The organism is Aliidiomarina soli (genome assembly GCF_003986975.1).
Taxonomy (GTDB): Bacteria; Pseudomonadota; Gammaproteobacteria; order Enterobacterales; family Alteromonadaceae; genus Aliidiomarina; species Aliidiomarina soli.
In genome coordinates, this window is record NZ_PIPO01000007.1 from 112,528 (window position 1) to 165,889 (window position 53,362).

At 53.0% G+C, this 53,362-nt stretch carries 55 protein-coding genes and 1 pseudogene (1 of these 56 cut by a window edge); 40 read left to right on the top strand and 16 right to left on the bottom strand.

The window, feature by feature from the left end; genetic code table 11:
- The 5 genes from CWE14_RS14370 to CWE14_RS14390 all read right to left on the bottom strand — a co-directional run.
- Positions 1–876: the 5' portion of a succinylglutamate desuccinylase/aspartoacylase family protein gene (locus tag CWE14_RS14370; RefSeq protein WP_126789083.1), read on the bottom strand. It extends 153 nt beyond the left edge of the window; 876 of the gene's 1,029 nt are visible here — the first part of the coding sequence; its start codon is at positions 874–876; the stop codon falls past the left edge of the window.
- Positions 877–904: 28 nt separating this feature from the next.
- The gene (rimK, locus tag CWE14_RS14375) at positions 905–1,813 is read right to left on the bottom strand and encodes a 30S ribosomal protein S6--L-glutamate ligase (protein WP_126800015.1); all 909 of its coding nucleotides are present in this window, start codon (positions 1,811–1,813) and stop codon (positions 905–907) included.
- On the bottom strand, positions 1,810–2,241 hold the full coding sequence (locus CWE14_RS14380; protein WP_241972426.1) for an ATP-dependent zinc protease family protein: 432 nt from the start codon (positions 2,239–2,241) through the stop codon (positions 1,810–1,812). Before CWE14_RS14380 ends, rimK begins: the two co-directional genes overlap by 4 nt.
- A 78-nt stretch (positions 2,242–2,319) precedes the next feature.
- The gene (locus CWE14_RS14385) at positions 2,320–3,144 is read right to left on the bottom strand and encodes a mechanosensitive ion channel family protein (protein ID WP_126800016.1); all 825 of its coding nucleotides are present in this window, start codon (positions 3,142–3,144) and stop codon (positions 2,320–2,322) included.
- A gap of 8 nt (positions 3,145–3,152) precedes the next feature.
- Complete coding sequence (locus CWE14_RS14390) at positions 3,153–3,941, bottom strand: hypothetical protein (RefSeq protein WP_126800017.1); 789 nt, start codon at positions 3,939–3,941, stop codon at positions 3,153–3,155.
- 102 nt (positions 3,942–4,043) lie between these two features.
- Here CWE14_RS14390 and CWE14_RS14395 point away from each other — a divergent pair, with 102 nt between their 5' ends.
- Positions 4,044–4,778 carry an EAL domain-containing protein gene (locus CWE14_RS14395; protein WP_126800018.1) on the top strand — a complete coding sequence of 245 codons (735 nt, stop codon included), beginning with the start codon at positions 4,044–4,046 and terminating at the stop codon, positions 4,776–4,778.
- A 25-nt stretch (positions 4,779–4,803) separates the two neighbouring features.
- On the opposite strand, the gene CWE14_RS14400 is transcribed toward CWE14_RS14395, so the two are convergent.
- The 3 genes from CWE14_RS14400 to mutH are packed head-to-tail and all read right to left on the bottom strand — an operon-like array spanning position 4,804 to position 6,352.
- Positions 4,804–5,484 carry a DUF2982 domain-containing protein gene (locus CWE14_RS14400; RefSeq protein ID WP_126800019.1) on the bottom strand — a complete coding sequence of 227 codons (681 nt, stop codon included), beginning with the start codon at positions 5,482–5,484 and terminating at the stop codon, positions 4,804–4,806.
- A complete protein-coding gene (locus CWE14_RS14735; protein ID WP_157981836.1) occupies positions 5,481–5,630 on the bottom strand; it encodes a hypothetical protein in 150 nt (49 codons plus the stop codon). The genes CWE14_RS14400 and CWE14_RS14735 overlap by 4 nt, the downstream gene beginning before the upstream one ends.
- Positions 5,631–5,647: 17 nt before the next feature.
- A complete protein-coding gene (gene mutH, locus CWE14_RS14405; protein WP_126800020.1) occupies positions 5,648–6,352 on the bottom strand; it encodes a DNA mismatch repair endonuclease MutH in 705 nt (234 codons plus the stop codon).
- A gap of 123 nt (positions 6,353–6,475) precedes the next feature.
- Between mutH and rppH the strand changes: the two genes are divergently transcribed.
- The 6 genes from rppH to tcdA are packed head-to-tail and all read left to right on the top strand — an operon-like array spanning position 6,476 to position 12,636.
- Entirely contained in the window at positions 6,476–6,985 is a 510-nt protein-coding gene (gene rppH / locus CWE14_RS14410; protein WP_126789091.1) for an RNA pyrophosphohydrolase, read from the top strand.
- A 9-nt stretch (positions 6,986–6,994) separates the two neighbouring features.
- On the top strand, positions 6,995–9,268 hold the full coding sequence (gene ptsP / locus CWE14_RS14415; protein ID WP_126800059.1) for a phosphoenolpyruvate--protein phosphotransferase: 2,274 nt from the start codon (positions 6,995–6,997) through the stop codon (positions 9,266–9,268).
- Complete coding sequence (locus CWE14_RS14420; RefSeq protein WP_126800021.1) at positions 9,269–10,066, top strand: sulfite exporter TauE/SafE family protein; 798 nt, start codon at positions 9,269–9,271, stop codon at positions 10,064–10,066.
- 27 nt (positions 10,067–10,093) lie between these two features.
- Positions 10,094–10,978: a prolipoprotein diacylglyceryl transferase gene (gene lgt, locus CWE14_RS14425; protein WP_126800022.1), complete on the top strand. Its 885-nt coding sequence runs from the start codon at positions 10,094–10,096 to the stop codon at positions 10,976–10,978.
- Positions 10,975–11,808, top strand: coding sequence for a thymidylate synthase (locus CWE14_RS14430; protein WP_126800023.1), 834 nt, complete (start codon positions 10,975–10,977; stop codon positions 11,806–11,808). Before lgt ends, CWE14_RS14430 begins: the two co-directional genes overlap by 4 nt.
- Positions 11,809–11,847: 39 nt before the next feature.
- On the top strand, positions 11,848–12,636 hold the full coding sequence (gene tcdA, locus CWE14_RS14435) for a tRNA cyclic N6-threonylcarbamoyladenosine(37) synthase TcdA (protein WP_126800024.1): 789 nt from the start codon (positions 11,848–11,850) through the stop codon (positions 12,634–12,636).
- 5 nt (positions 12,637–12,641) lie between these two features.
- Here tcdA and CWE14_RS14440 read toward each other — a convergent pair whose 3' ends face one another.
- Entirely contained in the window at positions 12,642–13,064 is a 423-nt protein-coding gene (locus tag CWE14_RS14440; protein WP_126800025.1) for a SufE family protein, read from the bottom strand.
- A 187-nt stretch (positions 13,065–13,251) separates the two neighbouring features.
- Here CWE14_RS14440 and CWE14_RS14445 point away from each other — a divergent pair, with 187 nt between their 5' ends.
- The 5 genes from CWE14_RS14445 to ung all read left to right on the top strand — a co-directional run bounded on the left by CWE14_RS14445 (position 13,252) and on the right by ung (position 19,935).
- Positions 13,252–14,001 (top strand): electron transfer flavoprotein subunit beta/FixA family protein, encoded by a 750-nt coding sequence (locus tag CWE14_RS14445; protein ID WP_126800026.1) that lies wholly within the window; start codon positions 13,252–13,254, stop codon positions 13,999–14,001.
- Entirely contained in the window at positions 13,998–14,930 is a 933-nt protein-coding gene (locus tag CWE14_RS14450) for an electron transfer flavoprotein subunit alpha/FixB family protein (protein WP_126800027.1), read from the top strand. Before CWE14_RS14445 ends, CWE14_RS14450 begins: the two co-directional genes overlap by 4 nt.
- A gap of 178 nt (positions 14,931–15,108) precedes the next feature.
- On the top strand, positions 15,109–16,983 hold the full coding sequence (locus CWE14_RS14455; RefSeq protein ID WP_126800028.1) for a DUF1302 domain-containing protein: 1,875 nt from the start codon (positions 15,109–15,111) through the stop codon (positions 16,981–16,983).
- 136 nt (positions 16,984–17,119) lie between these two features.
- Complete coding sequence (locus CWE14_RS14460; protein ID WP_126800029.1) at positions 17,120–19,180, top strand: S9 family peptidase; 2,061 nt, start codon at positions 17,120–17,122, stop codon at positions 19,178–19,180.
- Positions 19,180–19,935, top strand: a complete 756-nt coding sequence (ung, locus tag CWE14_RS14465; RefSeq protein ID WP_241972427.1) for a uracil-DNA glycosylase — start codon at positions 19,180–19,182, stop codon at positions 19,933–19,935. The genes CWE14_RS14460 and ung overlap by 1 nt, the downstream gene beginning before the upstream one ends.
- 28 nt (positions 19,936–19,963) lie before the next feature.
- Here the strand turns inward: ung and CWE14_RS14470 are convergent, their stop codons facing one another.
- Together CWE14_RS14470 and suhB are read right to left on the bottom strand one after the other, a co-directional pair.
- Positions 19,964–20,134, bottom strand: coding sequence for a DUF3545 family protein (locus tag CWE14_RS14470; RefSeq protein WP_126789101.1), 171 nt, complete (start codon positions 20,132–20,134; stop codon positions 19,964–19,966).
- 218 nt (positions 20,135–20,352) lie between these two features.
- The gene (suhB, locus tag CWE14_RS14475) at positions 20,353–21,156 is read right to left on the bottom strand and encodes an inositol-1-monophosphatase (RefSeq protein WP_126800030.1); all 804 of its coding nucleotides are present in this window, start codon (positions 21,154–21,156) and stop codon (positions 20,353–20,355) included.
- Positions 21,157–21,351: 195 nt separating this feature from the next.
- On the opposite strand from suhB, the gene trmJ reads away from it, so the two are divergent.
- Together trmJ and CWE14_RS14485 are read left to right on the top strand one after the other, a co-directional pair.
- Positions 21,352–22,107 (top strand): tRNA (cytosine(32)/uridine(32)-2'-O)-methyltransferase TrmJ, encoded by a 756-nt coding sequence (trmJ, locus tag CWE14_RS14480; RefSeq protein ID WP_420837108.1) that lies wholly within the window; start codon positions 21,352–21,354, stop codon positions 22,105–22,107.
- Positions 22,108–22,110: 3 nt separating this feature from the next.
- A complete protein-coding gene (locus CWE14_RS14485) occupies positions 22,111–23,286 on the top strand; it encodes an IscS subfamily cysteine desulfurase (protein ID WP_126800031.1) in 1,176 nt (391 codons plus the stop codon).
- Between the two features lie 33 nt (positions 23,287–23,319).
- Here the strand turns inward: CWE14_RS14485 and msrA are convergent, their stop codons facing one another.
- The gene (msrA, locus tag CWE14_RS14490; protein ID WP_126800032.1) at positions 23,320–23,910 is read right to left on the bottom strand and encodes a peptide-methionine (S)-S-oxide reductase MsrA; all 591 of its coding nucleotides are present in this window, start codon (positions 23,908–23,910) and stop codon (positions 23,320–23,322) included.
- 251 nt (positions 23,911–24,161) lie between these two features.
- Between msrA and ndk the strand changes: the two genes are divergently transcribed.
- The 8 genes from ndk (at position 24,162) to der (ending at position 32,780) form a co-directional block, all read left to right on the top strand.
- Complete coding sequence (gene ndk / locus CWE14_RS14495; protein ID WP_126789106.1) at positions 24,162–24,593, top strand: nucleoside-diphosphate kinase; 432 nt, start codon at positions 24,162–24,164, stop codon at positions 24,591–24,593.
- A 175-nt stretch (positions 24,594–24,768) separates the two neighbouring features.
- Positions 24,769–25,893: a dual-specificity RNA methyltransferase RlmN gene (gene rlmN / locus CWE14_RS14500; RefSeq protein WP_126789107.1), complete on the top strand. Its 1,125-nt coding sequence runs from the start codon at positions 24,769–24,771 to the stop codon at positions 25,891–25,893.
- A 22-nt stretch (positions 25,894–25,915) separates the two neighbouring features.
- On the top strand, positions 25,916–27,010 hold the full coding sequence (locus tag CWE14_RS14505) for a RodZ domain-containing protein (protein WP_126800033.1): 1,095 nt from the start codon (positions 25,916–25,918) through the stop codon (positions 27,008–27,010).
- Between the two features lie 11 nt (positions 27,011–27,021).
- Entirely contained in the window at positions 27,022–28,173 is a 1,152-nt protein-coding gene (ispG, locus tag CWE14_RS14510; RefSeq protein ID WP_126800034.1) for a flavodoxin-dependent (E)-4-hydroxy-3-methylbut-2-enyl-diphosphate synthase, read from the top strand.
- Positions 28,174–28,206: 33 nt separating this feature from the next.
- Complete coding sequence (hisS, locus tag CWE14_RS14515; protein ID WP_126800035.1) at positions 28,207–29,478, top strand: histidine--tRNA ligase; 1,272 nt, start codon at positions 28,207–28,209, stop codon at positions 29,476–29,478.
- A gap of 20 nt (positions 29,479–29,498) precedes the next feature.
- Positions 29,499–30,116, top strand: a complete 618-nt coding sequence (locus tag CWE14_RS14520) for a YfgM family protein (RefSeq protein ID WP_126789111.1) — start codon at positions 29,499–29,501, stop codon at positions 30,114–30,116.
- Positions 30,116–31,303, top strand: coding sequence for an outer membrane protein assembly factor BamB (gene bamB / locus CWE14_RS14525; protein WP_157981837.1), 1,188 nt, complete (start codon positions 30,116–30,118; stop codon positions 31,301–31,303). The genes CWE14_RS14520 and bamB overlap by 1 nt, the downstream gene beginning before the upstream one ends.
- A gap of 31 nt (positions 31,304–31,334) precedes the next feature.
- Positions 31,335–32,780: a ribosome biogenesis GTPase Der gene (der, locus tag CWE14_RS14530; protein WP_126800037.1), complete on the top strand. Its 1,446-nt coding sequence runs from the start codon at positions 31,335–31,337 to the stop codon at positions 32,778–32,780.
- Positions 32,781–32,800: 20 nt separating this feature from the next.
- Here der and hslO read toward each other — a convergent pair whose 3' ends face one another.
- Positions 32,801–33,664, bottom strand: coding sequence for an Hsp33 family molecular chaperone HslO (hslO, locus tag CWE14_RS14535; protein WP_126800038.1), 864 nt, complete (start codon positions 33,662–33,664; stop codon positions 32,801–32,803).
- A gap of 11 nt (positions 33,665–33,675) precedes the next feature.
- A complete protein-coding gene (gene hslR, locus CWE14_RS14540) occupies positions 33,676–34,089 on the bottom strand; it encodes a ribosome-associated heat shock protein Hsp15 (protein WP_126800039.1) in 414 nt (137 codons plus the stop codon).
- A gap of 160 nt (positions 34,090–34,249) precedes the next feature.
- Between hslR and gspC the strand changes: the two genes are divergently transcribed.
- The 13 genes from gspC to CWE14_RS14605 all read left to right on the top strand — a co-directional run bounded on the left by gspC (position 34,250) and on the right by CWE14_RS14605 (position 46,578).
- Positions 34,250–35,158 carry a type II secretion system protein GspC gene (gene gspC, locus CWE14_RS14545; protein ID WP_157981838.1) on the top strand — a complete coding sequence of 303 codons (909 nt, stop codon included), beginning with the start codon at positions 34,250–34,252 and terminating at the stop codon, positions 35,156–35,158.
- Positions 35,159–35,174: 16 nt separating this feature from the next.
- Positions 35,175–37,313, top strand: coding sequence for a type II secretion system secretin GspD (gspD, locus tag CWE14_RS14550; RefSeq protein ID WP_126800041.1), 2,139 nt, complete (start codon positions 35,175–35,177; stop codon positions 37,311–37,313).
- A 3-nt stretch (positions 37,314–37,316) separates the two neighbouring features.
- Positions 37,317–38,804 (top strand): type II secretion system ATPase GspE, encoded by a 1,488-nt coding sequence (gspE, locus tag CWE14_RS14555; protein WP_126789118.1) that lies wholly within the window; start codon positions 37,317–37,319, stop codon positions 38,802–38,804.
- 3 nt (positions 38,805–38,807) lie between these two features.
- A complete protein-coding gene (gene gspF / locus CWE14_RS14560) occupies positions 38,808–40,028 on the top strand; it encodes a type II secretion system inner membrane protein GspF (RefSeq protein ID WP_126800042.1) in 1,221 nt (406 codons plus the stop codon).
- A 3-nt stretch (positions 40,029–40,031) separates the two neighbouring features.
- A complete protein-coding gene (gspG, locus tag CWE14_RS14565) occupies positions 40,032–40,463 on the top strand; it encodes a type II secretion system major pseudopilin GspG (protein WP_126800043.1) in 432 nt (143 codons plus the stop codon).
- Between the two features lie 5 nt (positions 40,464–40,468).
- Positions 40,469–41,071, top strand: coding sequence for a pilus assembly FimT family protein (locus CWE14_RS14570; protein WP_126800044.1), 603 nt, complete (start codon positions 40,469–40,471; stop codon positions 41,069–41,071).
- Positions 41,068–41,436, top strand: coding sequence for a type II secretion system minor pseudopilin GspI (gene gspI, locus CWE14_RS14575; RefSeq protein ID WP_126800045.1), 369 nt, complete (start codon positions 41,068–41,070; stop codon positions 41,434–41,436). The genes CWE14_RS14570 and gspI overlap by 4 nt, the downstream gene beginning before the upstream one ends.
- Positions 41,436–42,089: a type II secretion system minor pseudopilin GspJ gene (gene gspJ / locus CWE14_RS14580; protein ID WP_126800046.1), complete on the top strand. Its 654-nt coding sequence runs from the start codon at positions 41,436–41,438 to the stop codon at positions 42,087–42,089. Before gspI ends, gspJ begins: the two co-directional genes overlap by 1 nt.
- A complete protein-coding gene (gene gspK / locus CWE14_RS14585) occupies positions 42,086–43,090 on the top strand; it encodes a type II secretion system minor pseudopilin GspK (RefSeq protein ID WP_157981839.1) in 1,005 nt (334 codons plus the stop codon). The genes gspJ and gspK overlap by 4 nt, the downstream gene beginning before the upstream one ends.
- Entirely contained in the window at positions 43,083–44,327 is a 1,245-nt protein-coding gene (gene gspL, locus CWE14_RS14590) for a type II secretion system protein GspL (protein WP_157981840.1), read from the top strand. Before gspK ends, gspL begins: the two co-directional genes overlap by 8 nt.
- Positions 44,328–44,855 (top strand): type II secretion system protein GspM, encoded by a 528-nt coding sequence (gspM, locus tag CWE14_RS14595; RefSeq protein WP_126800048.1) that lies wholly within the window; start codon positions 44,328–44,330, stop codon positions 44,853–44,855.
- Positions 44,852–45,595, top strand: coding sequence for a type II secretion system protein N (locus CWE14_RS14600; protein WP_126800049.1), 744 nt, complete (start codon positions 44,852–44,854; stop codon positions 45,593–45,595). The genes gspM and CWE14_RS14600 overlap by 4 nt, the downstream gene beginning before the upstream one ends.
- An 80-nt stretch (positions 45,596–45,675) precedes the next feature.
- A complete protein-coding gene (locus CWE14_RS14605) occupies positions 45,676–46,578 on the top strand; it encodes a mechanosensitive ion channel family protein (RefSeq protein WP_126800050.1) in 903 nt (300 codons plus the stop codon).
- Here CWE14_RS14605 and xseA read toward each other — a convergent pair.
- A complete protein-coding gene (gene xseA, locus CWE14_RS14610; protein ID WP_420837109.1) occupies positions 46,575–47,930 on the bottom strand; it encodes an exodeoxyribonuclease VII large subunit in 1,356 nt (451 codons plus the stop codon). The two genes, CWE14_RS14605 and xseA, sit on opposite strands and share 4 nt — an antisense overlap.
- 110 nt (positions 47,931–48,040) lie before the next feature.
- On the opposite strand from xseA, the gene guaB reads away from it, so the two are divergent.
- The 3 genes and pseudogenes from guaB (at position 48,041) to CWE14_RS14625 (ending at position 51,830) form a co-directional block, all read left to right on the top strand.
- Positions 48,041–49,507: an IMP dehydrogenase gene (gene guaB, locus CWE14_RS14615; RefSeq protein ID WP_126800052.1), complete on the top strand. Its 1,467-nt coding sequence runs from the start codon at positions 48,041–48,043 to the stop codon at positions 49,505–49,507.
- A 120-nt stretch (positions 49,508–49,627) separates the two neighbouring features.
- The gene (gene guaA, locus CWE14_RS14620) at positions 49,628–51,205 is read left to right on the top strand and encodes a glutamine-hydrolyzing GMP synthase (protein ID WP_126800053.1); all 1,578 of its coding nucleotides are present in this window, start codon (positions 49,628–49,630) and stop codon (positions 51,203–51,205) included.
- Positions 51,206–51,353: 148 nt separating this feature from the next.
- A pseudogene (locus CWE14_RS14625) lies at positions 51,354–51,830 on the top strand (tyrosine-type recombinase/integrase).
- Here CWE14_RS14625 and CWE14_RS14915 read toward each other — a convergent pair.
- Positions 51,772–52,059: a helix-turn-helix domain-containing protein gene (locus CWE14_RS14915; RefSeq protein ID WP_420837110.1), complete on the bottom strand. Its 288-nt coding sequence runs from the start codon at positions 52,057–52,059 to the stop codon at positions 51,772–51,774. The pseudogene CWE14_RS14625 and the gene CWE14_RS14915 sit on opposite strands and share 59 nt — an antisense overlap.
- Positions 52,060–52,161: 102 nt before the next feature.
- Here CWE14_RS14915 and CWE14_RS14635 point away from each other — a divergent pair, with 102 nt between their 5' ends.
- Both CWE14_RS14635 and CWE14_RS14920 read left to right on the top strand, forming a co-directional pair.
- Complete coding sequence (locus tag CWE14_RS14635; RefSeq protein WP_198676607.1) at positions 52,162–53,184, top strand: AAA family ATPase; 1,023 nt, start codon at positions 52,162–52,164, stop codon at positions 53,182–53,184.
- A gap of 24 nt (positions 53,185–53,208) precedes the next feature.
- On the top strand, positions 53,209–53,362 hold a 154-nt coding region (locus tag CWE14_RS14920), incomplete at its 3' end, for a transposase (RefSeq protein ID WP_126799087.1).

The following is a 53,362-nucleotide window of genomic DNA, read 5'->3' on the forward strand; positions in this document are numbered from 1 at the left end:
AATCCCGCTGACGGCAGCTTTCACTTCGCTGGTGTTGCCACCGTGGGGCGGCGCTATCTGGGCAATGATCTGTCCACGACTGACGGTCTGTCCGAGGTCTGCCAGCTTAATGACCAGCCCATCGCTGTCACTGCGCATCCACAACGAACGCAGTGCCCATACCGGCTTGACCTTTTTGCGGGTGCGCCGACCTTTGAGCATTTTTAGCATCTTCAGAACATTCGTCACGCCATTCACGCCCGCGTCGATGGCGGTATAGTCGAAACGTAAAGCTTCACCGGCTTCATACAGGATCAGCGGGATGTTGAGTTCAGCGGCCAGCGCGCGGAGCGACCCGTCGCGGTCTTTGGCGTTTAAAATCACGGGGCAGTTAAAGGCTTCAGCCATCAAACAGGCCTCAGCGTTGTCCATGTTAACGCGGATTTGCGGCAGGTTGCTGCGGTGAATCGCGCCAGTGTGCAGGTCAATAATATGGCTCGCACGCTGGACGAGCTGGGTATTGAACAAATAGGCCAGCCGGCTCCCCAGGGCACCACGTTCGGACCCGGGGAAACAGCGGTTAAGATCGCGACGGTCCGGCAGGTAGCGGGACTGCTGAATAAAACCGAACATGTTGACGACCGGCACCACCATCAGGGTGCCGTGCAACTTGGTCGGATCGACTTGAGCGGCGACCCGACGGCAGATTTCGATACCGTTCATCTCGTCGCCATGAATAGCGGCACAGACTAATACCACCGGGCCTTTCTTAACCCCATGCATGACTTCAACATGCAGATCTAAGGGGGCGTCGTTATAAAGCCGGGCGGCTGGCAGGTGAATACTGGCGCGGCTGCCTGGCGCAATAAAATGGTCATGCAGTTGAAACGCTTTCATCTAACCGCCTTCTGCTTGCGTGGGTTAATTAGCCTTTTCCCTTGGTGCGGGTGCGATTGGCTTTGTCAGCATTTTTTTCGATAAAGCTAATAATTTGTGACGCCACATCTTTATCGGTCGCTGTTTCGATGCCTTCGAGGCCAGGTGAACTATTTACTTCCATGACTAATGGACCATGGTTGGAACGCAGTAAATCGACACCAGCAACGCTTAGGCCCATGGTTTTCGCTGCTTTCACTGCAGTGGCACGTTCAGATGCAGTGAGCTTAACCAGCGTCGCGCTACCACCGCGGTGCAGGTTGGAACGGAACTCTCCGGGTTTAGCCTGACGTTTCATGGCGGCTATGACACGATCGCCGATCACAAAACAACGTAAATCAGCACCGCCGGCTTCTTTGATATATTCCTGCACCATAAAGTGGGCGTTCAGACCCATAAAGGCTTCAATCACGCTTTCCGCCGCTTTCCGGGTTTCCGCCAGCACCACGCCAATCCCCTGAGTTCCCTCCAGTAGTTTTATCACCAACGGGGTACCACCGACCATGTCGATCAAATCAGGGATGTCGCTTGGCTTACTGGCAAACCCGGTCACTGGCAGGCCGATGCCTTTGCGTGACAACAATTGCAGTGAGCGCAATTTGTCGCGGCTGCGGCTAATCGCGACTGATTCATTGAGCGGGTAAACTCCCATCATTTCAAACTGACGCAACACTGCAGCACCGTAGAAGGTGATTGAGGCGCCAATACGCGGAATGATAGCGTCGAACTCAGGGAGTTCTTTACCACGCATGTGAATGCTGGGTTCTTTAGCATTAATGTTCATATAACAGCGCAGCGGATCCAGGACCACCATTTCGTGGTTGCGGGCTTCGCCGGCTTCAATCAGGCGGCGCGTCGAATAGAGATTCTTATTGCGCGATAAAATTCCAATTCTCATTTCAGTTCCCCGGTTAAATAGGAGGCTTGCGGGTCGACCAGATAACGGCCATTCATAGCCTGGCGACCGAGTAACATTCTAAACTTCATGGTGTCACGATTGGTCAGAGTTAGCTCGACTTTAAAGGCATTCCCACCAATCACCAGTGTAGTCTCGATCACGTAACGTGTCTCACGGTGTCCTCCGGAGTCAGTGACAGCTCGCTGGTCTTTAATCCTCGCTTCGCACATGTGCTCTTCGTTGCTGCCCTGGCGAGGGTGGACCCATATTCGTAACCATTGTTCACCGTTCTTTTCAAATGGTTCGAGCTGGAAAGCATGCAAGCAGGAGGTTTTCGCCCCTGTGTCCACTTTCATTTTGATATTGGTGATACCCAGATCAGGCAAAGCGCCCCATTCGCGCCAGCCTAGCGTTGTAGTTGCTGCCACTGTTTTCTCCTGTGTGATTAGCACTGCTAACGCCATTCCGTGTTAGACCAGTGTTTGGCGTTGAGCCAGCGGTTGTCATTAAGGGTAGGGCATCCGGTAGGAACTGTCTTGCCCCTGAACCACGCTTGGGGTTTGCGTGATGACAACGCCGGCATTTTGCATAGCAGGCAGCATTAAATCAATCAGTTTTGAGCGGGCATCAAAAAAACCCTCAGTTTGGGTCCAGACCGACCACTGTACTTGTAAACCAAGTACGCCTATTCCTAAACGAAACAAATCAGGTTCTGGATCACGAAGGAAGTCTGTGTGGGGCTGGATTAGCCGGGTTAGAACCTCTTCAAGCTGGACACAGTCGGTGCCCAGATCGACCCAGAAATTGAGATCTATACGGCGGATCTGGAACTTGGCGAAATTGATCACGTGACCTTTTATCAGGTCATCATTGGGAACCCGAACGTAGAGGTTGTCGAAGGTACGAATTTTAATCGCCAGCCAGTCAATGCTGACGACTTCACCGCGGGTTGCATTGACGGCTATGACGTCACCAACTTTGAAACTTTTTTCGCCAAGTAAAAACAGGCCACTAATAAAGTTTGAGGTCGATGCTTGCGAAGCGAAACCTATGGCCACCGACAGCACACCGGCTACGGCTAACAGTACACCGCTATGAAAACCGAGTTCACTGAGCGCAATCAGGACGAAAATAAAGACAATGCTGTAAGACATCGCCCGACGAAACAAAATCGCCTTGTGCGGGCTGGTATGGGTATCGACGTACTTGCGCATACCGTGGATCAGAATATTACGCAGCACAATACCGAGCAACAGGTAGCCAAGCGCACGTAACCAGGCACCACCATCAGCACCTTGCAGGGGTTGCAGAACTTGTTGAAGAATATCCACGCTGGTCCTTATCCTATAATTGCTTCCAGTGCCCGTAAAATGGTGCGCGCTTCACTGCGCATGCGAGGTTCGCTGATGAGTTGCAGCTGTTCGTGCCGACAGGGCACGGACTTACCATAATGCAGGCTGAGTTCATCGGTCAGTTTTTCATTGGTAATGGTTAATGGGCAAGTCCAGTAATGCTGGCCATCGACCCGGTAGACAGGGAGAAACTGCGCCGGCAGATTGAGCTTATCGATGCTAAGATGCTCGGGATCGCGGTTATGCACGCGGACCTCAAGAATCGCTCTGTGCGGCGCCGGAGGAAGCTCGTCAATACTTTGCACCAGTCCGGATTCAATTTCATAACATAACTCACCCCGGCGGGTATTACTGCCAAACCAGGTCAGCGGCAATTTCTCGACAAAAAACTCAATCAACGGGCGTTTACTGTTGCCAATATAAAGTTGGTACATCAACGGCAGGCTGACATAAAAGTATGGTTTGCGGCCATTCGGGATCAGGATTGGCTGAGTCGGGCGGGCAACCAGGTTTTTATCAGCCATACAGGGGACAATGCGCAGGGTACTTTCCTGTTCTGCATTGCTCCAGCGTTGCCAGGTGTTGGCCTGGTCTGGCATGGTGACGTTACGTTCAATGCAAAGCGCACGTTGCAACGAGCAGGCGGGCGCGTCACGGTTGACCCGGGCAAGAACCCACTGCTGCGGCTGACGCTGGATAAACAATGTCTCCTCATGGGTCTCAATTGACACTGCTTCGCCTGGTGGTAACTGAAAGGCCTCGACGGCTTGCAACATGATACGCTAACTTAATAGAAATAAATGCGGGTTCCATCATCGCTTTTTTCGTTTTATCCGTAAAGTCGAGAAGTTGTAAACGTTCAGAGGAGGGCGATTTGAATGCCTAAATGTACAGACTGTCATTGCCATACGCCGTTGGATTTCGCCATTCGCATGGCATTTCAGCCGATTGTCGATGTTGAACAGCGCAGCGTATTTGCGCATGAAGCGCTGGTGCGTGGCGAACATGGTGAAGGGGCCGGAGAAGTGATTGGCAGAGTCAATGCCGACAATCTGTACAGTTTCGACCAGGCCTGCCGGGTCAAGTCGATTGAGACAGCCGCCGCCGTTAAACTACCTGCCAGGTTATCGATCAATTTTATGCCGAATGCCATTTATGATCCGGAAACCTGCCTGGCTAAAACGTTGCAAACTGCAAAGCGCGTTAACTTCCCGCATCAAAATATTATTTTCGAGGTGACCGAGCACGAGAAAGTGGAAAATCATGATTTACTGGTCGATGTCTTCCGAACCTATCAGCGGCATGGTTTCATGACCGCCATCGATGATTTTGGTGAAGGCTACGCGGGACTCAATCTGCTTGCTGACTTCCAGCCGGATCTGCTGAAGCTGGATATGAAAATGATCCGGGGTATTGACCAGAACAGGGTTAAACAGGCAATTTTCTCGGGTATTGCAAAAGTAGCTGAAGAACTCGGCATAACGCTTATTGCTGAAGGCGTGGAAACGGCAGAAGAACACGCGTTTTTTAAACACGCGGGGGTGAAACTGCAGCAGGGGTATTACTTCGCCCGGCCAGCCCTTGAACACGCCATTATGCCTGAATGGCGCTAACTGCTTGCGCCTCTTGTCCTCGAATTTAAAGGTACTGGCTACGAGTTTGCTGCAATGCCTTAAGGTGAGCGACAAAGTCAAGTAACGGCCGGTCGAACGCATTTTGCGGAATATAGAGATCGTAGCCAAGCAGTTCGCGCATCAGCTGCATGCGCACGGCAAAGGTGGCCAGGACACCGGAGTACCGTTTACCGGTTTCACTGACAAAGTAATCGGGCACTTCAAAATAATCAGTGTACTGGCGGTGCGGCGGCATTTCACTGCGTATGGCCTGGGTCATCAGCGCTCGCTGCTGATGGAGCAGGTGCACCGCAAGGCGCGGTGACAGCTGCTGCAGAAAGGCATCATAATGGCGTAAACGAATCCCAAGAAAGGCCAGTGACTGCCGTTTGGCACCATACTGCACCGTAGGCACGTTGTAGCGGACAATGTCGTCCCAGGCTAATGTCCAGCGCCCACGAATATGAATGTAGTGTATTTTATCCGGGGTGATCTCAAGGCTGGTATCCGGCTCAACCAGCTTACCGATGCCCAGCGCCATTGTGATTAAGCAAAATGATGCCAGACACAGCCGCACTGGCCAGGGAATGAGTTCGGTTTGGCCGTGCACCAGTGCAATCAGTAGTAGACCTCCGGCCCCTAATAGCAGGTAAAATGAGCCGTTGCGCTTTGTATGCGGACGTATTCTGCGGACCAGTTCAGTCATGGAGTCGGCTCGCCAAGGCTAATAACCCACCAGGCAATCCAGGGCAACAGTACAATGCACCAGATCAGCAACAGGCGGGTTCGTTTACAGTATTCACAGTCGGTTTGCCACCATTGGCGCAACCGGCTTTTGATTTTCTTAGTCATAGTTTCAGCATGCTGAGTTACCAGCTGTTTTGCAAGGCACGCTGCAGAATCCGTGCGGTGAAATCAGTTTTCAGATAGTAGCCGCGGGGCAGTGTTTGAATAGTATCGCCCTCTGGCCCGATGGCTGCGGTTAAGGCTTTACTGTTTGCAGCTTTTGGGCGTAGTTGCAATGCTTGCCCATGACGCGCGGTAATTTGCTGGATCTGGCCCAGAATAATGCGCTCAGTGATTTCTTCCCAATCGGCGCGTAAAAGTGCATCTTCGTCGGCGGCTGGCTGCCAGAGGAAGGGCATACCGATGCAACGGTCGGCGGGTTTTACCTCACGTCGACCATCCAGCGGGACCCAGAGTACTTTTTGCAGCTTATTACGGACATTGGACTGCTGCCAACTGACCCCATTCAGTCCGAGTAGCGGGGCAATGCATACATAAGTGGTTTCCAGTGGCGTACCACTGCTATTAACCGGAATGGTTTTCAGCTCAATACCCAGTTCAGGGAAGTCTTGCTCCGGTCGTGAGCCCGCTGAGGCGCCAAGGTAAAGTTCAATCAACTGACCGCTCCAGCCTTTTGCTCTACTTAGAGTATCCGGTGTGACCCAGCCTGCCTGTTCAGCCAGCCAGCCCAGCGGCATACCTGCCAGAGCGCGGGCACGGGTTAGCAGCTGCTGTTCGTCGGCAGGCGGGTGAGAGGGAACTTGTGGCAACTGCAAATAGTCGGACATCGGGGTCGTTATCGGTTGTGAAATAAGGTCTGTTGGTATGTTACCAGTTACAGGTAATGTTTGCCCATTGTTGGCCTTTATGGAAGAATCAAAGTCAGAGATGAATAGTATGGAGATGCTCGCGTGATTGATGCCGAAGGTTATCGTTCGAATGTCGGCATAGTGATATGTAACGAGCACGGGCAAGTCTTCTGGGCCAGACGTTATGGGCAAAATAGCTGGCAGTTTCCACAGGGCGGTATTGACGAAGGCGAGACGCCGGAACAGGCGATGTTTCGTGAGTTATACGAAGAAGTGGGCTTACGTCCCGAGCAAGTGGAACTTATTTATACCAGCCGTAACTGGTTTCGCTACAAGTTACCGAAACGTTTGGTGCGCAAAGGCGCCAAACCCGTGTGTATTGGACAGAAACAGAAATGGTTTTTGTTACGTTTGACCTGCCCGGAATCAGATGTCGATGTGTTGCAGTCCGGCCATCCGGAGTTTGATGGCTGGCGCTGGGTGTCATACTGGTATCCGGTGCGTCAGGTGGTGTCCTTTAAAAGGGACGTATACCGCCGTGTAATGAAAGAATTTGCGGCTATCGCCATGCCATTTCAACATAAACGTTCTAAACGTAAGCGCAGGCGATAACCTATGGTGATGCTGGCAAAATTACATCGAATTGTTGAGGCGGTAAATCAGGCGCCGGAGTTTGATACTGCCCTGCGTACCATGGTGACCCGGGTTAAAGCTGCTCTGCAAACGGATGTATGCAGCATCTATATTGCTGATTACCAATCTGAGGAATTTGTCCTCGCTGCCTCAGATGGCCTGCGCATGAATCAGGGTGAGCGGATCACACTGAAATTCGGTGAAGGCCTTATCAGCCTCGCGGCACAACGTGAAGAGCCGCTTAACTTCGCCAATGCGGCACAGCACCCAAGCTTTAAATTGGTTGATGAAGTCGAAGAAGAAGGCTTCAGGGCCATGCTGGTCGCGCCTATTATTCACCAGCGTCGGGTGATGGGTGTGCTGGCGGTGCAGCAAGCGGCGGCCCGGGCATTTTCTGCAGATGAAGAATCCTTCGTGGTGACTTTGGCCGCGCAATTAGCCTCGGTCATAGCTCACGCTGAGGCCAAGGGCTTGCTCGCCAGTCATACTGCGCCGTGGTTACGTAGTTTGCATGCAGTACCGGGTTCACCGGGGGTTGCTATTGGGCGTGCATTCATTGGCAAGCCCGCTGCCCGCCTCAGCGCAGTGGTGCCAAGAAAAACCGAGAAAACCTGGCGCCATATTCGTTTATTTCGCAAAGCGGTGATGCAAACCCGCCGTGAGTTGCAGGATCTGGCCAAGCAGGTCGCAAGCTATGTCGCGGAAGACACCCTGGCTATTTTTGATGTCTATCAGGGCATGCTTGATGCGGCCTCATTAGGCAACGCGGTTGAAAGCAAAATCCGCGAAGGCTGGATGGCACAAACCGCGGTCAAGCTGACCGTGGAAGACTATGTAGCTCAGTTTGAAGATCTCGAGGACCCCTATCTGCAAGAGCGGGCGGTCGATGTGCGTGACCTCGGCCAGCGTATTCTGTCGCATCTGCAGCAACGCAGCAGTCGTGATCAGGTGGTCCCGGACCACTGCATCCTGGTGGCTGAAGAAGTCACTGCCAGTATGCTGGCTGAAATCCCGCGAGAGAAGTTGCAGGGCATTGTGTCATTACGAGGCAGTGCCAACTCGCATGCAGCGATCATGGCCCGCAGTATGGGCGTGCCGGCGGTGCTGGGTATTGAAGATGTGCCGTTGCAATACCTTGAAGACCAGTTTCTGATAGTTGATGGGTATTCGGGGGAGCTTTTTGTAAACCCCTTTGAGCAGGTCCTGGACGAGTATAAACAGCTGCAGCTGGAAGAAGAGGAACTGGCTGAAATTGTTGCGCGGGATCGTGATTTGCCTGCGCAAACTCAGGATGGGGTGGCGGTAACCCTGCAAATTAACGCTGGTCTGAATATCGAGCATGGGGTTGAACACAACGGCCATTATGACGGTATTGGCCTCTATCGCACCGAAATTCCATTCATGATGAAAGACCGCTTTCCTACGGAAGCGGAGCAGACCGATCTGTATCATCAGGTGTTACAGAGTTTTGGTGATCTGCCAGTGGTCATGCGCACGCTTGATGTGGGTGGCGATAAACCGCTGCCGTATTTTCCATTGCACGAAGACAATCCCTTTCTGGGCTGGCGTGGTATTCGGCTGACCCTGGATCACCCTGAGATTTTCCTGGTGCAGGCTCGCGCTATGCTGGCGGCCAATGTTGGGCGCAGTAATCTGAAAATTCTACTGCCGATGATTTCGTCGCTGGAAGAAGTCGAAGAAGCGGCACGCTTACTCAATCAGGCGTATTTTGAAGTGCGCAATGAGCTGGTGCAAAAACAGCCGGGGGCGACCCTGGCGCGACCTGAGCTCGGTGTGATGATCGAAGTGCCGGGTATTTTATATCAGCTGGAAATGATCGCGCCGCGAGTTGATTTCTTTTCGGTCGGTACTAATGACCTGACCCAGTATTTACTTGCAGTGGATCGCAACAACCCGCGCGTAGCGAGCCTGTATGAACCCTATCACCCAGCCGTATTGCGGGCACTGATGCATATTATCGAAGAATGCCATCGTCTGGACAGACCGGTCAGTGTGTGTGGCGAATTTGCCGGTGATCCGGGCGGCGCAATGTTACTTATCGCGATGGGGTACCGCAACCTGAGCATGAATAGTCACAACCTGGATAAAGTGAAGTGGATTATCCGTAATGTGCACACCAGCACCTTGCAGGTGTTGCTGACTCAGGCGTTGAAAGCACGGCATCCTTCGCAGGTGCGCAGAATTGTGAATAATAAGCTGGAAAGCCTCGGCCTGGGCGGCTTTATCCGGGCGGGCAAGTAAATGCTGCTGAGCTTTTTCCTGCTGGCGTTGGGTGGAGTACTGGCTGGCCTGTTGTCGGGCATGCTCGGCATTGGCGGCGGTATTGTGGTCGTCCCGCTGTTAATCTATCTGTTGCCACTGATGGGAATTGAAGCGGCGCTGGTGGTACCGATGGCGGTTGGGACCAGCCTTGCCACTATTGTCGTGACCACCTTGTCAGGCGCCTATGCGCATCACCGCCATCGTATGATCCTGTGGCCTTGGGTGGGGCTGATTGCCCCTTGCATGGTCGCCGGCGGCATAGTGGGGGCCATGCTCGGAGTTAAGATTGAGCCTCAATTATTGCAGCGGATTTTTGCCACCGTTCTGTTACTGCTGGCAGCGCGGATGATCTGGAAGATGCAGCCGCGCGCCGAAGACAAACGAATCCGGCGCACCCCGGTGCGGCTCTGGTCCGTCGGTATTGGTGTTATTTCGTCGCTGGTGGGGATCGGTGGTGGAGCCCTGGTGGTGCCGCTGTTGCATTTTTACCAGATTACCATGCGCCATGCAGTGGCAGTGGCTGCTGTGTGTAGCGTTCTGCTGGCCTTTGTTGGTACCATCACCTACGCGTTACTGGGTCAGCAGCTGAGTGCAGGGGTGGTTAAGGGCGCGGTCGGCTTTATTTACGTGCCCGCGTGGTTAGGGATTGCCGTGATGTCGGTGTCGATGGCGCCTGTCGGCGCGCGACTGGCGCGGATATTACCGGTACGCTGGTTACAGCGTGCCTTCGCCTTGCTGCTGATTGTGGTATCAGTGCATCTTTTCGTCACTGTCTGACGACCATTAACAAGGATTGCAGAAGCAATGACTCGAGATTATTACGTTCATCCGGAGTTTGACCCGATTTTCTTTAGCGTAGGTCCATTGGATGTGCGCTGGTATGGCTTGATGTATCTGGTTGGGCTGGCATTTGCCTGGTGGTGGGGCAATCGACAGGCCGATCGCTCTTTGCAGGGGCAGGCCATCGGCGGTGAAGTATGGACCCGTGAGCAATGGAGCGATTTGTTGTTCTGGGGCTTTCTGGCGCTGATTATTGGTGGCCGCATTGGTTATGTGCTGTTTTATCAGTTCAGTGCTTTCCTTGCCAACCCATTGTACCTTTTTGATATTACCTCGGGCGGCATGTCGTTCCACGGTGGCTTGCTTGGCGCGATTGTTGCGATCCTGCTTTATGCCAAAGTTAAAGGTCGCTCGATTATGGCGGTGGGTGACTTTGTTGCCCCTCTGGTGCCGATTGGTTTAGGTGCAGGGCGGGTAGGCAATTATATTAATGGCGAGCTATGGGGACGTTCCACAGACGTGCCATGGGCAGTGATTTTCCCGGCGGCAGGGCCTGACCCGCGGCACGCATCACAGCTCTATCAGGCGCTGTTTGAAGGCCTGCTGTTGTTTGCTTTATTGTTTTGGTTTAGCCGCCGAGCGCGTCCGACCGGCGCCGTTGCGGGGTTATTTTTGATTGGCTACGGCTGCGCACGTTTGTTCACCGAGTATTTCCGTGAACCCGATGCTCACCTCGGTTTGCTGGCGGCGTCACTGTCGATGGGGCAGTGGTTATCGATCCCCATGGTGCTAGTGGGAATTCTGTTCCTGCTGCTGGCTTATCGCGGCGTGTTTAAGCCACGTTACACCCAGCAAGTGGCAAACAAAGAGAGCAAAACGAAGGGTAAAAAGCGTGGAGGCAAGTCATGAAACAATACCTGCAACTGATGCAGCATGTGCTTGATAATGGGGTCGACAAAAGTGATCGCACAGGTACTGGCACACGCAGTGTGTTTGGCCACCAGATGCGTTTTAATCTGGCTGAGGGCTTCCCGCTGGTAACCACAAAAAAGTGCCATTTACGCTCGATACTTCATGAATTACTCTGGTTTCTCAGTGGTGAGACCAATATCAGCTACCTGCAGCAAAATGGGGTCAGTATCTGGGACGAATGGGCCACCGATGAGGGTGATTTGGGGCCCGTGTATGGGGCGCAATGGCGTAGCTGGCCGACCCCGGACGGCGGTCATATTGACCAGATTCAGGCGCTAGTGGACCAAATAAAGACCAACCCGGACTCGCGTCGGCTGCTGGTCAGTGCATGGAACCCTGCGGTGTTACCGCAAGCAGGGTTAAGCCCCAAGGAAAACGCGGCCAAGGGTCTGCAGGCACTTCCACCGTGCCATACCATGTTTCAATTTTACGTTGCTGATGGCAAGTTGTCCTGTCAGCTCTACCAGCGCAGTGCCGATGTTTTCCTTGGGGTTCCATTTAACATTGCCAGCTATGCGCTGTTGACCATGATGCTGGCGCAGGTCTGTGAGTTAGAGCCCGGCGACTTTGTGCATACCTTTGGTGACGCGCATTTGTATAGTAACCATTTCGACCAGGCGCGCGAGCAGTTGAGCAGAACGCCGTATCAGTTGCCGACCATGCGCATGAACCCAGAGGTGAAAGACCTGTTTGCGTTCACCTTTGATGACTTCGAACTGGTCGACTATAAGGCGCACCCGCACATCAAGGCACCGATCGCTATCTGAGGCCAACCCGGCAACCGACAATCAATCAACGAAGGCAGTATGGATGATTTTGCACGTCGCTTTGGCGGCATTGAGCGCTTATACGGGAGCGCAAATAGCGCAGTGATCCGCAGCTTGCACCTGGCAGTGGTCGGGGTTGGCGGTGTTGGGTCGTGGGCTGCTGAGGCACTAGTCCGCAGTGGCATCGGTGAACTCACTCTGGTCGATATGGACGATGTTTGCTTAAGTAATATGAATCGGCAGTCACATGCGCTAACCGATACCATCGGCCGGCCGAAGATCGAAGTGCTGGGCGAACGGTTGTTGCAGATAAATCCCGATTTAACGCTGCATCTGGTCGACGATTTCGTTACGCCGTCTAACCTGGCTGAGGTCTTTGCTAATCGGCCGCATGGGGTACTCGATGCCATCGACAGCATTGCTGCAAAGACAGCGTTATTGGCCTGGTGCAAGCGGCAGAAAATACCGGTTGTGACCACAGGTGGAGCAGGCGGACAAATTGATCCGAGCCAGATTGCCGTTGCCGATGTGGCGCGGGTCAGTCAGGACCCGTTAATGGCCAAGGTTCGCTCGCAACTGCGTCGGGACTACAACTTTACCACCAACCCCAAACGTAAATTTGGCATCCATTGCGTGTATTCCACTGAGCAATTGCGTTACCCGGCCGGCGATGGCGAGGTTTCCTACGCCAAACCTGGTACGCAAAGTGGTCGTATGGACTGTAGTAGTGGTTTTGGCGCCAGTATGATGGTGACTGCAAGCTTTGGCTTGCAGGCCGCAGCGGTACTGCTGAACCGTCTGTTACCGCAAGCTAAGCCTGGGGCCTAGTGGGTTCAGGTCGGAGGCAAGGTCTGTGCCGCGGCTTTAGCGGCTTTAATAACCTGATACAAGCCGTTGCTGCGCGACGGGCTTAACTGCCTTTCCAAACCACAGGATGTCAGCCAGGCGCTGGCGTCGAATTGCATTGCTGTCTCTGCAGTTTGCCCTTGCAGGGGTAACAGTGAGGCGTAGATCAGTGCCTGCACCATCCGTGCATCGCTGTGAAAGCGGTAATTCACATGCTGCTGAGTCCCTTCTACGCTGAGGTAGACCTGAGCTTCGCAGCCATGCACACGGTTGGCAGGGGTGCGCTGAGCCGGGTCCAATGAGGGTTGGGTTTTGGCGGCCAGTAAGAGAACCCGGTAGGTTTCCTGCCAGTTACCCTGGGCAAGAAGTTGCTGACGCAGGCTGTCAGCTGCTGCAGGCAAAATTGTCATAAGGTGTCGCAAGCCAGTTCGATGTGAACAAATAATGAACGCTGCCAGTATAAGTTGACAGCAAGTTAATGGAAATTCGCCGATATTATACCCATAAGCCTTGTTTGATGCAGGCGGGTTTTACATAATGCCGCACGGATTATCTGAATTTACCTGAATCTTTACGACGTAAAGAAGGATTGAAGTTATGAAAATTTTGGTCGCGGTGAAGCGCGTGATTGACTACAACGTCAAAGTCCGTGTGAAAGCCGATCAGTCAGACGTGGATCTGGCGAACGTTAAAATGGCATTAAACCCTTTCTGTGAAATTGCCATCGAAGAAGCCGTGCGATTGAAAGAAAAGGGCACGGCTGAAGAAGTGGTGGTGGTTTCGATTGGCCCGAAAGCCTGCCAGGAACAAATTCGCACCGCGTTGGCGTTAGGTGCCGACCGAGGCATTCATGTCGAAGCCGATGCGATGCCAGACTCGCTGGCAGTGGCTAAACTGTTAAAAGCAGTCGTTGCCGAAGAAAAGCCAGACATGGTTATTTTAGGTAAGCAGTCTATCGACTCAGATAACAACCAGACTGGCCAGATGCTGGGTGCGCTTACTGGCATGCCGCAAGGTACCTTCGCCTCTGAAGTGAAAGTTGAAGACGGCAAAGTGGATGTCACCCGCGAAGTGGACGGCGGTCTGCAAACCCTGCGTTTGACCTTGCCTGCTATTGTGACCACTGACTTGCGTCTCAATGAGCCGCGTTACGCGTCACTGCCGAATATTATGAAAGCCAAGCGCAAGCCGCTGGAGGTCAAATCGCCAGCTGATTTGGGTGTCGAAGTCAGCAGCAACATCAAGCTTCTCAAAGCGGAGCCACCGGCTGAACGTAGCGCTGGAGTTCGCGTAGCAGATGTCGCAGAACTGGTCGATAAACTGAAGAACGAGGCAAAAGTATTATGAGCATTTTAGTGATTGCCGAACACGATAATCAGAGCCTGAACCAGGCTACTCTGAAAGCAGTTGCAGCCGCGCAGCAGATTGGCGGTGATGTGGATATGCTGGTAGCAGGGCTGAATGCCCAGGGTGTCGCAGATAACGCGGCCCAGGTTGAAGGGATCAAACGCGTCCGGCTTGCGGACAACGCTGCTTATGAGCATCAACTGGCGGAAAATGTCAGTGAGCTGGTGGCGAAAGTCGGTGCTGACTACAGCCATATTCTGGCGCCTGCGACTACCACAGGCAAAAATATGATGCCGCGGGTAGCAGCACTCCTTGATGTCGGTCAGATCTCAGACATCGTTGCGGTGGAAAGCGCAGATACCTTTAAGCGTCCTATCTATGCTGGTAACGCGATTGCCACGGTGCAAAGCAGCGACAGTATTAAGGTAATCACTGTCCGTGGTACTGCATTTGACGCCGCCAATGCATCCGGTGGCAGCGCCTCTGTAGAAGCTATCGCCGATGTATTCAACAGCGATAAAGTTGAGTTTGTTGGTGAACAGCTGGCTGAATCAGAGCGCCCGGATCTTGCCTCAGCACCTGTGGTGATTTCTGGTGGTCGCGGTATGCAAAATGGTGAGAACTTTAAGCTATTGGAAAGTCTGGCAGACAAACTGGGTGCTGCGGTCGGTGCGTCGCGCGCTGCAGTCGATGCTGGCTTTGTGCCAAATGACATGCAAGTCGGCCAGACTGGTAAAATTGTCGCTCCACAGTTATATATCGCGGTGGGTATCAGTGGCGCGATTCAACACCTGGCGGGAATGAAAGACTCAAAGGTGATTGTGGCTATCAACAAAGACGAAGAGGCGCCAATTTTTCAGGTTGCTGATTATGGTCTGGTGGCGGATTTATTTGAGGCTTTGCCAGAGTTAGAAAAGGCGTTATCTTAATCTGATAACAACTAGTGACAAGCAGGTTAGTCCTCTGCTAACCTGCTTGCTATAGTTACAAAAAATAAACGTTTACTGGATCAATGTCTGGTCGACGATAAAGTAATAACGCCAGGGACTCTCACGTTTTGTGGGGTACGCAGGATAGGTGGCAACAACAATGAAAAGAAATCCAACTATGATAAAAAAATTACCTCTCGCCTCTGCGATTGCTATGGCACTCGCATTGCCAGCCCAAGCTGTTGAATTTGATCTCGGCCGTTACAATGTGCGTGTCGATTCAACCTTATCCATTGGTGCCACGATGCGCACTGAAGATCCAGACATGCGGGTTATCCACCCGGGTAACATGGCTGGAGGTGAAGGCCAGTCGGGGGTTGCCGACGACGGTAACCTGAATTTCGAGAAAGGTGACCTGACATCTTTGGTTTTCCGTGGCATCCACGACGTCGCAGTCGACGGTGGTAATCATGGCTTCTTTGTTCGTTTTAACTACTGGTATGACGATATTCTGAAAAACGAAAACGTCTATCATGGTCACGCCGCAACGAATTACTACCCAGATGCACGTCTGAACACCAACGCATTTGATGACTACTCAGCTGGCAGCGGTCTTAATTTGCTGGATGCGTTTTTCTACACTGGTTTTGACCTTGGTCAGATGCCGGTTGATTTACGTATTGGTCGTCAGGTTCTGAGCTGGGGTGAAAGCACCTTTATTCAGAACGGTATTAATTCCATCAACCCTGCCGATGTCAACGCGGTCCGTCGCCCTGGCGCCGAAGTTCGTGAAGCCTTGTTGCCGATTGGTATGGTCTCCGCGTCTATCGGCCTGAATGCCGGATGGAGTCTGGATGCCTTTACTGCCTTTGAGTGGGACAACACCAAGCTGGATGGGTGTGGTAGCTTCTTCTCTACGGTCGACATTATCGGTGGGCCAGGCTGCGATAAAGTAACCCTGAACCCGCAAATTGCACCGGGTCGCTTCCTTAGCGATCAGGAGTCTGTAGAAGCAGGCGCTTACATCACCCGTGCCGCTGATCGTGACGCAAGTGACAGCGGCCAGTATGGTTTAGCGGCGCGTTATTACTCGACCGCGCTTGATACTGAATTCGGTTTCTTCTTTATCAATGTACACAATACACAGCCGATTATTTCAGCTTATGACTGGGATACGCTGGCATGGGACACCGCTACTGAAACCGCGCCTAGCGGTTGGCAGACAGGTGATATCAGCACAGCAAACGTAGCTGCTATTGGTCCTCAATATTTTGTTGAGTGGCCGGAAGATAACCAAATTTTCGGTACCAGTTTCAGTACGACGCTGGGTGCATGGTCATGGTCCGGTGAAGTAAGCTATCGCCCAAATCAGGCGGTGCAAATCAATACTACCGAGATCCTCACAGCAGGTTTACAACCGGCAGCACCAAGTAGTTTCAGAAGCCGTATTACAGAAGCTCGTGGCGGTGATGTTGATGCACCAGTCGGTGCTTATGCACGTGGTTATGAAGAGCTTGAGGTGTATCAGGCACAAATGACCTTTGTGAACTTCTTTGACCGCCTGTGGGGCTCTCAACGGATGACCTTTATTGGCGAAGTTGGTGCCAACTATGTCGCTGATTTACCAGGCCTGGATGAACAGCGTTTCGGTCGCAACCCAGTCTACGGTAAATGCCTGACATCACAGGACCAGGCAACTATTGCACAGTTGCAGGGTAATCCGGGAGCAAGTGCCGGGGACTTCAACGACCAGAACTGTGAAGGTTTTGTCACTGACCTGTCGTTCGGTTATCGTGCACGCTTCGTGTTTGAATACGCCAACGTATACAAGGGCTGGAACCTGAATCCAACACTGGTATTTAACCACGACGTTCATGGCTATTCACCGAACCCTAACTTCATTGAAGGGCGCGTGAATGTAGGTCTGTTGATGGATGCGAGCTACCAGAGCAAATATCGCCTGTCGTTAGCGTACAACCATTACACAGGCGCTGATTACGATCCTGCACAGGACCGTAACCACGTCGGTGTAAACTTCGCGTACTCGTTCTAACTGGAACGGGACACGAAAACGACCAAAGGGTTTAAAGCAGGGGCAGATGCCCGGCTAACACCTTGAATATGTTAAAAAGCCAGCTTATGCTGGCTTTTTTGTTGGATTCAATCTGATCGATTGATAGGGGCATGGTATGAAACCAGGTTTAAATTATTTACTGACGGCGTCGGCAGCTCTGGCAGCGTTCGCATGGCCGGCGTCTGCAGCGGAGAGTGAGGTTAACCCACTGCAGTATGACGATGTCTTCGCGCTGGAGCTGGCAGCCGATCCGCAGGTCCATGCCAATGGCAATCACGTGGTCTTTGTTCGGCGCAGCATGGACCGCCAGACAGACCGCATGGTGGGACGTTTGTGGCAGGTGGCTACTGACGGTTCAAACCTGCGTCCGCTGACCTCAGGAGAGGGCAATGAAAGTAGTCCACGCTGGTCACCAGACTTCGAACGGCTGGCTTATGTGTCTGATCAAAGTGGCAGTCAGCAAATCCATATTCGCTGGCAGGACAGCGGACATACCTCGCTGGTCTCCACGCTTCCGTTTAGCCCGGGTAGCCTGAGCTGGTCCCCGGACGGCGAGTGGTTTGCCTTTACCATGTTTACCCCTGAGTCACGCCAGGCCCCGGTGCAACTTCCGGGCAAGCCAGCAGGCGCAGAATGGGCTGAGGCCCCGACCTATATTGACAGTGTCCAGTACCGCCGCGATGGCGCTGGCTATTCACCGCAGGGGAACTCCCATCTGTACGTGATGCCCGTCGAAGGGGGGACACCTCGGCAGTTGACCGAGGGCGACTATGATGTGCGTGGAACGATAAGCTGGAGCCATGACGGTGAGGCTATTTATTACAGTGCTAATAAAAACGAAAACCCAGTCGCAGAACCAGTTAACTCGGATATTTATCGGGTCGAAGTCGATTCGGCAGAAGTGCAGCGTATAACCAATACCAATGGTCCGGCAAGCGAGCCAAAAGTGTCGCCTGGTGGCCGTCAGATAGCCTTTGTCGGTTATCAAGACCGTCAGTTGGCGCATCAGGCAAACCGCCTGTACGTAATGAATACGGATGGTTCTGAGATCCGTAATCTGACCGAAGATCTCGACCGCAGTGTGAGTAGCTTTGAGTGGGCCCGCGATGGCCGTGGTATTTACTTTAGCTATGATGACGAGGGTGAAGGTCATTTGGCTCTGCATACGTTACGCGGTGTTGCTGAAACCCTGACCGATGGTGTAGGCGGCCTGTCTTATAGTCGCCCGTACACTGGTGGTCAGTTCTCGGTCGCCGACAATGGCAAACTTGTATTTACCCAAATGGCAAGTAACCGTCCTGCCGAACTCGCCTTCCTGGAGGGCAGTCAGACCCGCCCGATTACTCAGCTTAACCGCGATTTCCTTAGTGCATTCAGCGTCGGTGAGGTGGAGGAGTTTTGGCTTGAATCGTCGGTAGACGACACCCGGATTCAGGGCTGGATCATGTATCCGCCAGGTTTTGATGAAAGCAAACAGTACCCAATGATTCTTGAGATCCACGGCGGTCCGCATGCGGCTTATGGCCCTGTGTTCGCGATGGAGCTGCAGCTGATGGCGGCGCAAGGCTATGTGGTGGTGTACACCAATCCACGCGGCAGTACTAGCTACGGCGAAGACTTTGCCAATCTGATCCATCATAACTACCCAAGCAATGACTACGATGATTTGATGGATGCGGTTGATTTGGTGGTCTCGCGCGGCTTTGTTGATGAAGAGGAACTCTTTATCATGGGTGGCAGTGGTGGGGGCGTACTGACCTCATGGAGTATCGCTCATACTGATCGCTTTGCTGCGGCTATGGTGGTGAACCCGGTTATAAACTGGATTAGCTTTACCTTAACTGCAGATATGTACCCCTACTTTAGCCAGTACTGGTTCCCCGGTTTGCCATGGGACAATGTTGAACACTATATGGAGTATTCACCGATTAGCCATGTCGGCAAGGTCAATACGCCGGTCCTGTTATTCACAGGAGAGTCGGATCACCGCACTCCAATCAGTGAAACGGAGCAATATTATCAGGCTCTCAAACTACGTGGGGTGGAATCGGCGATGGTTCGTGTTCCGGGTGCATCACATGCCTTGCACCTGCGTCCGAGTAACTTGATGGCGAAACCAGCCTATGCGGTGTACTGGTTTGATCGTTTTCGCGCTAATGGTGGTGAAAGCAACTGATGCAAATGGCGGACCTGACCTGCCCGGTTTGGCAGTCACTGCTGGCTGACGAAGCGGAGCAGGCCTACTTCCAGACCCTGAGTGAAAAAGTGGACCAGGCCAGACGTGGTCCACTACCGGTTTATCCACCGTCAGCTGAGGTCTTTCGGGCGTTTCAGTTGACCCCCTATGCCAAGGTCAAGGTGGTCATTCTGGGGCAGGATCCGTATCACCAGCCTGGCCAGGCTCAGGGATTGTCATTTTCGGTGCCAGCAGACGTCAGGCTGCCACCGTCACTGCGCAATATATACAAGGCGCTGGCTTTGGATATTGAAGGCTTCGAAGCGCCATTGCAGGGCGATTTGAGCAGTTGGGCGGAACAGGGTGTGTTACTGCTGAATACGGTACTGACAGTGACTGAAGGCCAGCCTCATGCTCATGCAAAATGGGGGTGGGAGCAATTTACCGGGCAGGTATTGCGCTGCCTCAACGAGCACCCGCAACCTCTGGTGTTTTTATTGTGGGGTAAACACGCGCAGACTGCGGCCGCGGTGATTACTGACTCACGTCATCTAAAATTAAGCAGCGTACACCCGTCACCGTTATCGGCACATCGCGGGTTTTTTCAGTGTGGCCACTTTAGCCAGAGTAACCAATTTCTGCTGCAACAGGGAAGAGACGCTGTGGACTGGTGCAGCGTTATGCGGCCATCACCGGATCAGCAGCCTGCTGACCCAGGGCAAAAACAATCACGCCAGCAAAAGCTGGCGTGGTAAGTTTTAATGTTTGAGTTTTTAACAACTACTAGAGTTCAAGCTCTTCGAGCTCGCAATCGAAGCAGTAGTCGATGTCCATCAACTCTTTGCGTAAGCTATGACGTTCTTTCAACGCTTCGATTTCACGCCATTTGCGCTTGTTCGCACGAGACTTACTGGTTTTTTCAGTGACGTTTTTTAGTTCTTCTGAATGGTCCACTGGGCACCCCCTTTGTCTAACGAATCATTAACAAAATGCTAACGTATTAACCTTTTACCACATCTGAGCCTATTGTAAAACTCTTTTGTTGCAGAATTATTAACATATCTCGTAGTGCAGGTGCGGGAGGGTACAACTGATAGTCGTCTACAGATATGAAAAAGCCCAGCACTGGGCTGGGCTTGCGTGGTTGGCGCGGTATTTTAAACGCAGATTTACTATTTGCGCAGGCTGGCAGGCAGCAGTGTACGCATTTGGGTAACCATCATTTGCAATACTTTTGGGCTAGCCGCAACAATGTTACCGGAGGTTTCGTGATTCATCCCTCCAGCAAAGTCGCTGACCATGCCACCCGCTTCGCGAACTAATAATTGACCAGCCATCAGATCCCAGGGTTTCAGGCCTGCTTCCCAATAGCCGTCGTATCGTCCGGCGGCTACATAGGCTAAATCGAGCGCTGCAGACCCCATGCGACGGACGTCTGCCGCCTGTTCGAAGAATTTAGTGAACACCGCCTGGTACTCCGGCAGAATATGCCTCATGCGGAAGGGGAAGCCTGTGGCGAGAATAGTGCCGTCCAGATCTTTGTTTTTGCCGGTGCGAATGCGGTAGCCATTGAGCTGAGCACCGGCACCACGGCTTGCACTAAAGAGTTCATCACGCACCGGATCGAAAACCACGGCTTGCTGTACCTGACCTTTGACGACCAGCGCTATAGAGATACAAAAATGAGGGATTCCACGCATGAAGTTAGTCGTGCCATCGATGGGATCGATGACCCAAAGGTAATCACTGTCACTACCCTGTTGGTCGCCAGACTCTTCAGCCTGAATACTGTGGTTGGGGTAGGACTTGCGAATGGTATCAATAATGACGCTCTCCGCCGCTTTGTCGATATGAGTGACGAAATCGTGTTGGCCTTTGCCTTCAATGATCAGCTTTTCGCCCTGAGCCACTGATTTCATGACTACTTTTCCGGCCGCGCGCGCAGCGCGCACCGCGATATTAAGCATCGGATGCATGGTGATTACCTTTTGGTTGCTAAAGAACGTGAGCATTTTTTCATCAAAAAACGCCGGCGCATTATACGTGATGCAGCACCCAACGTAAACCGAATATGACCGAAAGGGCGGCCCTGTGTTAGAATCCAGGTCTCTTTTTTGTAGACTCTCATGGACCAATCCCGTGGGAGCGAACCCCAGGTTTGTGAGATCGTCATGTCAGCCGCAATTTTAGACAATTTACGCATTGTGCTTGTTAACACGTCCCATCAGGGCAACATTGGCTCTGCCGCCCGTGCCATGAAGACCATGGGCCTTTCCGAGTTGGTTCTGGTCGACCCGGTGGAAGCGCCACAAAGTCACGCCTCGGCGTTGGCCGCTGGTGCAACCGATATTCTGGCTCAGGCACGTACCGTTCCGACCTTGCAGGAAGCGATTGCGGACTGCCACTTGGTCTTAGCGACCAGTGCCCGCTCACGCACACTCGACTGGCCGATGCTGGACCCACGAGAAGCGGGGAAGCAGGCGGTGCAGGAAGCCGCTCGCGGCAGAGTCGCGCTGGTCTTTGGGCGTGAAAATAGCGGCCTGACCAATGAGGAACTGCAGCTTAGTCAGTACCATGTACATATTCCGGCGAACCCTGATTACAGTTCATTGAATCTGGCGATGGCTGTGCAGACACTCAGCTATGAAGTGCGCATGGCCTGGCTGGCCAGTGAGAACGAGCAGCAGGACGTGCAACAGGAGCCATCTACGTACCCACGGGGCGACGATCTCGAGCGTTTCTACCAGCATTTAGAGCAAAGTCTGACGCAGTCCGGCTTTATTGTCCGCCAGCATCCCGGGCTGGTCATGAATAAGTTACGTCGGTTATTTAACCGGGCACGGCCCGATGAGAACGAACTGAACATCTTACGTGGCATTTTGTCGACCTATGACAAACGTATGCTAAGTGATAAAACCAAAGGTTAGATAATGAAAACGCCCTTATACTTTGACTATGCAGCGACTACACCGATGGACCCTGAAGTGGCCGCAACCCTATGCCGCTATTTGACTGCCGATGGTGTTTTCGGTAACCCGGCCTCGCGCTCGCACCGCTTTGGCTGGCAGGCGGAAGAGGCGGTAGACGCGGCGCGCGAAGATCTTGCCGATTTAATCAATGCGGATCCGCGCGAAATCGTTTTCACCAGCGGCGCAACTGAGTCGAACAACTTGGCTATTAAAGGGGCGGTTGAACATCTGCAGCGACAGGGTGGTCATGATCCTTTGCATGTGGTGACCCTGAAGACCGAACATAAAGCGGTGCTGGATACCTGCAATGATCTGCAGCAGCGAGGGGTTGAAGTAACCTGTCTGGATGTGCAGCACAACGGTCTGCTTGATTTGGCTGCGTTGGAGCAGGCACTGCAACGGCCAACGGCTTTGGTCAGTGTGATGCACGTCAATAATGAAACCGGCGTGGTGCAGGATATTGCAGCCATTGCAGCGCTGTGTCACCGCAGTGGTGCACTGTTGCATGTCGATGCGGCGCAAAGTGTCGCTAAGCTAAAGGTCGACGTGCGCGCGCTAGATGTCGATCTGTTATCTATATCGGGCCATAAAATGTACGGCCCGAAAGGGATAGGTGCACTTTTTGTACGTCGTAGCCCGAGGGTCATGCTGCATGCCCAAATCCACGGCGGTGGGCACGAGCGGGGGATGCGTTCAGGTACCCTGGCGACCCACCAGATTGCGGCATTCGGCAAGGCAGCGGCTATTGCGCAGGCTGGACTTGCAGATGAATCGGCACGCATTGAAAGGCTGCGGGAGCAATTGTACAACGGACTGTGCGCTATTGGTGAGGTCACTTTGAATGGCCACCCGACTCAGCGCGTTGGCGGTATTATGAATCTACAGTTTGCCAAGGTGGATGGCGAAATGTTGCTGATGGCACTGAAAGACCTGGCGGTGTCGACTGGATCGGCCTGTAATTCTGCCAGCGTCGACCCGTCGTTCGTGTTAACCGCAATGGGGCTGGACCGGGATCAGGCTCACCGTTCGATCCGCTTCAGTGTCGGTCGCTTTACGACGGAAGACGAAGTTGCTCAGTGTATTGAGGTGGTCAGTGAGGCAGTGACCCGGCTGCGTAAGCAACCGAGCCCCTGGTAAGCAAGTTGGCGTTAGAGCCAGCGTTGACCTGATTTAGGCAGACGCCGAGTCTGGTTGTTTCAGGCGTTTAGCGAACGTTTGCTTGAATTTCGCCAGTTTCGGACCGACTACCATCGCGCAGTATGGTTGCTGCGGGTTGTTAGCGTAATAATCCTTGTGGTATTGCTCGGCCGGATAGTAAACCGGCAACGGTGCGACCTCAGTAACCACCGGGTCCGGCCAGGTTTGGTCGGCACCCATTTCAGCAATAATCGCTTCTGCTTCGCTACGCTGTTGCTGATCATGAACAAATATCACTGACCGGTACTGAGTACCAATATCGTTACCCTGACGGTTCAGTTGGGTTGGATCATGTAGGGCAAAAAAGATCTCAAGCAATTCCCGATAACTAATTTGATTCGGGTTGTAGCTCAGGCGAACGACTTCTGCATGGCCTGAGTCGCCATTGCAAACCTGCTGGTAGCTTGGGTTTTCAATGTGGCCGCCGGCGTATCCTGATTCCGCATCAATAATGCCCTGAACTTCTTTAAACGCAGATTCAATGCACCAAAAGCAGCCGCCACCAAGCGTGGCATGAGCCAGTTCCGGGGTGTCACTGGAATTACTGGAAACTAGATCGGTCATACGTGGAACTCCTGTTGGTTTTGGCGCGTATGTCGAAGATGTACGTTGTCGCACATTGTCGACTGGCCACCGCTACATCACGGTGGGCGTATAGACGTCTATATTAGATCGGTAACGACAGGATGAAAAGCCTTTTTTAAGAAAGTTTTATTGGGAATTAGCGACCTATTCGCGTATAATTCGCGCGAATTTATGAATCCAGGTGGTGCCGCGTGACGCGGGCCCTCAGCAAATCGAATTGGAGTTACAGCATGGCTTTGGAACGTACCCTGTCAATCATTAAACCTGATGCAGTTGCTAAAAACGTGATCGGCGCAATCGTCAACCGTTTTGAATCTGCGGATCTGCGCATCGTGGGTCAAAAAATGATGCACCTGAGCAAGGAACAGGCTGAAGGTTTTTATGCAGAACACAGCGAACGTCCTTTCTTTGGCGCGCTGGTTGAATTCATGACCTCTGGTCCTATCGTAGTGATGGTACTTGAAGGTGAAGGCGCGGTACGTAAGAACCGTGAAATCATGGGTGCAACGAATCCAGCTGAAGCGGCTGCCGGTACGCTGCGTGCTGACTACGCTGAAACGATCGACGAGAACGCGGTGCATGGTTCAGACGCACCTGAGTCTGCGGCTCGTGAAATCGCTTATTTCTTCTCTGATGAAGAAGTGTGCTCACGCACTCGCTAAGAGTTGCCTGACCAAGCAACGTCCAGCCTGGCAGGGCGTTGCCACTTTGACAGAGAAAGGACTTCCCGTAAGGGAATTAAAAAGGGCGCAGCAGGGGCCCTTTTTTTATAAATTTTTGTTGTAGAGATATAACTGCGACGGCAGTGACGGTTGAAGTCAAACCGCGGAGGTGCACATGGCGACCACAAACGAAAAAGTGAACTTGTTGGATTTAGACCGGCAAGGGATGCACGATTTCTTCTCCGAACTGGGTGAGAAGAAGTTCCGTGCTGAACAGGTAATGAAGTGGTTGCATCACTATTGCATTGACGATTTCGATGAAATGACCAACCTCAACAAGGTCCTGCGGGCTAAGTTGAAAGAGATCGCCGAAATCCGTGCACCTAAGATTAAACGTCAACAGCAGTCATCTGATGGCACCATTAAGTTTGCCATGGAACTGTTCGACGGGCAGGAAGTTGAGACGGTCTGGATCCCGGAAGATGACCGTGCCACATTGTGCGTCTCGTCGCAGGTTGGTTGCGCGCTTGAGTGTACATTCTGCTCGACCGGCTATCAGGGTTTTAACCGTAACCTGCGTGTGGCCGAAATTATTGGTCAGGTATGGCGGGTTAACCAACTGCTGGGGCCGTTTGGCAAAACCAATGTCAAAGCTGTGACCAACGTGGTCATGATGGGAATGGGCGAGCCATTGCTCAACATGAAGAACGTCGTCCCAGCGATGGAGCTTATGCTTGATGACTTAGCGGTCGGTCTGTCTAAACGGCGGGTGACCCTGAGTACTTCAGGGGTAGTGCCGGCGCTGGATATGCTGCGCGAGAAAATTGACGTGGCCCTGGCGATTTCACTGCATGCGCCAGATGACGCATTACGTAACGAAATAGTGCCTATCAATAAAAAATATCCGATTAAAGAATTTCTCGCGTCGGCAAAGGCGTATGTGGATCAGTCTAAAGCGCAGAAACAGGTCACCGTTGAATATGTCATGCTGGATCATATCAATGATTCAACGGATCAGGCGCATGCACTAGCACAAACGTTAAAAGACACCCCGAGCAAAATTAATTTGATTCCGTTCAATCCCTTTCCGCAGTCGCCATACGGGCGCTCGAGCAATTCACGAATTGATCGCTTCGCAAAGGTATTGATGCAACACGGTTATACCGTTATGGTTAGAAAAACCCGGGGCGACGATATTGATGCCGCCTGTGGGCAGTTAGTCGGCGACGTGGTCGACAGAACCAAACGTTTGCTAAAAAAACAACAACAACAGCAATCCATCGCCATCAAGAGCGTGTGATTCACGTGAGGCCAATATACGCATGACGGATCAACAACCGCACCAGGACGTGTCGGAAGATGCGGTGCAGCGACCTGCGCCGGAATCTCCTGGACGTCTGCTCAGAGAAGGGCGCGAGCGCCTTCAGTTAACAACGCAGCAAGTGGCAGAACGTTTGCGACTGCGGCACCAGATTATTCTTGATCTGGAAGGGGACTTATTCAGTAAGTATGTGGCGGGCACCTTTACCCGTGGCTACCTGAGATCCTATGCCCGGTTAGTCGACGTGGATGAAGAAAAGGTTCTCGCGGCCTATGCGTCGCAGGGTATCGAAGAGCCGGTTGATCAGACCATGCAAAGCTTTTCCCAACGTGCCCGTGAACAAAGTAACGATAATCGGCTGATGCTGGTCACTTATATAATCGGCGCCGTTATTATTGGTTCAGCGGTTATATTCTGGCTGCAAAATAAAGACAGTGAGGTAGAACCTGTAGCCCAGGGTATGGCCGAACGCATGGTGTCTGAACAGGATGCCAGCGTCGAGCTTGAACCTGCCTCCAGCGAAGTCGAAACGACCAGTGCTACCCGTGACCCCATTTTTATTGACGCCAGTGTGGTAGCAGACCGCGCGAATCGTGAGACCGATGTGGCGAGTGGTAACACCCCCCGCAGTACTGATGTGGTTGAAAATGATCAAGCCAATCGCGACGTCGCTGAGGGTAGCAGCCAGAATAATGCAGAGTCAGCAACCTCAGAGCCCGCCAATAGCGCGCAAAGCGAAGCTGTCGATGAATCTGCAACGACTGCCGAACCGGTTGAGCCAACGCCTGCCCGACAAGCGACACCGCAACCAACTCAGGCGGAGCCCGAAGAGGCACCACTGCCGTTGCCGGATGCTGAACTGGTGTTACGTTTCTCCGATGACACCTGGATCCGGATCGAGGATAACAACGGCGATGCGGTCGCATTTGGGGTGAAAGGCAGTGGTCATATTACCGAATTGAATGATCAGGGGCCGTACCAGGTTACTCTGGGCGCTCCGGAAAATGTTGAAATGTACTATCAGGGAACTTTGGTTGACTTGTCAGGCTATCGGCCTGGTCGAGTTGTTCGAATGACCCTGCCTGCAGACGAGTAGTAATAGTTATCATGCACCCAGAATCACCGATAAAACGTCGCCCCAGCCGTCGCATCTACGTCGGCAATGTACCAATAGGCGACGGTGCACCTATCGCGGTGCAGTCTATGACCAACACCCTGACCACTGACGTAGCGGCCACCGTTGCGCAGGTTAACCGATTGGCTGATGCCGGTGCTGATATTGTGCGGGTGTCCGTGCCCACTATGGATGCGGCAGAAGCGTTTAAATTAATAAAACAACAGGCGAAAGTACCGCTGGTGGCCGATATTCACTTTGATTATCGGATAGCGTTGAAAGTCGCTGAATATGGTGTCGACTGCCTGCGTATTAACCCTGGCAACATCGGCAATGAAGCGCGGATTCGTTCGGTAATTGACTGCGCTCGTGACCACAATATTCCGATTCGTATCGGCGTCAATGGCGGCTCATTAGAAAAGGATTTGCAGGAAAAATACGGCGAACCTACGGGGCAGGCATTGCTTGAATCAGCCATGCGCCACGTCGATATTCTGCAAAAATATGATTTCCAGGACTTTAAAGTCAGTGTCAAAGCCTCTGACGTTTTTCTGGCCGTGGATGCTTACCGTCTGTTAGCCAAACAAATCGACCAGCCACTGCATTTAGGTATCACCGAAGCCGGTGGCGCTCGCGCTGGTGCGGTGAAGTCGGCGGTCGGGCTTGGAATGTTGCTTGCAGAAGGCATTGGCGACACCCTGCGGGTGTCATTGGCTGCTGACCCGGTCGAAGAAATCAAAGTGGGATTCGACATTCTGAAGTCGCTGCGCATTCGCTCACGGGGCATCAACTTTATTGCCTGCCCGAGCTGCTCACGCCAGGAGTTCGATGTTATCGCCACCGTCAATGCGCTGGAAGAACGTCTGGAAGATATTACCACGCCGATGGATGTCTCAATTATTGGATGCGTGGTGAACGGACCGGGTGAAGCGCTGGTTTCAGATCTCGGCCTGGCCGGGGCAAAGACTAAATCCGGTTTATATGTCGATGGTGTTCGACAGAAAGAACGTTTACGCAATGACGATCTGGTGGATACCCTGGAAGCACGTATCCGGGCCGCCGTGAAGAAGCGCGATGCTGAACAACCTATCGATATCGCCATGGTAGATGGAACGGTAGACGGCGATAGCAAGCAGCCCCTATAATGCCGACATTTTTGACTGCAGGAAAAGACTAACGTGGCCAAACAAATCCAGGCAATTCGTGGCATGAATGACATTCTGCCAGAGCAAAGCCGTCGCTGGCAGTATATAGAGCAGGTAGTGCGCAGTATCGTTGCAAGCTACGGTTATGAAGAAATCCGTATGCCTGTGGTTGAGCAAACCGACTTGTTTAAACGCTCCATTGGCGAAGTCACCGATATCGTTGAAAAAGAAATGTATACCTTTGAGGACCGCAATGGCGACAGCCTGACTTTGCGTCCCGAAGGGACTGCCAGTTGTGTCCGCGCTGGCAATGAACACGGCCTGCTATACAACCAGCAGCAACGATTATGGTATATGGGCCCGATGTTCCGCCATGAACGCCCACAAAAAGGGCGTTACCGCCAATTTCATCAGGTTGGTGTTGAGGTGTTTGGCCTTAACGGACCGGACATTGACGCCGAACTGATTATCATGACCGCGCGATTGTGGAAGCAATTAGGGCTCAGCGAGTACCTTACGCTGGAACTTAATTCACTGGCCTCGAACGAGGCGCGGGCAGACTACCGCGACGCCTTAACCGCGTATCTGACCGAGCACGAGGCGGTACTGGACGAAGACAGTAAACGTCGTCTGCAGAGTAACCCACTGCGTGTGCTTGACTCCAAGAACCCGGCGATGAGCGACATGCTCAGTCAGGCACCAAAGCTTTCAGAGTACTGGGATGACGAATCACGCAGCCACTTTGCTGCGTTATGCCAGCGCCTCGATGCCCTGGGCATTCGCTATGTTCATAACGAGCGACTGGTGCGTGGTCTGGATTATTACAACCGTACGGTATTCGAATGGGTGACCGATAGCCTCGGCGCTCAGGGTACTGTCTGTGCGGGCGGCCGTTACGATGGTCTGGTTGAACAACTGGGTGGTAAAGCGACCCCGGCGGTGGGTTTTGCGATGGGGCTGGAACGGCTGGTGCTGATGCTTGAGCAGCTCGATGCTGTGACCTTACCGCAAGCAGTCGACCTCTATGTCTCGGCAATGGGTGAGGCGGCGGAACTTCCGGCGGTGAACGTTGCCGAACGCCTTCGAGACCAGTTTCCGACGCTACGTGTGATGCAGCACTGTGGTGGTGGCAATTTTAAGAAGCAATTAAAAAGAGCGGATAAGTCTGGTGCCCGCCTGGCCCTGATTATGGGTGAGGACGAAGTGGCACGTGACGTTGTCAGTGTTAAGTTTTTACGCGAAGACAAGCCTCAGCAAGAAATGAGCTGGGAGCAGATAGTCGCGACCGTGAACGAATTAGTTTAAGAACTGAAGAGGATTTGCAGGTGGAACACGAAGATCAACAGGTCGAACAGATAAAGCAATTTATGCGCGAATACGGCATCTGGATTGGTGCCGGCGTCGTTATTGGACTGGGCTCGTTATTTGCCTGGCGTGCTTATGATGCCTCTCAGATTGAAGCCCAGCAGCAGCGCACCGCAGCCTATGAGCAAATCTCACAACAGGTTCAACAAGGTGACGAGGAAGCGCTGGCGCAAGCCGAAGACGTGCTGAGTCAACTGGACGAATCCAGTCAGGCCGCCTTAGCTCACCTCCAGCTGGCGCGTCAGGCAGTGGATGCAGATGATTTGAGTAGTGCAGCAGATCATCTCTACAGTGCCCAGCAAAAAGCCGGTTCCAGTGTGGTGAGTGGTTTAGCTACCACCCGCTTAGCTCGCGTGCAATTGGCATTGGGCGAGTACGATGCAGCACTGCAGAGCTTGCAACAGTCTTTACCGCAAAGCTTTACTGCTCAGGTAGAAGAGATCCGCGGTGACGTGTATCTGGCTCAGGGTAACCCTGAGCAGGCCCGCGCAGCCTATCAAGCCGCCGTCGATCTAGGTGGCGCACAGTCGTCTCCTGGTCTGCAATTTAAATTTGAAAACCTGGCAGGTGAACTATAGTGCGATTGTTGAATTGGCGAGTCGCGATAAGTGGCGTTCTGTTAAGTGTTGGCCTGGCAGCCTGTTCCAGCACCGAAGAGCCTGATTATGCCGAGCTGCAAACATTCGAAGAGCAAGTAAGTGTAAACGTTGCCTGGAAGGCCAATGTAGGGCCAGGGTCTGACGAACACTATTCCCGCTTAACGCCAGTCTATGACGATGGTGTGGTTTTCGCTGCTGAGCGGCATGGCAACGTCGTCGCCTTGAACGCAGATAACGGTCGGCGCTTGTGGCGCCAGAACCTGACTCCAGCAACGGGATTCTCGTTATGGCGTCTATTCCGTAAAGGGCCGCCGGCAAAACTGGCTGGTGGGTTGACGTTGGATGGCGATACCCTTTATGTGGGTAACGAGAGCGGCATGCTCTATGCTATCAATAAAGACAACGGCGAGATCCAATGGCAGAGCCAGCTCGAGGGTGAAGTAATTTCAGCCCCGGCGGTCGGTGAAGGCTATGTCGTACTGCATCTTGGCAACGGCATGGTGGTGGGGCTGAACGCAGCTGATGGCGAAGAGCAATGGCGCCACGAAGAGGAAGTGCCTGCGTTGACTCTGCGCGGCAGTTCATCTCCGGTGATATCAGCCGGTGGCGTGATTTTGGGTACCAATAATGGACGCGCGGCGGTATTAGTGCTGGAAAGCGGCCAAATGGCCTGGGACGAACGCGTGGCGACTCCGTCCGGTGGCAGTGACCTGGAACGTATCGTCGATATTGACGCAACACCTGTGGTACGTGGCGACCAGGTCTATATGCTGGCGTTTAATGGCGAGCTGGTCGCATTGCAACTACGCACCGGTGAAGTGGTTTGGCGGCGTGATTACCAGGGGCATCGTACCCCACAGGTGGCAGGCAGTCGTATTTTCCTGACCACCAGTGAGAGCCACGTGGTGGCTGTTGATCGCCTCAGCGGCAACGAACGCTGGCGTTTGGCTGACCTTTACGGACGTAGTCTGACAGAGCCAGCTGTGCTTTCGGGTCAACTGGTGGTAGCCGATCGGTTTGGTTTCGTCCATTGGCTGGACCGCGATAGTGGCCAGATTATTGGGCGCTACGAAGCAAATGACCCTATCCAGGTAGCTCCCATACGGGCGGGCGATAAGGTTATTGTAATGACCATCGACGGCCGTCTAGTTGCGCTGACTGACTAGTCAGCGCTTTCAGTTTTAGAAAGGAAATAGAATGCTTCCGGTGGTTGCACTGGTGGGACGCCCGAATGTCGGCAAATCCACACTCTTTAATCGTTTAACACGTACCCGGGATGCCTTAGTTGCTGATTTCCCGGGCCTTACCCGTGACCGCAAGTATGGCCAGGCGAACTATGACGGCTATCAGTTTATTGTCATTGACACCGGTGGTATCGAAGGCAATGAGGAAGGCATTGACCTGCACATGGCGAAGCAGTCACTGCAGGCGATTGACGAAGCCGATATTGTTCTGTTCATGGTCGATGCGCGCGAAGGGGTAACTGCAGCCGATATCGCACTTGCTGACCATTTACGCCGCCAGGACAAATCTGTCTGGGTAGTTGCCAACAAGATTGACGGTCTCGATGCGGACTCTGCCGTTGCCGACTTCTATCAGCTTGGTCTGGGTGAGGTCTATCATATCGCCGCCGCTCATGGTCGTGGTGTGCAACAACTCCTTCAACGGACGCTGGAACCACTTCGGGATACCTACCCGGATGTGATCACGCCGCCGAAAGAAGAGCGCGACGAAGACGAAGACACCCTGGTTCGGCAGGCTGAATACTATGCGGATCAGCCGATTAAAATAGCCATCGTCGGCCGCCCGAACGTAGGTAAGTCAACACTGACTAATCGTTTGCTCGGTGAAGAGCGGGTGGTCGTGTTTGATATGCCCGGAACCACGCGGGATAGTATTTATATTGATATGGAACGCGATGATCAGAAGTATGTGATTATCGACACCGCCGGGGTGCGTAAGCGTGGCCGGATTGATCTTGCGGTGGAGAAGTTCTCCGTTATTAAGACTCTGCAGGCCATTGAAGACGCCAACGTGGTGATGCTGGTGATCGATGCCAGAGACCAGATTAGTGATCAGGACCTGAGTTTACTCGGCTTCGCCCTGAACGCCGGACGCTCAATTGTCATCACGGTGAATAAATGGGACGGACTGGAGCAGGACGCGAAGGACTGGTTAAAGCAGGAACTGGACCGCCGCCTTGGGTTCGTTGATTTTGCCCGAATTCATTTTATTTCAGCGTTGCACGGCACTAACGTGGGCCATCTGTTTGGCTCCGTTCAGGAAGCCTATAAGTCAGCGACCCAACGGGTTGGTACCGCGCAATTAACGCAAATCATGGACATGGCTCAGGATGAACATCAGCCGCCGCTGGTTCGTGGCAGACGGGTTAAACTTAAATACGCCCACGCTGGTGGCTATAACCCTCCGCTGGTGGTTATTCACGGCAATCAGGTGAAGTCATTGCCGAATACCTACAAACGCTATCTGATGAACTACTTCCGTAAGGCTCTGAAAGTCATGGGGACGCCGATAAAAGTTGAGTTCCGTGAAGGCGCGAATCCGTATGAAGGGAAGAAAAATAAGCTGACGTTGTCGCAACAACGCAAGCGCAAACGGATGTTACGTCACGTAAAAAAATAGGCAGCCTGAGCTGCCTTTTTTTATTGCACGCCGCTTTGCTGGTATCCCTGCACGGCGGCCACGTCCTCTTCGTCATAGACATACTCAGTCAGACAATAGTCACACGTCAGACGGATGTCGCCGTCCTGCTGTAATATATCTTTAAGCTCTGCAATCGGCACGCTGTACAATGCGTGCATGCTTTTTTCTTTCGAACAGCCACAAAAGAAGCGCACCGGCACCGGTTCGAATACGCGAAGGTCTTCTTCATGGTACAAACGGTGTAGGACAACGTTCGCTTCCAGCGTATGCAGTTCGTCGGCGGTCATGGTGGTGGTCAGCGTGGCGAGATGCTCGAAACCACGCTCCGGATCGTCTTCACCTGGTAACGCCTGGAGCAGTAAACCCGCAACCTGGGTAGCCGAGGTGTGCAGCCAGACTCGGGTGTTGAGCTGCTCAGACTGGGTGAAATAGCGTTCAATAACCTGACTCAGGCTGTGGTCATCGCGGCGCACTTCAACCAGCCCCTGATACCGCTCACCGTCTTTCGGCGTGAGGGTAATAATCAGGTACGATTTCGCGCCCATCAGAGCGGCAAAGCTATCATCAGCCGGAGTGGCGGTGAGTCGAGCAACGCCACGCAATAACTGGTCATGGCTACCATTAACGGTCGCAAAATTGAGCGCGCCATCGCCTTGTATTTGCAAATTAATATGGCCGTCAAACTTCAGTGTCGCGGTCAGTAAACTGGTCACCGCCATTAACTCACCGAGTAACTGCTGCACGCCAGCGGGATAGGCATGGCCTTCTACCAGACGCTGGTAGCTTTGCTGTAACTGCACGAGTTCACCACGCACCGGCGCATTGGCAAAGGTATAACGAATTAGACTATCGGCTGACTGCACTGCGACCACCTCTATTGATTCTTGAATTTGATAATATCACGCCGCTGCTTTTTATCCGGGCGGCCATGCGGGTGGGGATTATACAATGCATTGGCTTTGCGTGCAGACGCATTTTCTTCACGTTTTGCAATGCTGGCTTCGCTTTCCTGATACATTTGCTGGGCCTCGGGCGCGCCGCGGCGTCGTTCGGACAACTCAAGCACATGGACCTCCATTCGATCGTACCCGCGGGGGATAACGATTGTGGCACCGACTTCGACTGCTTTGGATGGCTTGCTACGTTGACCATTGTAACTTACTTTACCGGATTGAACGGCTTCGCGGGCCAGCGCGCGGGTTTTAAAAAAGCGCGCCGCCCAAAGCCATTTATCGAGCCGCACGCTGGCGGTGCTTTGTTTAGACTGAGCAGCTTTTAAGGAACTCATAACGGGACTCCGAGTCTGAAACGGGCGACTGTAGGACGATTGTCTTAGTTAAAGTGTAACATAGAGTCTTTGTTAAACCCGCTGTTGACAATTTGTTGCTATGCTTTTGCCTGGCAGGCTAGAATGTCACGCTAAACGATATATAAAAACGATAACAGATGTGCAGCTAATAGAATCCCGAATCCAGCAACATTTTACTCCATCCAGACAGCGTTTATTAGCGCTGAGTCTGGCGTGGCTGTTTAGCTTGATTGCCATATGGTGGTTGGCGCAGTTAACCTGGCGCGTGCTGACTCCTGCCGAACAGGTGGTGGTGGCCCCAATTTCGCTTGAACAGCGCGTTGGGAACGTCGAAGGTGACGCCCTGGTCGCTGTTCAGCAGCTTTATCTTTTTGGTGACCGGGTGGCCGCAGCGGAGGCAGAAGCTGAGGTGTTAGATGCCCCGGAAACAACGCTTAACGTACGCCTGGTCGGCCTGGTTGCAAGTGTGGATCCGGAACGCTCAGCGGCTATTATTGAACAGTCCGGTACTCAGCGTACCTATATTATCGGCGAACGCATTGGCAATAGCCGAGCGACGCTGGATGCGGTATTTCCGGACCGGGTTATACTCGACAACGGCGGGCGCCGAGAGGCCCTCTATATCGAGGGGCGGGACGGTTCCGAAGCGCAGCTTAGAATGCCAGCGTCTCCGGCGGCGCAGGCAAACCAGTCTGAAAGCGAGTCGACACGCTCGGAGCAAGTGGATCTTAGTGCCAACCAGGAGCTGCTTGAGGCAGTCAGTAACGTCCGTGAGAACCCGTCAGAATTACTCGAAATTATTAATGTGTCGCCGGTTCGCAATGGCCAGCAATTGACTGGTTACCGGCTGTCGCCGCGCCAAAACCGGGCGTTATTTGATGCCCTCGGGCTGCAACCCGGTGACATCGCGCTGGCTATTAATGGGTTTGATTTGACGGAGCCTTCCGAAGCTCTGGCTGCTATGAATGAATTACAAGATGCTACGCGCGCCATTGTGCAGGTGCAGCGAGGCAATAATATCATCGACCTGGAACTGCAGGTTCCTTAGGGTAACAGGTACAGGAATGCGTATTCTAACAACAACCATCGCCGTGGGCCTGAGTTCAGCCTTATTGGTTGCCGGGCTCTCACTTTCTCCGGTTGCCCAGGCGTTGCAGGCATCGCCGCAACAGGCAGAGCAAGGTGAGTTTTCGGCCTCGTTTAACAATACTGATATCAATGAGTTCATCCAGACCGTCAGTCGTAACCTGGAGAAGACCATTGTGGTTCATCCAGAGGTACGTGGGCGGATTAATGTTCGCAGCTACGATGTGCTGAACCGAACTCAGTACTATCAGTTCTTCCTCGATGTACTTGAAGTCTACGGCTATGCCGTGGTTGAGTCTGACAATGGCACCTTGCGCGTGATCCGTGACCGTGATGCACGTAACACAGCACTGCCGGTGGTGGATGACGATAGCCAGACCGGCGCAGCGATGATTACCCGGGTGGTCGCAGTAGAAAATGTGTCGGTACGTGAACTGGCGCCATTGCTACGCGGCCTCAACGACCAGTCAGGCGGCGGTAACGTGGTCAGCTATGACCCTTCGAATGTGATTATGATTACCGGCCGTGCGTCGGTGGTGAATCAGCTGGTTGAAATTATCCGCCGGGTAGACCGCGCTGGTGACCAGGACGTTGAACAAATTGAACTTGAACATGCATCGGCTGCGGAAATGGTGCGCATCGCCAGTGCCATATTTATTCCACAGAGTTCGGGCAATACACCTGAATTACTGGTCCCGCGGATTGTTGCCGATGAACGGACCAACAGCGTTCTGGTCAGTGGGGAACCCCGGGTACGAGCGCGGGTGGCACGGCTGATCCGCGAACTGGATTCTGAACTCGAGACAAGCGGTAATACGCGGGTATTCTATCTTCGCTATGCCAAAGCCGAAGACATGGTCGAGGTGCTGCGAGGCATGACCGATACCATGCTGGCCGAAGAAGAGCGGCAAAGCCAGGGGCAGGGTAACGGGGGCCAGCAACGCAGCGCCAACGCGGCACGCCGACAGACCGGCAATGAAGTCAGTATCCAGGCGCATGAAAGTACCAACTCGCTGGTGGTAACCGCGCAACCGTCGATGATACGGGCGATTGAAGGGGTCGTGCGTCAGCTCGATATCCGCCGCGCTCAGGTCCTGGTTGAAGCGATTATTGTCGAAGTGTATGAAGGCGATGGGATTGATTTCGGTGTGCAGTGGGCCAGCGACGAATTTGGCTTGATGCAGCATAATAACGGCAATCTGGTCCCTCTGGGACAGATAGGAGTCGCGGCAGAAGCGGCCCGAGACCAGCCAGGGACAGAGTTTGAACGGGTTGACCCGAATACCGGACAGGTCGTGACCACCCGTGAACCGGACCAACGTGGCGACTACTCACTGCTGGCGAACTTGTTAGGCCAGGCCAACGGGCTGATGTTCGGCACCGTGCAGGATGGCTGGGGGGCTGTGGTGCAGGCAGTGTCGACGAATACCAATTCAAATATTCTGTCGGCCCCCAGTATCACCACGCTGGATAATCAGGAAGCAAATTTCCTTGTCGGTCAGGATGTCCCAACGCTGACCGGATCAACGGCGGGGTCCAACAACGACAATCCGTTCCAAACCGTTGAACGGCAGGAAATCGGTATTCGGCTTCGGGTCACACCGCAGATCAATGAAGGCGATTCGGTGCAAATGGTTATCGAGCAAGAGGTCTCAAGTTTGGCCGGTGCCACCAGTGTGGATATCACTATCAACAAACGCGAGCTGTCGACCACAGTGCTGGCGCGTGATGGCGAAACCATTGTGCTGGGCGGACTGATCGATGAAGATGTCCAGGAAAGCTTATCCAAGGTGCCAATTTTAGGTGACATCCCGATCATCGGTCATTTGTTTAAATCGACCAGTGTCACCACCCGCAAGCGTAACCTGATGGTCTTTATTCGACCGACCATTATTCGCGATGACGCACGGATGGACCAGTTAAGCAGCCGTAAGTACAGCTATATTCGTGCGCAGCAACTTGAACAACGCGAGCGCGGCCTGTCATTGCGCCAGAACAGTCGCATTCCGGTGTTACCGGAGTGGGCAGACCATAAACTGCTGCCGCCGGGCTTCGAACCATACGTTGAACCTGAAGCGAGTGAGGATGAATTGCCGCCACAGGATGACGGGGAGTAGCGCATGAGTGACACGGCAACCCCTGTCTTTACCCGCTTGCCGTTTGCTTTTGCCAAGCGTAATGGGGTGGTACTGATGCAAGTGGATGATCAGTTGGTGGTGCATTGCCGACCAACGGTCACCCCGCATGCGCTGCATGAGGTGCGCCGTCTGCTGGGCCGGGCCTACCGCGTTGAACGCCATAACGAAGCCGAGTTTGAAGCCTTGCTGACGCGTGCTTACCAGCGCGATTCGTCAGAAGCAAAGCAGTTGATGGAAGACATAGGCAATGAAGTAAACCTGTTTTCGCTGGCCGATGAATTACCGCAAACAGAGGATCTGCTGGAAAGCGAAGACGATGCGCCGATTATCAAGCTGATCAACGCCATGTTAAGTGAGGCGATCAAAGAAGGTGCGTCGGATATTCATATCGAAACCTTTGAAAAGGATTTGCTGATCCGTTTTCGGATTGACGGCGTGTTGCGGGAGATCCTGCGGCCGAATCGTAAACTGGCATCGCTGCTGGTGTCGCGGATAAAAGTCATGGCGCAACTCGATATTGCCGAGAAGCGGCTACCGCAGGATGGTCGTATTTCGTTGTTAATTGCCGGACGAGCAGTGGATGTGCGGGTGTCGACCATGCCATCGAACCACGGCGAACGGGTGGTACTGCGTTTGCTGGATAAGAACAACGCCCGTTTGCAACTGATTCAGCTGGGCATGACGGAAGCCAACCGCAGCATCTTTGCCGAACTGATTCACAAACCGCATGGCATTATACTGGTCACCGGACCGACGGGCTCCGGGAAAAGTACCACCCTGTATGCCGGACTGAGTGAAATTAACTCGAAAGACCGCAATATACTGACGGTGGAAGATCCGATTGAGTATGCCATCGACGGGATTGGCCAGACGCAGGTGAACCCCCGCGTTGATATGACCTTTGCACGAGGGTTGCGGGCGATATTGCGGCAGGATCCGGATGTGGTCATGGTGGGTGAAATCCGCGATGCGGAAACCGCAAAAATTGGCGTCCAGGCGAGTTTGACCGGCCACCTGGTATTGTCCACTCTGCATACCAATACCGCCTCCGGCGCGATTACCCGTCTTGAAGACATGGGCATCGAGCCGTTTCTGTTGTCATCCAGTCTGCTGGCTGTGTTGTCACAACGTTTAGTGCGAACCCTTTGTAGTGAATGCCGTGAAGCCTACCAGCCTAATGCTGATGAGCGCGCACTGCTTGGCATCACAGAGCAGGACCCAACAAAGATTTACCGCGCCGTAGGGTGCCCAGAGTGTAATCAGACCGGGTACCGCGGGCGTACCGGCATTCATGAAATGCTGGTGGTCGACGAAGTGATCCGTAGTCATATTCACAATGGTCATGGTGAACAGGCGATAGAAAAGTATGCGCGAGCTAAATTCCCGGGCATCCGTCAGGATGGCTGCGATAAAGTGCTCGCTGGGATTACAACACTGGAAGAAGTGTTGCGCGTAACCCGCGAGGAGTAAGCCATGGCAGCATATGAATATCAGGCCATGGATGCCAGGGGGCGACGTAAAAAAGGGGTGCTTGAAGGGGACAACGAGCGCCAGATACGCCAGCAGCTGCGTGAAAAAGGGCTGATCCCGCTATCCGTTGAGGAAGCAGCCGGTAAGGACAAGGGACCCTCCTCTGGTAGCCGCTTATTTCAGGGCCGGGTCAGTGTCTCGGATCTGGCGTTAATCTCACGCCAGCTTTCTACCCTGGTAGCGTCGGGTTTACCGTTGGAACAATGCCTTTTAGCAGTTGCAGAACAGACCGATAAACCACGTTTGCAGAAAATGCTGATGTCGGTGCGCAGCAAAGTGGTTGAAGGCTACACCCTGGCTGAAGGTATGCGCGATTTTCCGCAAATTTTCGATGACCTGTATTGCGCGATGGTCGCGGCGGGTGAAAAGTCCGGTCATCTTGACGAAGTCCTCGACCGACTGGCCGATTATACGGAACAACGTCAACAAACCCGCAGTCAAATTCAGCAGGCTTCGGTTTATCCAGCGGTGCTGACACTGGTGGCGGTGGCAGTGATTATCTTCCTGCTCGCATCGGTGGTGCCGGAAATCGTCAGTCAGTTTGCTGATCAAGGTCAACAATTGCCGGGCGTTACCTTATTTTTGATTGCACTGAGTGACTTTGTGCGTGATTACGGGCTCTTCCTTGGCCTCTTTATTGTAGTGCTGCTAGTCGCCTTTAAGCGGATGATGAACAAAGCCTCATTTCGCTACAAAGTGCATCGTAAATTGCTTTATATGCCCTTTGTCGGGCGTATTATCGGGGGTGTTAATACCGCGCGTTTCGCGCGAACTCTGAGTATTCTGACCGCCTCTGCAGTTCCCTTACTGGAGAGTCTGAAAATTACCGCCTCGGTAATGAGCAATATGCGGATGCGCGAAGTGGTCGACGAGGCCTGTGACCGGGTCCGTGAAGGCAGTAGTTTAAGGGCGGCGCTGGCGGACAGTAAGCTATTTCCACCGATGATGCTGCATATGATAGCGTCGGGTGAAAAAAGTGGTGAACTGGAGCAGATGCTGAGACGTTGTGCAGACAATCAGGACAATGAGTTTTCCAATATGGTTAACGTCAGCCTGAAAATTTTCGAACCGGCGCTTATCATTACCATGGCGGGCATCGTGTTATTTATTGTACTGGCCATTATCCAACCGATTATGGCGCTTAACCAACAGGTAGGACTTTAAAAAATGAAAACTGTGAAGCAAGGTGGTTTTTCACTACTTGAATTGATGGTGGTACTGGTAATTCTGGGTATTCTTGCCAGTCTGGTGGTACCAAACGTAATGGGTAGCCGCGACGATGGGGAACGGCAAAAAGTGATTTCTGACATTGTTGCACTGGAAAATGCGATCGACATGTACCGGCTCGACAATGGCGTTTACCCCTCGACCGAGCAAGGGCTGGAGGCGCTGGTATATGAACCACGCATTGAGCCACAGCCGCGTCGTTATCGCGAAGGCGGTTATATTCGGCGTTTGCCGGCAGATCCCTGGGGCAATGAATACCAGTTGTTAAACCCGGGTGAACATGGGCGGTACGATATCTTCTCGTATGGTCCGGACGGACAGCCCGGTACCGACGACGATATGGGTAACTGGAACCTGCAGGATTATCAGTAAGCACTATGCGTACTTGTCCGTTGTCCGCGTTGGAGTCCGGAGGTCAGAATTGCAACAGAGGATCAGCGCAGCGGGGTTTTACCCTGCTCGAAATTCTTATCGTTGCTTTCATCCTGGCCCTGATTGCGGGGACGGCTGTAGTTAATATCACGCCGCGGGGGGACCGCGACGATGCGCAGACGGCGGCAGTGGTATTTAAAGAAAAGCTTGGCCATGCGCGGCAAATGGCGCTCATTCGTAACTGGGTGATCGGGGTCGACATTGAGGAGCATAGCTATGCTTTTTATTACTGGCAGCAGGGACGTTGGCAGGCGCTGCCCGACCCGGCTTTACGACGCGTCGAACTGACCGATTTACAACTTGACTTAAACCTCGGTGATTTCGCGCTGCTCGATAATATTATTGATGGTGACCGCTCAGCAGTATTTCGTAGCGAAGCGACGGAACGGGACGACGATGAAGCACCAGTGCAGCCGCGACTGCTGATTTTTGAAAGTACCGACTTTGTTCCTTTCGTGGTGGAATTTCGCCATCTTCTGAATGGAGCAGCCTATTTTGTCAATGGCAACGATGGCCTGCACTTACGGGTGGAGGAGATGGAGCCATGAGAGGCAAAACCAGCGCTGGGTTTACTCTGATTGAAGTGATGCTGGCATTGAGCATTTTTACCCTGGCGGCTCTCGCTGCATTGCAGGTTGCCAGTGGACATATCCGTAATATATCCCTCATCGAGGAACACACGCTGGCGACCATGGTCGCCTCGAACCGTCTTGCTGAACTGCACAGCCTGCAGCAGTGGCCACCGCAGAATGGCGCCAGTGGACAGGTGGAGATGGCTGGGCGTAACTGGTTTTGGGAGCAACAGGTGGTGGAAACCGTCACTGACGGACTGCGTGAAGTCACCATTATTGTGCGCACCGAGGAAGACGGTGATGAGTCAGCGAGCCTGAGCGGCTATCTGGGGCGTCGCTGATGAGCAAAAAATTAAATGGATTCACCCTGGTTGAGCTGATGCTGGCAATGTTTATATTTGCCTTGATCGGTCTCGCCAGCAGTGTCGTTCTGAATCAGATGCTAAGCAGTGATGCACGCGCCACAGAGCGGCGGGAAGAGCTGGAGCAACTGCAATTCAGCCTGCTATTGCTGGAGCGTGATGTGCGTCAGATGGTGATGCGGCCGGTGCGTCAGGTGCCAGCCGAGCAGCGTAACATTTATTTGTTTAGTGATGGTCGCTACACCGATTCAGATGCTGATGGCCTGGCCTTTGTCCGTGCGGGTTGGAGTAACCCGGATGCGATGCTGCCGCGGTCGATGTTGCAACCTGTGGTTTACCGCCTGTGGGACGGCGTTTTACAGCGACTCAGCCACAGTTATGTCGATGATGTCAGTGCTGAACCGGCGATTCAGAATCTGCTCCATAATGTGACTGATTTTCGTGTTGAATTTATTGCCAACGGCGAACGGCGGGAAGAATGGAATGTCGCAAGCCGGTTGCCGGACGTGGTGATTATTAGCTTGCAAACCGATAGCTATGGCCGCATCGAGCGCTGGTTACTGACCAGCGGTGAGGGGCCGCTGGGTGCAGCAGATGAGCAGGGCAATCCTCAGGGCGGGGGCCTACAGTGAACCATTCAGGGAAACAGCAGGGCGTCGCTTTGATTACCGTGCTATTGGTGGTTGCTTTGGTCACGGTCATAGCGGTCGGCATGAGCGGGCGCCTGCAAAGCCAGGTGACCAGGGCCCATTCAATGGAACAGGCGGAGCAGGGATACTGGCACTGGCTGAGCGCTGAAGAGCTGGTGCGGCAGCTCCTGCATGTTGAATTGGAAAATGACGGTTACGCCCATGGCGGACAGAGTTGGGCCGAAGAGCAGGGGCCGTATCCGGTCGCCGGCGGGCTAATTGGCGGGACAATACGTGATTTACACAGCTGCTTTAATTTGAATGCACTGTACCCGGGCGCTGAGGGCGATGGCAATGACACTGCCAGCCTCGCGCTAGAGCAGTATCAGGCGTTATTGAGGGCGCTGGAGTTTGATGATTTTACCGTCGAGCAGCTGAGTGCGACCCTGCTTGACTGGCTAGACGACGACACCGTACTGATTAATCAGTATGGTGCTGAAGATGCTGATTATGAGTCGATGCCGCAGCCGTACCAGGCGGCGAATGGGTTGATGAGCCATGTTTCGGAAACGCGGCAGATTATTGGTTACACGCAGGAAGTTTACCAGCGCATCCGTCCCTATGTCTGCGTGATTCCGCAAAGCTCGACATTGGCATTTAATATCAACACTATGGATGAAACCAAGGCAGAACTACTCAGCGCTATCTTTTTCGGTGAACTGAGCGTTGATGAGGCCAGTCGCCTGCTCGCGAGCTGGCCCGAAACTGGGTATGAAGACGTCGCTGAGATCATGGAGCTGGCAGAGCTGCAAGGTATTATTCCGGAGGGCGAAGAGGACCTGCCAGCCGGTGATTCATTGACCGTTGCCAGTGAGTATTTTGAATTGAGAGCGGCAATCAGGTTCGGCGAGACAGAATTTTTTGCGACCTCCATTGTGCAGGCGCGCGGAGGCGAGGTTCGGATCTTGCACCGTTCAAGAAGAGGATATGACTGGGATGACTAAGCAGCTGATTATACGCCTGCCCGGACAAGCTGACGGCAGTATTCCCTGGCTTTGGTGGCAGGATGCAGCGGATGGAAAAACGGCGCAGACCCTGGAGCAGGGCGTTCTGGATCACTCTGGGCAATTGCATGAACTGGCAGGCCAGGCGGCTGATGCGCAGTTAACTGTGCTGGTGAGCAGTACCGAAGTTGGCTTTCATCAACTCGAGTTGCCGCCGGGCTCCCGTCGCCATTTAGCGCAGGTAGTACCTTACGCGCTGGAAGAGGAACTGGCACAGGATATCAGCGAACTGCATTTCGCCTGGCAATTGCCGACTGATAAGCAGGAGCATTTGCCGGTGGTGGTGGTCGCCAAGGCACAGGTCGCGACCTGGCGTGACTGGCTGGATAACGCCGGCCTGACTTATAAGGCTTTGATCCCGGATTTATTTATCCTGCCTGTGGTAGCTGACGAATGGTCAGCAATGGAGCTGGATCATGATATTGTAGTGCGCCACCAGACCTGGCGCGGATTTGCCATTGAGCAAACCTTATTTGCCGAACTCTCAGGTTTGTTTAGCGACGCCTTACCTCCGCCGCAGCGCATTCGTTGCTGGGGTCAGGTTGAGTGGCCGCAGGCACCGGCGCAGTTGGTACAGGCCGAGACGGCAGACGAGTCCGCGCAGGAGCCAGCTCTGGCCCTGGCTCGTCACCTTGATCAGCGTAACAGCAAAGCAATTAACCTGCTGCAAGGGGAGTTCGCGCTCAAACGCAAGCGTAGAACCAGCCTTGGTATCTGGCGTTGGCCAGCGGTGGCGGCAGGGGTCCTGCTGGCGTTGCTATTGGTCGATCGCAGCAGCTACTTGTGGCAGCTGAATCAGCAACAGCAGCAATTGGCCGCGGCGACCGAGCAGCGCTATCGCGATACCTTTCCTGAGGAATCGCGGGTGGTAAACGTGCGGGCTCAATTGGGTCAGCATCTGAGCCGCTTGCAGGGCGGAGGTCAGGGCAGCCAGTTGTTAGCGCTGTTGCAGCAGCTTACCCCAGCGTTTACGGCCACTGAACTGGATATAAGCCTGCTGCAGTTTGATTCTGGACGCAGCGAATTGCGCATTCAAGCGTCAGCAGAGGATTTCATGACCTTTGAACGTTTTATTCAACTCGCGCGCGAGCAGGAACTGGAAGTCGAACAAGGCCAACTGAATAGTCGTGGTGGGCGTATCGCCGGAACCATGGTAGTCCGCGTTCAGGGAGGATAAATGGATCAATTCAAGCAGTACAAACAGCAGGCCCGATTGTGGTGGCAGAAACGTGAGCCACGGGAACGGCAGTTGCTGGTCGTGTTAGCCGCATTGTTGGTTATTTTTATATTTTGGTACGGCCTTTGGCAGCCGCTGCAAAGCAATATAGTTCGGGCCGAAAACCGCCTGGCGACGCAACAGGAAACTTTGCGTTGGGTCGAAGAGAATGCGGCCCGGGTTGAGCAACTGCGTCAGCAATCAGGGTCGCAGGCCACCACGTCAGCGGAGCAACCGGTGCGCAGCGGCGAGCTTAACGCCTTTATTAGCCGTACCAGCACTGAATTTAATTTACAGGTGTCGCGCTTGCAGCCACAGAGCGATTCGTTGCTAGTGGTTTTTAATGACGCTGACTTTGATCAGCTCCTACGCTTTATCGCCGAGCTGGAATCTCGTGCAGTGCAGGTGAATGCGGTCGATATTGCCGAAGGTGATGAACCAGGGATGGTCCGGGTTCGTCGACTGGAAGTCAGGGCGGAGGCCGAATGAAGAAACTGTTAATTGTGCTCGCGCTGATCGGGGCTTACCTGTGCGCGCTGGTGGCCTTACTACCAGCACGATTTGCGCTGCAATTTGTGCAGCTTCCTGCACAGGTACAGCTTGGGGGTGTGCAGGGCAGTCTTTGGTCTGGCAGTGTCGATGCACTGCGCGTTGAGGATATTATGTTGCGTCAGGTTAGCTGGCGCCTGCAGCCGTTGTCGTTGCTACGTGGTCAACTGGCGGCGGTGATTGAAGTTGATGACCATGTGGATAATATCCTGGTCGGCGGCGCGGTGGTAAAAACGTCTTCAGGGCAGTTACAGGTTGATAACCTGCAGTTGCAAGCGCGGCTAACTGACATGGCGGCGTTTGCTCCTCAGCCCAGCCCATTGCCGCTGCGCGGTGATGTAGAACTGACTATTGCTCATTTCGTCTGGGGGCAACCACTGTGTACCGAACTGCAGGGACAGATCCGGGTGCAGGGGGCGGCAGTTCAGGTTGGTCGCGAGTGGGAAGAATTAGGCATGCTGCAGGCGCAACTAAGTTGCGCCGACGGTCAGGTATATGGCGAACTGGATGAACCTAACGACCTTGGCCTGTCGGCGTCAGTGCAGGCCTCGCTGCAGATGGCGCAAGGTCATTTTCAACTCAATCCGGGCAATGATGCCCCACGTTCAGTGCGTAACCTGATATCACTGCTGCCTGAGCAAGCACGTCAGCAACAGCGTTTTAGTGTGCGTTTCCAATAGCTTGCTCAACGCGCAAATTTGCAACTGCCGGGCTTTTCATTAAGCTAATACAATATTGTCTGACAGAATAAGGAATTAGCATGAACGAGATGTGGCTCTGGCTGGAAGAAAACCAAGGTATACTGGCGATGTATGCAGTGCGCTTTGCGATTGGCCTGGCAATATTACTGGGTGGTTTTATTCTCTCCGGTATTATCAGCCGTAGCATGATAAAGCGTCTTGATAAGAGTAAAATCGACAATGCCGTGGTCTCATTTCTGGCCGGCATTGTACGGGCTATTATTGTCGCTGCGGCGATTATGATGGCGCTCTCCCATGTGGGCATTCAGACCACCTCGTTTATCGCCATCTTAGGTGCTATGGGTCTGGCCATCGGCCTGTCGTTACAGGGTTCGCTGGCAAACTTTGCCTCTGGGGTGCTGATCATGATCTACCGCCCATTTAAGTCCGGCGATTATGTCGAAGCGGGCGGTGTTGCAGGCACTGTGATCGGGATTGAGCTATTCACTACGATTCTGAAAACACCAGATAGTAAAAAAGTGGTGGTCCCTAATTCGCAAATCACTTCAAATCCGATCACGAATTACTCCGAGCACCCGACGCGGCGCGTTGATATGGTGATTGGGGTCAGTTACAGCGCTGACTTGAAAAAGACCAAAGAGGTGCTGATGGGTGTCCTTAACGATGACCCTCGTGTGCTGAAAGAGCCTGAACCTCGGGTGTCTGTGAACGAGCTGGCGGATTCGTCGGTTAACTTTATTGTTCGCCCCTGGGTTAACAGTGAAGACTACTGGCCGTTTTACTGGGACACCATGGAAAACATTAAGCTCAAGCTGGATGAAGCCGGTATTGGCATCCCGTTCCCGCAAATGGACGTCCATTTGCATCAGGGCGGCAGCGACGAAGGTCCGCTGCGAATCGCTTCAACGGTGTCTCCAAGTGCGGGCAGTGACGCTGACAAGCAGCACGCCAACCACGGTTAGTCGAGTACTTTACTTTTCAGCTCGCCTTGGCCAAGGCGGGTGGTAATCACAGCGCCGGGCTCGACTTGCCCGGCGTTTTTGATCACCTCACCGGTATCAGTCTGAGTAATACTATAACCACGACTTAAGGTTTGTAACGGCGACACCAGCTGCAATGAGTGGGCGTTCGCGGCGGTGCGTTGCTGAGCCTGCTTCAGTACCTGTAGCATCGCCCGTTGCAACTGTTGCTCGGCACGCTGGTGTTGCTGTCGGGCGCGCTCGAGGTGGGCGTCCGGCTTGATTTGGCTAAGGCGCGCCTGCAAATGATGCTGTTGCTGATTGCAGTGGTGTAACAGTGCATTTACGCTTTGCTGCAGCCGACGTTGCAGTTCATCCTGCCGTTGCCCTTGTTGCTGCAGTTGCTGGGCGGGGTGAAGCGGGGTTAGCCGCTGTTGCAACAAGGCCTGGCGGTGTTGAACCCGATGCAGTGCATGTTGCCAGGCACGCCACAGGCGTTGGCTGAGGTGCTGCTGTTGAGCGCGTAAATGACTGCGGTCCTGACTTAGCAATTCGGCGGCTGCAGAGGGGGTCGGGGCCCGCAAATCGGCGACGAAATCGGTGATCGCAAAATCCACCTCATGACCCACCGCAGAGATGACCGGCAATTTACTGGTAAATACCACCCTGGCCAGGGTCTCGTCGTTAAAACAGGATAAATCTTCTAATGAACCGCCGCCGCGGGTGAGCAGAATAACATCGACTTCATTGCGCCGGTTGGCTGTATTCAAGGCGCTAATCAGATTCTCAGCTGCCTGACTACCCTGCACCTGTGAGGGGTAGACAATCACTTCAACACTGGCGTCACGACGTTTAAGGACTGAAAGCACATCATGCAAAGCGGCGCCACTGGCAGAGGTCACCACACCGATACGACGGATATCGGTGGGCAGTGCTTTTTTACTGGCGGGGTCAAACAAACCTTCGCTTTGAAGCTTGGCTTTAAGTTGTTCGAATTGCTGTTGCAGTAACCCGGCGCCGGCGTCTTCCATGTGCTCGACGATGAGCTGATAGTCACCACGTGGCTCATAGAGACCTATTTTGGCCCGCACCATGACCTGTTTGCCATTGCCCACCTGAGTCATAACCCGCTGGTTGGCGCCTCGGAACATCGCGCAACGTACCTGCGCTTTGCTATCTTTGAGGGTGAAATACCAGTGTCCGGACGCCGGTGCTGAAAAGTTCGACAGTTCGCCGACCAGCCAGACTTGACCGAAATGACCTTCGAGTAACCGACGGACCGCCAGGTTTAGCTTAGAAACGCTGTAAATAGTGCGCTGCGGGCTGGATTCAGCTTGTTCGGGTGCAAACACAATGAGGCCTTATTGAGAATCTGATAAAAACTAGTTTACTGGAGCCATGCTTGTGAGTAAAATACCGCCGCAACATTGATCCAGCTCCCACCTTTCACAAGAGAGATGTTGCCATGCTACGAATTGCTCAAGAAGCCCTGACTTTTGACGACGTTTTACTCGTTCCCGGTCACTCTACTGTACTACCTCATACCGCGGACTTACGCACGCGTCTGACGCGCAACATTGAACTCAATATTCCAATGGTCTCATCGGCGATGGATACGGTGACCGAAGCTGATCTGGCGATTGCGCTGGCTCAGGAAGGCGGCGTTGGTTTTATTCATAAGAACATGAGTATCAGCGAACAGGCTGCACATGTTCGCAAGGTTAAAAAATACGAAAGCGGGATTGTTAAAGACCCGGTCACTGTGACGCCATCGATGACCATTGCCGAAGTAAAAGCATTGGCTGCAGAACATGGCTTCCAGGGTTTTCCGGTAGTCGATAATAAGCGCCTGGTTGGTATTGTTACCGGTCGCGACACCCGCTTTGAAGACGGCAGCCATACTACCGTCGCCGATGTGATGACGCCGGAAGAGCGCCTTATCACGGTCAAACAGAACGCCAAAAGCGAACAAATCCTGGCCTTGATGCATCAGCATCGGATCGAAAAGATTCTGGTCACCGATGACAAGCAGACGCTGGTTGGCATGATCACCCTGAAAGACTTCGAAAAAGCAGCCAATAAACCCAATGCCTGTAAAGACGAGCAGGGCCGTTTACGGGTCGGTGCTGCGGTTGGTGTTGGTGCAGGCACTGAAGAACGGGTCGCTGCACTGGTTGACGTAGGTGTTGATGTGATTCTGGTCGACACCTCCCATGGCCATTCTGAAGGGGTTCTTGAGCGGGTTCGTTGGGTTCGCAAGAATTTCCCTGATGTGCAATTAATTGCTGGGAACGTAGCCACCAAAGCCGGTGCGCTGGCGCTGGCCGACGCCGGTGTCGATGCCGTTAAAGTCGGTATTGGCCCAGGTTCTATTTGCACCACACGGATTGTGACCGGCTGTGGTGTGCCGCAAATTACTGCTATTGCGGATGCAGTTGAAGCACTTAAAGACCGCGACATCCCGGTTATTGCCGATGGTGGCATCCGTTTCTCCGGTGACATTGCCAAAGCCATTGTCGCCGGCGCCAGTTGTGTCATGGTCGGCAGTATGCTGGCTGGCACTGAAGAAGCGCCAGGTGAAGTTGAGCTGTATCAGGGGCGTTACTACAAATCCTATCGCGGCATGGGTAGCATCGGCGCGATGAACCAGAGCCATGGTTCTTCAGATCGTTACTTCCAAAGCAGCAACCAGGCGGAAAAACTGGTCCCGGAAGGGATTGAAGGCCGGGTTGCTTATAAAGGACCGATGGCGACCATTATCCATCAGCAGATGGGCGGCTTGCGCTCGGCGATGGGGCTTACTGGCAGCGCCGATATTTTGACCCTGCGCACTAAACCCGAATTCGTCCGGGTCACGTCTGCTGGCATGGGTGAGTCCCATGTGCATGATGTACAGATTACCAAGGAAGCACCGAATTACCGTTTAGGTTAACCCCTGGGGCATGCACTGCATGCCATCGCGCATTATCTGAGGGCAGGCAGGGTCTGCCTTCAGGCATTTTGTATCTATGGCATGTTAGTTATGCCAGTCGCAACCAACACGAGAGAACCAATGACCACTGACATTCACCAGCATCGTATTCTAATCCTCGACTTTGGCTCGCAATATACTCAGTTAATCGCCCGCCGTATCCGTGAAATCGGGGTCTATTGTGAACTCTGGGCATGGGATGTGGATGCCGCCGACATTAAAGCCTTTAACCCGCAAGGGATTATTCTGTCCGGTGGGCCGGAAAGCGTGCCGGAACCAGGTTCACCACGCGCGCCAGAGTACGTGTTCGAGGCAGGTGTGCCGGTGCTTGGGGTTTGCTACGGTATGCAGACCATGGCCGCTCAGCTCGGCGGACGGGTGCTGGGTTCAGATGAACGTGAGTTTGGCTATGCGCAGATTGAACGCGTGATCGAAAGTGAACTGTTTAAGAACATTGAAGATGCGGTCAGCGAAAACGGCAAACCGCTGCTTGATGTATGGATGAGCCACGGCGACAAGGTGATTGAAATCCCAGCTGGTTTTGAAACCGTTGCGCGTACCAAAACCTGCCCGCATGCGGCGATGGCGGATACCAAACGTCATTTTTATGGTCTTCAGTTCCACCCGGAAGTGACCCATACCCGTCAGGGCCTGCGCATGCTTGAGCATTTCGTCAATGACATCTGTGGCTGTGAAAATCTGTGGACGCCAGCAACCATTATTGATGATGCGATTGAACGTATTCGCGACCAAGTCGGCACTGACAAAGTTATTCTCGGCCTGTCCGGTGGCGTTGACTCCTCCGTCACGGCGATGCTGCTGCACCGCGCCATCGGTACACAATTAACCTGTGTCTTTGTTGACAATGGGCTATTGCGCCTCAATGAAGGTGACCAGGTGATGGAAATGTTTGGTGATCACTTTGGTCTCAACATTGTGCGCGTCGATGCAGAAGATCGCTTCTTAAGCGAGCTTGCTGGTGTCAGCGACCCAGAGCTAAAACGTAAAACCATCGGTCGCGTATTCATTGAATTGTTTGACGAGCAGGCGACGTCTATCGAAGACGTGCAATGGCTGGCGCAGGGCACCATTTACCCGGACGTGATTGAGTCGGCGGGCTCTAAAACTGGTAAAGCCCATGTCATCAAGTCGCACCACAACGTTGGTGGCCTGCCCGAAGACATGCAGTTAAGCCTGGTTGAGCCACTGCGTGAGCTGTTCAAAGACGAAGTGCGCAAGATAGGCCTTGAGCTCGGTTTACCATACGACATGCTGTACCGCCATCCATTCCCTGGCCCGGGTTTAGGGGTTCGGGTACTGGCTGAAGTGCGCAAAGAATATTGTGACTTATTACGCCGCGCCGACCATATCTTTATCGAAGAGCTGCGCAACTCGGGCTGGTATGACAAAGTCAGTCAGGCATTTGCGGTATTCCTGCCGGTTCGCTCTGTGGGCGTGATGGGTGATGCGCGCAAATACGACTGGGTTATCGCCATTCGTGCAGTGGAAACCATCGATTTCATGACCGCGCGCTGGGCTCACCTGCCGTATGATTTGCTGGAACGCGTCTCAAACCGTATCATTAACGAAATTAATGGGATTTCACGGGTTGTGTATGACATTTCTGGCAAGCCACCAGCAACGATTGAGTGGGAATGATCTCGCGTTAGGTACTGGCTGGTAATAACTGGAAAAAATTTAAGCTCATGTTTTCATGGGCTTTTTTATGCTTGGCAGTGTTTGGCATCTGATGGCAGCGGGAAGCACCGCTTGAGCATGGTATCGGAATCGAAGAAGGATAAGACTCTTGCTGACCGATACCAAGCTGCGCAACCTGAAGCCGAGGGATAAACTCTACAAGGTGAATGACCGGGACGACCTCTATGTGGCTATCACCCCTGCCGGTTCCACCTCATTCCGTTACAACTACTAGGTCAATGGCAGGCAAGAGACGATCACCTTTGGCCGCTACGGCGTTGGTGGTATCACTCTGGCAGAAGCCCGTGAGCGGCTTGGTGAATCCAAGCGGATGGTCGCAGATGGAAAGTCGCCAGCGAAGGAGAAGGAACGGGACAAGGCGCGTGTCAAAGGGGGTGAAACCTTTGGTGCCTGGGCGGAAAAATGGCTACGTGGCTACCAGATGGCCGACTCTACTCGTGATATGCTTCGCTCGGTTTATGCGAGAGAGCTGGAAACAAAATTCGGCAATCAGAAGTTGACCGAAATCACCCATGAGGACTTTCGAGCATTGACTGACGCCATCGTAGAGCGCAGGCCTGGATGACTTCATAGTAGTGGGCCGTACGATTACGTTTGAGCTTACGGCTAAGACTGCTGATGTGTCGGTTCAGATGACGGCTGATGGAGCGTAGGCTCAATCCTTGGCCTCGCATCACCATCAAGGCGACCCGTGCGTCAGTGGTTAAATGTGCGTATAGGTTTTCATGGCAACACTCTATCTCAGGTGCTGCACTTGGTCCTTGAGACCGTCGTGAGACAGATAGTTCACTGATTTAAGAAACAATGCATCGGCAAGTACTAGATCAATACAGTAACCACATGACTTGTAGTACATTAGTGGCATATGCGCTTGTATGCTTTTTAGGGAAATTCTTATGTACATCAGAAAGGTAACGATCAACAACTACCGTAGCTTCCGCTCTTTCGAAGCCCAGCTTCAACAGCTGACAGTGGTCATTGGTGAAAACGATACCGGTAAAACGAACTTTTTGACCGCACTTTCGTTACCGTTAAGCGGCAACCAAGTAGACTTCAACCAGAAGCGTTTGAGTGTTTCTGACATCAACAAAGATTCCGTTATTGATTTTCTGACGTCTGTAGTCAACGAAGATACTGAAGAAAATCAGCTTCAAAAGCTCCCTAAAGTGTCAGTAACCGTAGAGTTTGCTGATCCGAAAGATGCTTATGAAACAGCAATGCTGGCTAAGTGGATTGTTGCTGATGGTGATGAAGAAACTTACAAAATCAGATACGACTTTAAGCCTAAAGACGACAATGACTTGCTTGAGGTCGTGAAGAAATCACTCGCTGGTAAGACTTTCGATGATATTAACTGGTTTACTTTACCCGTTGAGCTATACGACTACCAAATCGTATCTGTGAACAACAAAAAGCCTATCGCATACAGTGACTTAAAACACGTCAGCATCCATAGTATCAATGCGGAACGAGATGACTTCTCAGAAAGCAGTTCAATGAAGTCCAATAGCATTTTTACAAAGCTACTTATGAACACATTAGACGACGATGACAAAGGTCAGATTAATGCCGCTTACTCTGAGTTCTTTAGTGCTATTGAAAAGACCGAAACATTCGACAAAATCATTGGAAATAATGAGGATTTTAAAAACTACGACAATATAATAAAGAAGCTTGAGTGTACTCCTAACCTGCCTAACTTGAAGAACATCTTGTCGAACATCACTTTGAAATACGGTAATGAATTTCTCTACCAAAAAGGCTTGGGACAAAGAAACCTTATCTACATACTCATCCTGTTTGCTTACTACAAGTCGTGTGGTGATACATTCAACCTGTGCTGTATAGAAGAACCAGAAGCACACTTGAGCGTTAACAACCCGAGTTACCCACAAACAGTAGACACCTTCTATAGTTAGGTAGCCCCTAGCAGGAGGTGTTTCATGACCAAGAAACGGCAGGCATATACTGAGGAATTTCGTAGGGAAGCAGTACGCCGAGCGGATCAGCCCGGCAACACGGCAGCATCCGTCGCCAAAGAATTGGGATTGCATCCCGGTCAGATCTACAACTGGCGGCGACAGTTCACCCGGCTTT

Bases quoted from the DNA above. Each gene is read 5' to 3' on its own strand.
- ndk (WP_126789106.1), top strand. From the start codon at position 24,162: ATGGCTTTGGAACGTACCCTGTCAATCATTAAACCTGATGCAGTTGCT.
- CWE14_RS14505 (WP_126800033.1), top strand. From the start codon at position 25,916: ATGACGGATCAACAACCGCACCAGGACGTGTCGGAAGATGCGGTGCAG.
- rlmN (WP_126789107.1), top strand. From the start codon at position 24,769: ATGGCGACCACAAACGAAAAAGTGAACTTGTTGGATTTAGACCGGCAA.
- CWE14_RS14485 (WP_126800031.1), top strand. From the start codon at position 22,111: ATGAAAACGCCCTTATACTTTGACTATGCAGCGACTACACCGATGGAC.
- msrA (WP_126800032.1), bottom strand. From the start codon at position 23,910: ATGACCGATCTAGTTTCCAGTAATTCCAGTGACACCCCGGAACTGGCT.
- lgt (WP_126800022.1), top strand. From the start codon at position 10,094: ATGACTCGAGATTATTACGTTCATCCGGAGTTTGACCCGATTTTCTTT.
- CWE14_RS14455 (WP_126800028.1), top strand. From the start codon at position 15,109: ATGATAAAAAAATTACCTCTCGCCTCTGCGATTGCTATGGCACTCGCA.
- rimK (WP_126800015.1), bottom strand. From the start codon at position 1,813: ATGAGAATTGGAATTTTATCGCGCAATAAGAATCTCTATTCGACGCGC.
- tcdA (WP_126800024.1), top strand. From the start codon at position 11,848: ATGGATGATTTTGCACGTCGCTTTGGCGGCATTGAGCGCTTATACGGG.
- CWE14_RS14430 (WP_126800023.1), top strand. From the start codon at position 10,975: ATGAAACAATACCTGCAACTGATGCAGCATGTGCTTGATAATGGGGTC.
- CWE14_RS14440 (WP_126800025.1), bottom strand. From the start codon at position 13,064: ATGACAATTTTGCCTGCAGCAGCTGACAGCCTGCGTCAGCAACTTCTT.
- CWE14_RS14400 (WP_126800019.1), bottom strand. From the start codon at position 5,484: ATGACTGAACTGGTCCGCAGAATACGTCCGCATACAAAGCGCAACGGC.
- CWE14_RS14390 (WP_126800017.1), bottom strand. From the start codon at position 3,941: ATGTTGCAAGCCGTCGAGGCCTTTCAGTTACCACCAGGCGAAGCAGTG.
- CWE14_RS14605 (WP_126800050.1), top strand. From the start codon at position 45,676: ATGAACGAGATGTGGCTCTGGCTGGAAGAAAACCAAGGTATACTGGCG.
- gspM (WP_126800048.1), top strand. From the start codon at position 44,328: ATGGATCAATTCAAGCAGTACAAACAGCAGGCCCGATTGTGGTGGCAG.
- gspG (WP_126800043.1), top strand. From the start codon at position 40,032: ATGAAAACTGTGAAGCAAGGTGGTTTTTCACTACTTGAATTGATGGTG.
- gspI (WP_126800045.1), top strand. From the start codon at position 41,068: ATGAGAGGCAAAACCAGCGCTGGGTTTACTCTGATTGAAGTGATGCTG.
- CWE14_RS14445 (WP_126800026.1), top strand. From the start codon at position 13,252: ATGAAAATTTTGGTCGCGGTGAAGCGCGTGATTGACTACAACGTCAAA.
- CWE14_RS14635 (WP_198676607.1), top strand. From the start codon at position 52,162: ATGTACATCAGAAAGGTAACGATCAACAACTACCGTAGCTTCCGCTCT.
- gspF (WP_126800042.1), top strand. From the start codon at position 38,808: ATGGCAGCATATGAATATCAGGCCATGGATGCCAGGGGGCGACGTAAA.
- der (WP_126800037.1), top strand. From the start codon at position 31,335: ATGCTTCCGGTGGTTGCACTGGTGGGACGCCCGAATGTCGGCAAATCC.
- gspD (WP_126800041.1), top strand. From the start codon at position 35,175: ATGCGTATTCTAACAACAACCATCGCCGTGGGCCTGAGTTCAGCCTTA.
- ptsP (WP_126800059.1), top strand. From the start codon at position 6,995: ATGCTGGCAAAATTACATCGAATTGTTGAGGCGGTAAATCAGGCGCCG.
- CWE14_RS14570 (WP_126800044.1), top strand. From the start codon at position 40,469: ATGCGTACTTGTCCGTTGTCCGCGTTGGAGTCCGGAGGTCAGAATTGC.
- guaA (WP_126800053.1), top strand. From the start codon at position 49,628: ATGACCACTGACATTCACCAGCATCGTATTCTAATCCTCGACTTTGGC.
- ung (WP_241972427.1), top strand. From the start codon at position 19,180: ATGCAAATGGCGGACCTGACCTGCCCGGTTTGGCAGTCACTGCTGGCT.
- CWE14_RS14420 (WP_126800021.1), top strand. From the start codon at position 9,269: ATGCTGCTGAGCTTTTTCCTGCTGGCGTTGGGTGGAGTACTGGCTGGC.
- CWE14_RS14460 (WP_126800029.1), top strand. From the start codon at position 17,120: ATGAAACCAGGTTTAAATTATTTACTGACGGCGTCGGCAGCTCTGGCA.
- gspL (WP_157981840.1), top strand. From the start codon at position 43,083: ATGACTAAGCAGCTGATTATACGCCTGCCCGGACAAGCTGACGGCAGT.
- CWE14_RS14735 (WP_157981836.1), bottom strand. From the start codon at position 5,630: ATGACTAAGAAAATCAAAAGCCGGTTGCGCCAATGGTGGCAAACCGAC.
- suhB (WP_126800030.1), bottom strand. From the start codon at position 21,156: ATGCATCCGATGCTTAATATCGCGGTGCGCGCTGCGCGCGCGGCCGGA.
- trmJ (WP_420837108.1), top strand. From the start codon at position 21,352: ATGTCAGCCGCAATTTTAGACAATTTACGCATTGTGCTTGTTAACACG.
- mutH (WP_126800020.1), bottom strand. From the start codon at position 6,352: ATGTCCGACTATTTGCAGTTGCCACAAGTTCCCTCTCACCCGCCTGCC.
- gspJ (WP_126800046.1), top strand. From the start codon at position 41,436: ATGAGCAAAAAATTAAATGGATTCACCCTGGTTGAGCTGATGCTGGCA.
- gspE (WP_126789118.1), top strand. From the start codon at position 37,317: ATGAGTGACACGGCAACCCCTGTCTTTACCCGCTTGCCGTTTGCTTTT.
- ispG (WP_126800034.1), top strand. From the start codon at position 27,022: ATGCACCCAGAATCACCGATAAAACGTCGCCCCAGCCGTCGCATCTAC.
- guaB (WP_126800052.1), top strand. From the start codon at position 48,041: ATGCTACGAATTGCTCAAGAAGCCCTGACTTTTGACGACGTTTTACTC.
- CWE14_RS14395 (WP_126800018.1), top strand. From the start codon at position 4,044: ATGCCTAAATGTACAGACTGTCATTGCCATACGCCGTTGGATTTCGCC.
- CWE14_RS14600 (WP_126800049.1), top strand. From the start codon at position 44,852: ATGAAGAAACTGTTAATTGTGCTCGCGCTGATCGGGGCTTACCTGTGC.
- CWE14_RS14450 (WP_126800027.1), top strand. From the start codon at position 13,998: ATGAGCATTTTAGTGATTGCCGAACACGATAATCAGAGCCTGAACCAG.
- hslR (WP_126800039.1), bottom strand. From the start codon at position 34,089: ATGAGTTCCTTAAAAGCTGCTCAGTCTAAACAAAGCACCGCCAGCGTG.